This window comes from Halomonas sp. BDJS001 (assembly GCF_026104355.1).
Lineage (GTDB): Bacteria > Pseudomonadota > Gammaproteobacteria > Pseudomonadales > Halomonadaceae > Vreelandella.
Genome location: NZ_CP110535.1, coordinates 1845286 through 1902956, shown reverse-complemented (window position 1 = coordinate 1902956; position 57671 = coordinate 1845286). Strand labels below are relative to the sequence as shown.

Annotated in this window: 53 protein-coding genes, 1 other RNA gene and 2 pseudogenes (1 of these 56 running past the window's edge); 10 read left to right on the top strand and 46 right to left on the bottom strand. The window is 56.5% G+C overall.

Annotated elements, in window-relative coordinates:
• From fabF to OM794_RS08595, 7 genes are all read right to left on the bottom strand, one after another.
• Positions 1-48, bottom strand: the start of a protein-coding gene (fabF, locus tag OM794_RS08625) for a beta-ketoacyl-ACP synthase II (protein ID WP_226249816.1). It extends 1191 nt beyond the left edge of the window; only the first 48 of its 1239 coding nucleotides appear in the window; the start codon lies at positions 46-48; its stop codon lies off the left edge, out of view.
• Positions 49-240: 192 nt separating this feature from the next.
• A complete protein-coding gene (acpP, locus tag OM794_RS08620) occupies positions 241-474 on the bottom strand; it encodes an acyl carrier protein (protein ID WP_008956801.1) in 234 nt (77 codons plus the stop codon).
• Between the two features lie 124 nt (positions 475-598).
• Entirely contained in the window at positions 599-1342 is a 744-nt protein-coding gene (fabG, locus tag OM794_RS08615) for a 3-oxoacyl-ACP reductase FabG (RefSeq protein ID WP_226249815.1), read from the bottom strand.
• A gap of 58 nt (positions 1343-1400) precedes the next feature.
• Positions 1401-2360: an ACP S-malonyltransferase gene (gene fabD / locus OM794_RS08610; protein ID WP_226249814.1), complete on the bottom strand. Its 960-nt coding sequence runs from the start codon at positions 2358-2360 to the stop codon at positions 1401-1403.
• Between the two features lie 114 nt (positions 2361-2474).
• Complete coding sequence (plsX, locus tag OM794_RS08605; protein ID WP_226249813.1) at positions 2475-3536, bottom strand: phosphate acyltransferase PlsX; 1062 nt, start codon at positions 3534-3536, stop codon at positions 2475-2477.
• Between the two features lie 44 nt (positions 3537-3580).
• Positions 3581-3751 carry a 50S ribosomal protein L32 gene (gene rpmF, locus OM794_RS08600; protein WP_007114757.1) on the bottom strand — a complete coding sequence of 57 codons (171 nt, stop codon included), beginning with the start codon at positions 3749-3751 and terminating at the stop codon, positions 3581-3583.
• Between the two features lie 35 nt (positions 3752-3786).
• The gene (locus tag OM794_RS08595) at positions 3787-4317 is read right to left on the bottom strand and encodes a YceD family protein (RefSeq protein WP_226249812.1); all 531 of its coding nucleotides are present in this window, start codon (positions 4315-4317) and stop codon (positions 3787-3789) included.
• Positions 4318-4579: 262 nt separating this feature from the next.
• Between OM794_RS08595 and OM794_RS08590 the strand changes: the two genes are divergently transcribed.
• Positions 4580-5194: a Maf family protein gene (locus tag OM794_RS08590; RefSeq protein WP_226249837.1), complete on the top strand. Its 615-nt coding sequence runs from the start codon at positions 4580-4582 to the stop codon at positions 5192-5194.
• A 43-nt stretch (positions 5195-5237) separates the two neighbouring features.
• On the opposite strand, the gene sppA is transcribed toward OM794_RS08590, so the two are convergent.
• From sppA to OM794_RS08575, 3 genes are read right to left on the bottom strand one after another with little or no spacing between them, the layout of a single operon-like run.
• Positions 5238-6386: a signal peptide peptidase SppA gene (sppA, locus tag OM794_RS08585; protein WP_226249811.1), complete on the bottom strand. Its 1149-nt coding sequence runs from the start codon at positions 6384-6386 to the stop codon at positions 5238-5240.
• A 9-nt stretch (positions 6387-6395) separates the two neighbouring features.
• On the bottom strand, positions 6396-7040 hold the full coding sequence (locus tag OM794_RS08580) for an HAD family hydrolase (protein WP_226249810.1): 645 nt from the start codon (positions 7038-7040) through the stop codon (positions 6396-6398).
• Between the two features lie 54 nt (positions 7041-7094).
• On the bottom strand, positions 7095-8036 hold the full coding sequence (locus tag OM794_RS08575) for an RluA family pseudouridine synthase (protein ID WP_226249809.1): 942 nt from the start codon (positions 8034-8036) through the stop codon (positions 7095-7097).
• A gap of 725 nt (positions 8037-8761) precedes the next feature.
• On the opposite strand from OM794_RS08575, the gene rne reads away from it, so the two are divergent.
• Positions 8762-12112 carry a ribonuclease E gene (gene rne / locus OM794_RS08570; protein WP_226249808.1) on the top strand — a complete coding sequence of 1117 codons (3351 nt, stop codon included), beginning with the start codon at positions 8762-8764 and terminating at the stop codon, positions 12110-12112.
• A gap of 80 nt (positions 12113-12192) precedes the next feature.
• Here rne and murB read toward each other — a convergent pair whose 3' ends face one another.
• From murB to OM794_RS08530, 8 genes are all read right to left on the bottom strand, one after another.
• Positions 12193-13203 carry a UDP-N-acetylmuramate dehydrogenase gene (murB, locus tag OM794_RS08565; RefSeq protein ID WP_226249807.1) on the bottom strand — a complete coding sequence of 337 codons (1011 nt, stop codon included), beginning with the start codon at positions 13201-13203 and terminating at the stop codon, positions 12193-12195.
• Between the two features lie 25 nt (positions 13204-13228).
• Entirely contained in the window at positions 13229-13693 is a 465-nt protein-coding gene (locus OM794_RS08560) for a low molecular weight protein-tyrosine-phosphatase (RefSeq protein WP_211593540.1), read from the bottom strand.
• A 73-nt stretch (positions 13694-13766) separates the two neighbouring features.
• The gene (kdsB, locus tag OM794_RS08555; protein WP_226249806.1) at positions 13767-14528 is read right to left on the bottom strand and encodes a 3-deoxy-manno-octulosonate cytidylyltransferase; all 762 of its coding nucleotides are present in this window, start codon (positions 14526-14528) and stop codon (positions 13767-13769) included.
• A complete protein-coding gene (locus tag OM794_RS08550; protein ID WP_088698620.1) occupies positions 14528-14761 on the bottom strand; it encodes a Trm112 family protein in 234 nt (77 codons plus the stop codon). The genes kdsB and OM794_RS08550 overlap by 1 nt, the downstream gene beginning before the upstream one ends.
• A 13-nt stretch (positions 14762-14774) precedes the next feature.
• A complete protein-coding gene (gene lpxK / locus OM794_RS08545) occupies positions 14775-15791 on the bottom strand; it encodes a tetraacyldisaccharide 4'-kinase (protein ID WP_211593542.1) in 1017 nt (338 codons plus the stop codon).
• Positions 15788-17524, bottom strand: coding sequence for a lipid A export permease/ATP-binding protein MsbA (gene msbA, locus OM794_RS08540; RefSeq protein WP_211593543.1), 1737 nt, complete (start codon positions 17522-17524; stop codon positions 15788-15790). The genes lpxK and msbA overlap by 4 nt, the downstream gene beginning before the upstream one ends.
• A gap of 73 nt (positions 17525-17597) precedes the next feature.
• Positions 17598-17990 carry a ComEC/Rec2 family competence protein gene (locus OM794_RS08535; RefSeq protein ID WP_265154496.1) on the bottom strand — a complete coding sequence of 131 codons (393 nt, stop codon included), beginning with the start codon at positions 17988-17990 and terminating at the stop codon, positions 17598-17600.
• The gene (locus OM794_RS08530) at positions 17954-19876 is read right to left on the bottom strand and encodes a DNA internalization-related competence protein ComEC/Rec2 (RefSeq protein WP_265154495.1); all 1923 of its coding nucleotides are present in this window, start codon (positions 19874-19876) and stop codon (positions 17954-17956) included. Before OM794_RS08530 ends, OM794_RS08535 begins: the two co-directional genes overlap by 37 nt.
• A gap of 97 nt (positions 19877-19973) precedes the next feature.
• Here OM794_RS08530 and OM794_RS08525 point away from each other — a divergent pair, with 97 nt between their 5' ends.
• Entirely contained in the window at positions 19974-20525 is a 552-nt protein-coding gene (locus tag OM794_RS08525) for a DUF2062 domain-containing protein (RefSeq protein ID WP_088698616.1), read from the top strand.
• Between the two features lie 16 nt (positions 20526-20541).
• Here OM794_RS08525 and OM794_RS08520 read toward each other — a convergent pair whose 3' ends face one another.
• On the bottom strand, positions 20542-21285 hold the full coding sequence (locus tag OM794_RS08520; RefSeq protein WP_211593545.1) for an ABC transporter ATP-binding protein: 744 nt from the start codon (positions 21283-21285) through the stop codon (positions 20542-20544).
• A 40-nt stretch (positions 21286-21325) separates the two neighbouring features.
• Positions 21326-22567, bottom strand: a complete 1242-nt coding sequence (locus OM794_RS08515) for a lipoprotein-releasing ABC transporter permease subunit (protein WP_211593546.1) — start codon at positions 22565-22567, stop codon at positions 21326-21328.
• A gap of 178 nt (positions 22568-22745) precedes the next feature.
• Between OM794_RS08515 and OM794_RS08510 the strand changes: the two genes are divergently transcribed.
• Both OM794_RS08510 and OM794_RS08505 read left to right on the top strand, forming a co-directional pair.
• Positions 22746-23813, top strand: a complete 1068-nt coding sequence (locus OM794_RS08510) for an agmatine/peptidylarginine deiminase (RefSeq protein ID WP_211593547.1) — start codon at positions 22746-22748, stop codon at positions 23811-23813.
• Positions 23814-23823: 10 nt separating this feature from the next.
• Complete coding sequence (locus tag OM794_RS08505; protein ID WP_211593548.1) at positions 23824-24726, top strand: carbon-nitrogen hydrolase; 903 nt, start codon at positions 23824-23826, stop codon at positions 24724-24726.
• A gap of 132 nt (positions 24727-24858) precedes the next feature.
• On the opposite strand, the gene OM794_RS08500 is transcribed toward OM794_RS08505, so the two are convergent.
• The 4 genes and pseudogenes from OM794_RS08500 to OM794_RS08485 all read right to left on the bottom strand — a co-directional run bounded on the left by OM794_RS08500 (position 24859) and on the right by OM794_RS08485 (position 30414).
• Positions 24859-25815 carry a Nudix family hydrolase gene (locus OM794_RS08500; protein WP_226249804.1) on the bottom strand — a complete coding sequence of 319 codons (957 nt, stop codon included), beginning with the start codon at positions 25813-25815 and terminating at the stop codon, positions 24859-24861.
• 119 nt (positions 25816-25934) lie between these two features.
• A pseudogene (gene argJ, locus OM794_RS08495) lies at positions 25935-27163 on the bottom strand (bifunctional glutamate N-acetyltransferase/amino-acid acetyltransferase ArgJ).
• A 66-nt stretch (positions 27164-27229) separates the two neighbouring features.
• Entirely contained in the window at positions 27230-29962 is a 2733-nt protein-coding gene (secA, locus tag OM794_RS08490) for a preprotein translocase subunit SecA (protein WP_265154494.1), read from the bottom strand.
• A gap of 89 nt (positions 29963-30051) precedes the next feature.
• Positions 30052-30414, bottom strand: a complete 363-nt coding sequence (locus tag OM794_RS08485) for a hypothetical protein (RefSeq protein ID WP_226249802.1) — start codon at positions 30412-30414, stop codon at positions 30052-30054.
• A 110-nt stretch (positions 30415-30524) separates the two neighbouring features.
• On the opposite strand from OM794_RS08485, the gene OM794_RS08480 reads away from it, so the two are divergent.
• Positions 30525-30986 carry a DUF721 domain-containing protein gene (locus OM794_RS08480; RefSeq protein WP_226249801.1) on the top strand — a complete coding sequence of 154 codons (462 nt, stop codon included), beginning with the start codon at positions 30525-30527 and terminating at the stop codon, positions 30984-30986.
• A gap of 170 nt (positions 30987-31156) precedes the next feature.
• On the opposite strand, the gene lpxC is transcribed toward OM794_RS08480, so the two are convergent.
• The 17 genes and pseudogenes from lpxC to rsmI form a co-directional block, all read right to left on the bottom strand.
• Positions 31157-32068 carry a UDP-3-O-acyl-N-acetylglucosamine deacetylase gene (lpxC, locus tag OM794_RS08475; RefSeq protein WP_226249800.1) on the bottom strand — a complete coding sequence of 304 codons (912 nt, stop codon included), beginning with the start codon at positions 32066-32068 and terminating at the stop codon, positions 31157-31159.
• Between the two features lie 133 nt (positions 32069-32201).
• Entirely contained in the window at positions 32202-33377 is a 1176-nt protein-coding gene (gene ftsZ, locus OM794_RS08470; protein ID WP_226249799.1) for a cell division protein FtsZ, read from the bottom strand.
• A 34-nt stretch (positions 33378-33411) separates the two neighbouring features.
• Entirely contained in the window at positions 33412-34701 is a 1290-nt protein-coding gene (ftsA, locus tag OM794_RS08465; protein ID WP_088698604.1) for a cell division protein FtsA, read from the bottom strand.
• A gap of 330 nt (positions 34702-35031) precedes the next feature.
• Positions 35032-35745: a cell division protein FtsQ/DivIB gene (locus OM794_RS08460; RefSeq protein ID WP_088698603.1), complete on the bottom strand. Its 714-nt coding sequence runs from the start codon at positions 35743-35745 to the stop codon at positions 35032-35034.
• Positions 35746-35785: 40 nt separating this feature from the next.
• On the bottom strand, positions 35786-36727 hold the full coding sequence (locus OM794_RS08455) for a D-alanine--D-alanine ligase (RefSeq protein ID WP_226249798.1): 942 nt from the start codon (positions 36725-36727) through the stop codon (positions 35786-35788).
• The gene (murC, locus tag OM794_RS08450) at positions 36724-38169 is read right to left on the bottom strand and encodes a UDP-N-acetylmuramate--L-alanine ligase (protein ID WP_226249836.1); all 1446 of its coding nucleotides are present in this window, start codon (positions 38167-38169) and stop codon (positions 36724-36726) included. The genes OM794_RS08455 and murC overlap by 4 nt, the downstream gene beginning before the upstream one ends.
• A 17-nt stretch (positions 38170-38186) precedes the next feature.
• Complete coding sequence (gene murG / locus OM794_RS08445; RefSeq protein WP_226249797.1) at positions 38187-39284, bottom strand: undecaprenyldiphospho-muramoylpentapeptide beta-N-acetylglucosaminyltransferase; 1098 nt, start codon at positions 39282-39284, stop codon at positions 38187-38189.
• Between the two features lie 30 nt (positions 39285-39314).
• The gene (ftsW, locus tag OM794_RS08440) at positions 39315-40496 is read right to left on the bottom strand and encodes a putative lipid II flippase FtsW (protein WP_226249796.1); all 1182 of its coding nucleotides are present in this window, start codon (positions 40494-40496) and stop codon (positions 39315-39317) included.
• Positions 40493-41881, bottom strand: coding sequence for a UDP-N-acetylmuramoyl-L-alanine--D-glutamate ligase (murD, locus tag OM794_RS08435; protein ID WP_226249795.1), 1389 nt, complete (start codon positions 41879-41881; stop codon positions 40493-40495). Before murD ends, ftsW begins: the two co-directional genes overlap by 4 nt.
• 33 nt (positions 41882-41914) lie before the next feature.
• Positions 41915-42997, bottom strand: a complete 1083-nt coding sequence (gene mraY, locus OM794_RS08430; RefSeq protein WP_088698598.1) for a phospho-N-acetylmuramoyl-pentapeptide-transferase — start codon at positions 42995-42997, stop codon at positions 41915-41917.
• Positions 42998-43011: 14 nt separating this feature from the next.
• A pseudogene (locus OM794_RS08425) lies at positions 43012-44363 on the bottom strand (UDP-N-acetylmuramoyl-tripeptide--D-alanyl-D-alanine ligase).
• Positions 44363-45856 (bottom strand): UDP-N-acetylmuramoyl-L-alanyl-D-glutamate--2,6-diaminopimelate ligase, encoded by a 1494-nt coding sequence (locus tag OM794_RS08420; protein WP_226249793.1) that lies wholly within the window; start codon positions 45854-45856, stop codon positions 44363-44365. Before OM794_RS08420 ends, OM794_RS08425 begins: the two are co-directional and overlap by 1 nt.
• Before the next feature lie 17 nt (positions 45857-45873).
• Positions 45874-47580 carry a peptidoglycan D,D-transpeptidase FtsI family protein gene (locus OM794_RS08415; RefSeq protein ID WP_226249792.1) on the bottom strand — a complete coding sequence of 569 codons (1707 nt, stop codon included), beginning with the start codon at positions 47578-47580 and terminating at the stop codon, positions 45874-45876.
• Positions 47577-47912, bottom strand: coding sequence for a cell division protein FtsL (gene ftsL, locus OM794_RS08410; RefSeq protein WP_226249791.1), 336 nt, complete (start codon positions 47910-47912; stop codon positions 47577-47579). The genes OM794_RS08415 and ftsL overlap by 4 nt, the downstream gene beginning before the upstream one ends.
• Before the next feature lie 8 nt (positions 47913-47920).
• A complete protein-coding gene (gene rsmH, locus OM794_RS08405; protein ID WP_226249790.1) occupies positions 47921-48877 on the bottom strand; it encodes a 16S rRNA (cytosine(1402)-N(4))-methyltransferase RsmH in 957 nt (318 codons plus the stop codon).
• A 67-nt stretch (positions 48878-48944) separates the two neighbouring features.
• Positions 48945-49315, bottom strand: an RNA gene (rnpB, locus tag OM794_RS08400) — RNase P RNA component class A.
• Positions 49316-49347: 32 nt separating this feature from the next.
• Positions 49348-50205, bottom strand: a complete 858-nt coding sequence (rsmI, locus tag OM794_RS08395; RefSeq protein ID WP_226249789.1) for a 16S rRNA (cytidine(1402)-2'-O)-methyltransferase — start codon at positions 50203-50205, stop codon at positions 49348-49350.
• A 114-nt stretch (positions 50206-50319) separates the two neighbouring features.
• Here rsmI and OM794_RS08390 point away from each other — a divergent pair, with 114 nt between their 5' ends.
• From OM794_RS08390 to OM794_RS08375, 4 genes are all read left to right on the top strand, one after another.
• A complete protein-coding gene (locus OM794_RS08390) occupies positions 50320-51828 on the top strand; it encodes a penicillin-binding protein activator (protein WP_226249788.1) in 1509 nt (502 codons plus the stop codon).
• Positions 51818-52189 (top strand): YraN family protein, encoded by a 372-nt coding sequence (locus OM794_RS08385; protein ID WP_226249787.1) that lies wholly within the window; start codon positions 51818-51820, stop codon positions 52187-52189. Before OM794_RS08390 ends, OM794_RS08385 begins: the two co-directional genes overlap by 11 nt.
• Before the next feature lie 59 nt (positions 52190-52248).
• Positions 52249-52839, top strand: coding sequence for a phosphoheptose isomerase (locus OM794_RS08380; protein ID WP_226249786.1), 591 nt, complete (start codon positions 52249-52251; stop codon positions 52837-52839).
• A gap of 64 nt (positions 52840-52903) precedes the next feature.
• On the top strand, positions 52904-53476 hold the full coding sequence (locus tag OM794_RS08375) for a BON domain-containing protein (protein WP_226249785.1): 573 nt from the start codon (positions 52904-52906) through the stop codon (positions 53474-53476).
• Between the two features lie 81 nt (positions 53477-53557).
• On the opposite strand, the gene OM794_RS08370 is transcribed toward OM794_RS08375, so the two are convergent.
• From OM794_RS08370 to petA, 5 genes are all read right to left on the bottom strand, one after another.
• On the bottom strand, positions 53558-54061 hold the full coding sequence (locus OM794_RS08370; RefSeq protein WP_226249784.1) for a ClpXP protease specificity-enhancing factor: 504 nt from the start codon (positions 54059-54061) through the stop codon (positions 53558-53560).
• Between the two features lie 66 nt (positions 54062-54127).
• Positions 54128-54754 carry a stringent starvation protein SspA gene (gene sspA / locus OM794_RS08365; RefSeq protein ID WP_226249783.1) on the bottom strand — a complete coding sequence of 209 codons (627 nt, stop codon included), beginning with the start codon at positions 54752-54754 and terminating at the stop codon, positions 54128-54130.
• 149 nt (positions 54755-54903) lie between these two features.
• A complete protein-coding gene (locus tag OM794_RS08360; RefSeq protein WP_226249782.1) occupies positions 54904-55671 on the bottom strand; it encodes a cytochrome c1 in 768 nt (255 codons plus the stop codon).
• Positions 55671-56930 (bottom strand): cytochrome b, encoded by a 1260-nt coding sequence (locus OM794_RS08355; protein ID WP_226249781.1) that lies wholly within the window; start codon positions 56928-56930, stop codon positions 55671-55673. Before OM794_RS08355 ends, OM794_RS08360 begins: the two co-directional genes overlap by 1 nt.
• On the bottom strand, positions 56930-57529 hold the full coding sequence (petA, locus tag OM794_RS08350) for a ubiquinol-cytochrome c reductase iron-sulfur subunit (RefSeq protein ID WP_226249780.1): 600 nt from the start codon (positions 57527-57529) through the stop codon (positions 56930-56932). Before petA ends, OM794_RS08355 begins: the two co-directional genes overlap by 1 nt.
• Positions 57530-57671: the final 142 nt, after the last annotated feature.

Here is a 57671-nt window from a genome sequence, read left to right as displayed (position 1 = left end):
TGGGGTCACCAGGCCTAACCCAGTTACCACTACCCTTTTCCGTGCCATCAGCTTTCCTCCAGGCATCCATGGTGACGCGACCCACTTGGGTCATTTGCTGCTTAAATTTGGTCAACAGTATAACGGAGATTGAACGTTATTAGCATTGTGGCTGCAAAGCAAAAAAGCCGCCCTGGGAAAGGACGGCTTTTAAGGTGGGTGGCTAGCACCCCACCCTGGTTCGATGCATCGACGCAGCCCTTACTGGTGGGCGTTCACGTAATCGATAGCTTCTTGAACCGTGGTGATCTTCTCAGCTTCTTCATCAGGAATTTCAGTATCGAATTCCTCTTCCAAAGCCATAACCAGCTCAACGGTGTCGAGCGAATCAGCACCCAAGTCTTCTGTAAAAGAAGAGCTGTTTTGGATGTCTTCTTCTTTAACGTTCAGGCGCTCTGCTACAACTTTCTTCACGCGCTCTTCAATAGTACTCATTAACCTACTCCAGTCGTTCACATTAGCCGTTTTTGATAACCAGCTATTTGGAAACCGCAAGCCAAAAGCTGCGGGGTAGTTTATAGACGCCCTTGGGTCGACGCAACCGCCAGGCCCAAGGCCATCAACGCATATTCATGCCGCCATTCACGTGAAGCGTCTCGCCAGTAATATAACCGGCTGCATCACTGGTCAAAAAGCCCACCGCTGCGGCGATCTCTTCCGGTGCCCCTAAACGGGCCAACGGAATTTGTTTAAGCAACATCTCATGCTGTGCTTCGGGTAGTGCTTCGGTCATATCAGTCGCAATAAAGCCTGGCGCCACTGCGTTAACCGTGATCGCACGGGAGGAGACCTCACGTGCCAGTGCTCGGCTGAAACCTTCCATACCGGCCTTGGCTGCAGCATAGTTAGTTTGACCCAAGTTGCCCATGGTTGCCACCACAGAACTGATTGACACAATACGCCCAAAACGCGCCTTGGTCATGCCCCGTAAACACGCCTTGCTAACACGATAGACAGATTTCAAGTTGGTATCCATAACGGAGTCCCACTCATCCTCTTTCATTCGCATTAGCAAATTGTCACGGGTGATACCGGCATTGTTAACCAGAATAGTCGGCGCTCCAAAGCGCTCGGTAATGGTTTTCAACACGCTATCGATGCTGATCTGGTCGGTCACATTAAGACACAGACCGGCCCCTTCAATGCCGTGCTCTTTCAAATCGGCATCAATTTTCTCAGCACCTGACTCGCTGGTCGCAGTACCGATGACAATGCGGCCCTGGCGACCTAGCTCGTGCGCAATGGCCTGCCCAATACCGCGACTCGCTCCTGTTACCAGAGCAACTCTACTCTCTTGTGTCATAACGTTCTGCCTCTAACCGTATAATCAAGCAAGGATAGCGAAAGTCACCTCTCCTTGGTCACGCCTTATCAGCCAACGTTTCACGCGCCAGCTCAAGCGCAGCCTCCAGGCTGTCGGGATCATTCACCGCTAATCCTTTACTACCCTTCACGATACGCTTATTGAGGCCAGTCAACACCTTTCCTGGCCCGCACTCAATAAATACCTCCACGCCTTGCTCTGCCATTGCTTCAACACAGGCGCTCCAGCGCACCGGCAGATAGAGCTGTTCGACGAGGCGTCGACTCAATGTCGCGGTGTCGGTATGGGCCTGAGCATCGACATTTTGGATCACCGTGTAGCGCGGCGCCCGCAGTTCAATGGTTTGTATCGCCTCAGCCAGCCGCTCAGCCGCTGGACGCATTAGCGCGCAGTGCGAAGGCACGGAAACAGGCAATGCCATGGCGCGCCTGGCCCCGGCCTCTTGGCAAGCCACAATAGCCCGCTCAACGGCCACTTTCGAGCCCGCTATCACCACTTGTCCTGGGGAGTTGTAGTTGACCGCTGACACAACGTCACCCTGGGCAGCCTTTTCGCAGGCGGCTTCAACCGCATCGTCTGCTAACCCCAGGATTGCTGCCATGCCGCCTTCGCCAGCGGGCACCGCGGTCTGCATGGCTTCTCCACGCAAACGCACTAAATTGACACCTTCGGCAAAGCTAATAACACCAGCACACACCATAGCACTGTATTCGCCTAGACTATGGCCCGCCATAACCGTCGGACGAGGGCCTTCCAGCTCTTGCCACACGCGCCAAATAGCAACACTTGCAGAGAGCAGCGCAGGCTGGGTGCAAGCGGTTGCATTAAGCGATTCCTCGGGGCCTTCCTGGACGACTTTCCACAAATCGTAGCCCAAAGCATCCGACGCTTCCTCAAATGTCGTTCCCACCACACTGTAGCGCTCGGCAAGCTCTCGCAGCATTCCAAGCTGCTGAGAGCCCTGCCCGGGAAAAATGAGGGCAAGGGGTTGAGACATGTCGTTCACCTTTGCTCTTGTAGGCATTTGCTCATATGAGCGATAGGCGAGATTATTGGCACATCCTGATGCCACCTAATAAACCCGCAAAAAAAGTCAATATTTATTATCTGATCATGGCTGGCCTGCGCCATCATTTGCACTCGACAGTGCTTGGGATGACGGCTGCCAGCGACCTGCGATCCGCGCAGGTAAATTATGCTCTACTTCCTGCAGAGCGCGCCGGATAGCGTAGTAGAAACCATCGGCATGAGCACTGCCGTGACTTTTCACCACGATACCGCGCAACCCTAACAAGCTGGCCCCGTTGTAACGTACGGGATCGAGCTCTTGCTTCAAACGCTTTAACACAGGTTTGGCCAGTAGGCTTGCCAAACGCCCGCTAAGACGCGACTCAAAAGCCATCTGCACGCGCTCAACCAGCATACTCGTCAAACCTTCGCTGGCCTTCAGGACAGCATTGCCCACAAAGCCATCACACACCACCACATCAAGCTGACCTTTAAACAGGTCGCCACCTTCAGCATAGCCCTGATAGTCGAAAGCACTATCATTGGCATACTCACGCAGCAGACGATCAGCTTCACGCACGCTAACGCTTCCCTTGGTGGCTTCTGCACCAACATTGAGTAACGCCACACGCGGCACCGCCGTGCCATCAACGCATTGCGCCATCGCCGCCCCCATCTGCGCGAAATCGACCAAACGGTGGGCAGGAGAATCCACATTGGCGCCCAGATCCAGTAGATAACAGCGACGCCCTTGGCGTGCAGGAATCGCGGTACTGATCGCCGGTCGAGAAATCCCCTCGACCATACCCAGCTCGCGCCTTGCCAAGGCAACAAGCGCCGCCGTATTGCCCGCGCTCACACCCGCCACGGCTTCGCCCTGGGCGACACAGCGCAGCATGCGCGCCATACTGGTCGCTTGGCCTCTGCGCAACGCCCAGGCAGCCGTTGCCCCAGGCAACACACTATCGGGCGAATCACGCACCACCAAACGTGACGCTGCCGCAGCCAGAGGCTGCGGCAAGCGCGAAAGCTCAGCAGTAATCTGCTGACGCGGGCCAAACAGAATCAGTTCTAGGCTGGGGTGTTCTACCACTGCCCTAGCTGAGCCGGCGATAATCGCATGAGGGCCTTGGTCACTCCCCATTACATCAATCGCTAAGCGCATACCGCACTGAGCCCGTTTAGCCGCTTAATAATGCAATTGAAGCTTTATACCTCAACCACTTTGCGACCGCGGTAGAAACCGTCTGGTGAAACGTGGTGACGCAGGTGAGTGGTACCGGTTTCTTTGTCCTGGGACAGCGTCGGAGCGGTCAGCGCATCGTGGCTACGACGCATGCCGCGCTTGGAACGAGTTTTACGGTTCTGTTGAACTGCCATGGGTGTTTACTCCAAGGTATTAAGGTAAAGGGTGCTTATTTTTTGCCTTTCAAGACATTTAGCACCGCGAAAGGGTTCGTCGCTGGCGCTGTTTCCGACGCCGCGCCTTCTGTTTTGCTGACCAGCTGCTCCGCCGAGACATGACATTCGGCTTCATCGTGATAAACCACCTGAGGCAGACTGAGAATCAACTCATCCTCAATCACCGTCAGAAGATCCAACTGTTCCTTTTCCACCAGCACCGGTTCATGACTGGCAGGCAACTCGGCCGCTAAGGCTTCGTCAGTGACCATTCCAAGCAGAAAGTCACTGCTTACCTCTTGAGACAGCGGCACCAGGCAGCGTCGGCAGGCAAGCGCCAACGTCGCTTGCAAGTGGCCACGAATTTCACGACGACCTTGAGCATCGACGCCAAACTCGAGCACGACATGACAGTCGCCGGTTTGGACACCCGCTTCTTCGGCAAGGCGCGGCAGCTTATCAAGCGCTACCAAGCCTTCGATTCGTTCGTGGCGGGCTGCGAGCTTATAAGGCTCCACCCGACTGGGGAGTTGTGAGGTCAACATAGGCGCGCAATGATAGGCACTCCCCCTGCCGGTGTCAAAGCTGTCAGTATATTTTTCATGGCTTCCTCAACAAATAACCCGCATAGATCTCAAAAAAAGCCAACATAGGCAGCTTTAGCCGCTTTCGCTACACTCTGTTATTGCTTTCAATGTCCACTGCTGCCAATGCAATGCTTTGATGTTGCCCTAGCGCAACCACATAGCCAGGAGCCAAACCTTGCCCTCATCATCCATGACCGAACCATCGAACACTCAGAGCGCAATGGCTCAGCCATCAGCCCAGTCATCAACGACGGAGCTGGTGCTAGCCTCAAGCTCACGCTGGCGGCGTGAGCTTTTGGATCGCCTGCAACTCCCCTACCAGTGCCACTCACCCGACATTGATGAAACACCTCATCCCGGCGAAACACCTCGCGCACTGGTACACCGCCTCGCGCTCAGCAAAGCCTACGCTGTGGCAGCCCACTTCCCTCACCACTACGTTATAGGTTCTGATCAGGTGGCGGTATTTGAAGGCGACATTCTTGGCAAACCCCACACAGCCGAGAAAGCTTGCGCTAACCTTGCTCGCTTCTCTGGCCAGCGTGTCACCTTTTTAACCGGATTAGCGCTACTGGATACTCGCCACCAGCGCCATCAGGTTCATATTGAGCCTTTCGAGGTCGTGTTTCGGACTCTTAGCACCCAAGAGATCGAAACTTATGTCGCCAAAGAGCAGCCACTGGATAGCGCTGGCAGTTTTCGCATGGAAGGCCTCGGCATTGCCCTGTTTGAAAAACTGGAAGGCCGCGACCCCAATGCACTGATTGGGCTACCGCTGATCGCGCTCTGCGACATGCTGCGCCAAGCGGGGCTGGATCCGCTTGGCCAGCCCTAGCCAGCGGTACGCTAATCAGCACCTCCACGGCTAAGATTGGCGCTTAGAAACGCAGCGGGGTGTTAGGCGCTTTAATGCCTAGCACCTCAGCAGCAACCTGGGTAAAACGCCGCGTAAAGCGCTCGAAAGGGTCGAGGCTGGGGGTGTAGTCTACCCAATCGGTGTTCCCCACCTGCTCGCGCGACAGCTGTTCGAGGTTACCCAACTGATCGACCAGCCCTAGCTCGATGCTCTGCTCACCCCCCCAGATCAAACCGGAAAAAATGTCCGAGCTATCACTGAGCCTGTCACCGCGCCCCGCGCGGACGTCATCGATGAACTGGCGATGGGTTTGGCTCAGCACTTCCTGCCAAAACGTTTCTGCCTCATCATCCATGGGCTGGAAGGGGTCTAAAAAGGCTTTGTTCTCCCCTGCCGTGAGCACGCGACGCTCAACACCAATACGCGCTATCGCCTCTTCAAAGCCAAAGCCTGCATAGATCACCCCAATAGAGCCCACCAGACTCACCGGTGATGCCACAATTTCATCTGCCGCGGCGGCAATGTAATAAGCGCCGCTGGCACCTATATCCTCAATCACCGCGATTATCGGTTTGTCACCCTGCTCACGCAGGCGCATGATTTCCGCATAGATACGCTGAGACTGCACTGGGCTACCGCCTGGGCTATTAATGTGCAGCACCACGGCAGCCGCGCTTTCCGCCTCCCAAGCACGATTTAACCCCTGGATGATGCGCTCTGCATTGGCGGGCGAATCGCTCGCAATCACCCCATTCACCTCAACAATGCCCAAGTGGCGTTGCGTGGGCGCGGTGACACTGGGCGAATCCCAGTAAAGGCTATAAAGGATGGCAGACAGTCCAGCTAGCACAACAGCGAGAAACATCAGGCGGAAAAACAGCTTCCAGCGGCGGGTACGCCGCTGCTCGGCCAAGACACCGCCTATCCAGTGATCCATCATTTCCAACTGTGCGAGTCGCTGGCGTTCGCGCAAAGTGTCAGCATCGTCGCCCGGCGCGCCTGACGCCTGCTTCGACCCTGCACCGGGCGGAACCTCCGGCCCCTCAGTCCAAGGATCCTCTTTAAACTCGCTGGACGGGCCACTATTAACAGAGCCGGTGCGGCGATCGCCATTGGCCGGGTTGTCATGTCCGTCGCCTAGACCATCGTGGCGGGTTGGGTCGTCACTCATAAAATGTCCTTATAACCGATCAAAAAGCTCATCGACGCTGTGGGCGATCCACTTGGGGCGGCTTAATGCCAGGCGCTCCGGCGTATGCACGCCGTAGCTTACACCCACCCGATCCATTCCCATCGCCCTAGCCATTTCCAAGTCATACTCAGTATCTCCGACCATTACCGCCCGTTCGACCGGCACAGAGAGCTCTGTCAGCAGCTCTGAAAGCATCTGCGGGTGCGGCTTGGAACGGGTCTCATCTGCCGTGCGGCTGGCATGAAACCAAGCGCCGCTGCCGGTCGCTGCAAAAACACGGTCAAGCCCGCGACGGCTTTTACCCGTCGCCACCGCTAAACGCTGCTGATTACGTCCGCGCAAATGGGCGATATGCGCCTCTACGCCGCTAAAAAAAGCCATCGGAGTAGCATCTGCCTGCACAAAGTGATGCGCGTAACGTTCGCGAAGTCGCTCAGCCTGGGCAGGCAAAATGCCTGGGCAAAGCTGTGCAATCGCCTCGGGCAGCCCCAGGCCGATAATATCCTCCACCTCGGGCGCTGAAAGTGCGCCCCACTCGGCCTCCAGAGCAGCCGCCTGCATGCAGGACACAATGCGCGGCACCGAGTCCATCAAGGTGCCATCCCAATCAAATATAATTAACTCATACTGCATGACAGCTCCTTGGTGAAAGGCACGTTAGTGAAAAGCAAATTAGCGCAAGGCGGATTATTGGCGGGCGCGTTTAAGCGCTTCTTCCAGGGCTTCTGGCAACGGTGCTTTAACGGTTACCGGGCGACCATTAGTGGGCTCAGGAAAGGTCAATGCCCGCGCGTGCAGAAACAGGCGCCCCAACCCCAACTGCTTGGTGAGCAGGCCGCTCTCCCGGGTAGCATACTTGTCGTCGCCTAGCAGCGCGTGGCCCGCATGGGCGGCGTGTACGCGTATCTGGTGGGTACGCCCGGTCACCGGCTCAGCCTCTATCAGGGTTACTTTTTCGAAGGTTTCGACCACCGAAAAATGGGTGCGCGACACCTTACCGTTGGGATCCACCCTTACCCGCCGCTCACCATTGCCCGCATCAAAGCGGTCTAGCCGAGCACTCTCATAGGTTTTCCGCGCAGGCCAACGTCCGCTCACCAAGGCCAAGTAGCGCTTATCCATACCGTGCTTTTTAAGCGACTCGTTAAGCGTCACCAGCGCATCGCGGGACTTGGCCAGCAGCAAACAACCGGACGTATCGCGATCCAAGCGGTGAACCAGCTCCAGAAAGCTTAAATCATCGCGTACCTGGCGCAGCGCTTCTATTAAACCAATTTTAACCCCGCTACCGCCATGCACCGCCAAACCAGAGGGTTTGTTAAGCACCATCCAATCGGGGCCTTCCATAATAACGCTGCCCACCAGCAGGTCGCGCAAATTATCACTGACTTCTTTCACCGCTTCCTGTGGTGCCAACCGCAGCGGCGGAACGCGTACCAAGTCCCCCGCCTGCAAACGGTAATCGACCTTCACACGTTTTTTGTTAACACGCACTTCGCCCTTACGCACGATGCGGTAGATAAGTGCGCGTGGAGCTCCTTTAAGCCGCGTCATAAGAAAATTATCAATTCGCTGCCCTGCTTGCTCCGGGGCGATATCCACCCACTGCACTTCACGCCCTTCGGACATTACCGCTTACTCCTTGTGATCCTGTGACATCGGCTTAAAAACGGCATTCTAACGTAGACCCAAGGGCATTGCGTCAATTGCTGGTCGTAGCCTTTACTGTTATATTCGAAATCGTTCACCAGCTAAGCGCAGAAAGCTGTCTTGTCTAGCGCTAGTGACTAGCTGTTCGATAGCTAATTGAATAATTTTGTTAGCAGAGAGCATCACCGCTGAGCTTGGTTAAGCGCCTGCCCGACTAACACGCAGGCCTGAACGCAAAAACGGCACCAGTGTACGCATTGCCCGTTTTTCCAGTATTAAAACTGATCTTAAAAATGCAGTAACGCTGCCGCCCGTTTTTTATGCCGGCAGATGAAAATAAGCCTAGCCCTCAACGGCAGGCAGTAACGAAACAACGCCACGTCCTGAGCAGCCTCGCTTTATTCGTCACAAAGCGCTGACTGACTCCGGGCGAAAAGTTCAACGCTGTGCCGGTGGCCGGCGTTGGTGAATCGATGAATGCCAGGTGTTGGCGGTGTCAGCAGGGCCGGATGGACGTGACAGCCACCGGAACACGTCCTGCCTCCGCCACGTACTCAACGCCCTATAGGCCGGGTTGGCGATGACGCCTTCCCGGCTTGACGCGTCAGCATTGCAATGCGCCGAGCACAAGCACGCAGCACCCAGCGATTCGCCTACGTCACCCAATAGGCAGTTCGCCGGTACGCAACGCTATGCGAGACACTATGAAACGGATGCTTATTAATGCGACCCAGCCCGAAGAGCTGCGCGTCGCTTTAGTTGATGGACAACGCCTCTACGATCTGGATATCGAATCCGGCGCGCGAGAACAGAAAAAAGCCAACATCTATCGCGGTAAAATCACCCGCGTAGAGCCCTCGCTTGAAGCTGCCTTCGTCGATTACGGCGCTGACCGCCACGGTTTTTTGCCGCTCAAAGAGATCTCTAAAGAGTACTTTGTGAAAGATGTCTCTGGACGTCCAAGCATTAAAGAAGTGCTCAAAGAGGGCCAAGAGGTCATCGTTCAGGTCGATAAGGAAGAGCGTGGCAATAAAGGCGCCGCGTTGACAACCTTTGTTAGTCTGGCGGGTCGCTTTTTGGTGCTAATGCCCAACAATCCTCGGGCTGGCGGTATTTCTCGCCGTATCGAAGGCGACGAGCGCAGCCAGCTCAAAGATGCCATGGGTCAGCTGACCGTACCGGATAAAATGGGCCTGATCGTGCGCACTGCGGGCATCGGCCGCAACCCGGAAGAGCTCCAGTGGGACTTGGATTACCTGGTTCAGGTGTGGGAATCGATCACCACCGAAGCCGCCAAGCGCCCTGCCCCGTTTTTGATCTACCGGGAATCCAACGTCATCATTCGCGCCATGCGCGACTACCTGCGCCAGGACATCGGCGAAGTCTTGATCGACAGCCCCGAGATTCACGCCGAGGCACTGGGCTTTATTCGCCAGGTGATGCCGTCGTATCAGCAGAAGATCAAGCTCTACGCGGATGAAGTACCGCTATTTTCACGCTTCCAGATCGAATCGCAAATCGAAACCGCCTACCAGCGTGAAGTGAAGCTTCCCTCCGGTGGCTCGATCGTGATCGATCACACCGAAGCACTGGTCTCCATCGATATCAACTCCGCCCGTGCCACCCGCGGCAGCGATATTGAAGAGACAGCACTACAGACTAACTCTGAAGCCGCCGATGAGATCGCCCGCCAGCTACGCCTGCGGGATATCGGCGGCTTAGTTGTTATCGACTTTATCGATATGGGCCCTGCGCGCAACCAGCGGGAAGTTGAAAACCGCATGCGTGATGCCCTCAAGCTGGATCGCGCCCGGGTTCAGATCGGCCGTATTTCGCGCTTTGGTCTGATGGAAATGTCCCGCCAGCGCCTGCGCCCTTCACTGGGTGAAACCAGCGGCGTGGTCTGCCCGCGCTGTAATGGCCAGGGCACCATTCGCGATGTGCGTTCGCTCTCCCTGTCTATCATGCGCCTGATTGAAGAAGAGGCCATGAAAGAGAATAGCGCGCAAATTCGCGCCATCCTGCCGGTACCCGTGGCGACTTACCTGCTCAATGAAAAACGCAGCGTGCTGGCTGATCTTGAGTCTCGCCAGAATGTGCGTGTCGTCCTGCTGCCCAACCCGGATATGGATACGCCTCACTACGACGTACAACGCCTGCGTGATGATCACCTGGACGAGGACGACACTCAGAGCCTATCGAGCTTTGAGCTCTCCACCGATACCGAAGTAGGCAAAGAGCCGGCACCCAGCTTCATGCCACCCGCTCAACGGGCCGAAGCTGCCGTCAAGAGCGTCACCCATAACGCCCCTGCACCTGCATCACTGCAAACGGAAGAGAAGGCGCCTGTTGCTGCCCCGGTGGCCAAGGCAGCACCGGTAGCTAGCGAGCAGCCTAGCGTTATCGGTCGCTTTATCCGTGGTTTCGCAAAACTGCTGGGTAGCGACGAAAGCAGTGCTGAGACCAACCCTGAGCCCAAAGTTGAGACCCCTACGCCACGCAAGCAGAGCGAGCGTAGACCCTCTCAGCGCAGCAACGAGTCGCGGCAGAGGCCTTCACGCGGCGATAGCAACGCCCGCCCTGAGCCAAAAGCAGAACAAAGCGCTGAGCAAAAAACCGAGCAGCGCAGTAGCGCGCCGCGCCCTGCCAGTGACGATAATGGCGATAAGCGCAGCGGCCCTAGCCGCACCCGCAACCGTCGTCGTCACCCCCAGCAGGAGGATGCGAACGGTCAAGAGACCGCTAACAAAGCGCCGCGTAAAGAGACTAAAGCCGACAGCTCGTCTAAAGAGAGCGGCAGTGGCAAAAGCGCAGCCCAGAAAGAGTCACGTCGGGATAACAGTGGTGACAAAAATCGCGATACTCAGCGCGATGACGCGGCCAAAAGCTCAGAGGCTAAAACCCCAGAAGCGAAGCAGGACGACGGCAAGCCAAAGCGTACCCGCAACAACCCGCGTAACCGCACGCGCACCAAGGCGATCAACCCCCAGGCTGAAGCGGAGCAGTTAAAGCTGCAGGCCGAGGCAGAAAATGAAGCGCCAGCTGCAACGCCAGAGCCAGAGCCGGCCAACGCCCCCGCGGCAGAAGAGCAGGTGGGTAAAGCAGCAACAGATGACGCACCGATTGCATTAGGATCGGACGCGGGGAATACCGCTGAGACAGAAGCGGCAGCAGCCGATGCGCCTGAGCCCAACGCCGAGCAAGCGGAAGATGCAACGACCGCCGACCAGCCTGCGGCAGTGAACGCCAAAGCGCGTAAATCGACGCACCAGCGCCGTCAGCCAAAAGCGGCTTCTCCGGCTGAGCAAACGTCAACTGCCAGCACCGTTGAGCAGGATGACTCCATTGCCAAGCCAAGCGAACCGGAGGCCACCGCCAGCGAAGAGCAATCAGCACCCTCGGAGGTGTCCGTAGCAACAGCCAAGGCGAACGCAGAGCCAGTTGAAAGTGACGAAACCGACGATAGTCAGCAGCTCAGTGCGGGGGAGCAGGCAGCGCCTGAAGCCGTCGAGCCGCCTGCGGCCAACGCCGTTGATCCAGCGGCAACTATCGAAGAGGCCGCCTCCCCTGCGCCTTTCAATAGCACGGATGCAGAGCAAAGCAGCGACGAGCATCAGCCCGAAGCATTAGCGAAGGCTCAGGAAACCAGCCAGGAAGCAGCAACGCCCAGCGCTGTTGAACCTGCTGCCCCTGCGGTTGAAGAGCCCTCTAGCAGCGAATCGACACAAGACGCAGCAGAGAAAGGTGACGAGCCAAAGAGCGCTGAAGCAAAGAGTGTTGAAGAGAGCGGCGTTGAACCGGATAGCGCTGAAACTAGCACTGAAAAAAGTAGCGACGAGCCAGCAGACACTGACCACACTGTGGCAGAATCCCCTGCGACTGAAGCCCCTGTAACTCAAGCAGACGCTCAGCCCGTTCCGCCGGTCGCCAGTGAAGCGCCAAGTGAAGATGCCGCAGGCGAAGAAACGCCTAAACCGCGTCGTCGTCGCTCCCGGGCTCACAACGATCCGCGCGAGAAGCGTAAACAGGCACAACAAGACACCCGCTCGGAATAGATCGGCCGCGTGTTGTAGTAACAAAAATCCCCGCTCCGGCGGGGATTTTTACGTTATAGTCATCGTCGACTGAAGGTTAACTAATGAGGGTTAATCAGCCGTGGCTCGGGCTCTAGCCGCATTCCAAAACGGGTCTCAACCTGATCAGCGATATAGTCGGCTGTTTTCATTAAGCCCTGACGGTTGCCACCACCAAAGTGCACCAAAACCAACGCTTGATGCTGGTGCACGCCAAAGGCGCCATCGCGCATCCCTTTCAAACCACACTGATCAATTAACCAGCCCGCCGCCAGTTTTGTTTGCCCTCCCTCCTGAGGGAAATGGGGCATAGCAGGATACTGCTGCAACAACTGCGCTGCCTGCGCATAAGGCACCAAGGGGTTTTTGAAGAAGCTCCCCGCATTGGCCAGTTCATGGGGGTCAGGCAACTTCTCGCGCCTAATGGCACATACCGCTTCGGCTACCGCCAGCGGTGTGGGAGGGCTTGCTAAACGTGCGGCGAGATCGCCATACTCTAGCCGGGGTGCTGGCATGCGTGACAAACGCAAGACTAGCTGAGTAATCACAATGCTACCTGCCAACTCGCCTTTAAAAATACTTTCACGGTAACCAAAAGCGCACTCTTGCGCGCTTAGCCAATTCACCCGCCCGGTGGCTAGCTCCATGACCTGCACCGCCTGGAGTGTATCGGCCAGTTCAACGCCGTAGGCACCAATGTTCTGCACCGGTGCAGCACCGCAACTGCCGGGGATGAGCGCTAGATTTTCAATGCCCCACAGGCCGCGTGCGGCAGTCTCCATCACCAGCGTATGCCAATTAACCCCCGCCCCGACATAAGCAAGCACATGCCCTTGACGCTGATTGAGCCAGTACTGTTGCAAATCAGGCCGCACCACCACACCTGGTAGTGCTTCAGGAAGCAGAACATTGCTGCCGCCCCCTAGCAGCGTGACGGGCCACTCCTCTCGGCGTGCCTCGGCTAGCGTTTGGCGTAGTGCTGTTAATGTCGTTGGCGCCGCGAAGCGCTCTGCCTGGCAGGGGAGCCTAAGCGTATTAGCGGCGGACAAATCCACATTGCTGAGAATCTTCATCTGTGCAGCCACACCCTTAGCCCCATTACAGCTCTCGCTTAAGGTGTCGAATCAGCCCTTCTGAGGCAGCTTCAATCATATCGAGAGCCTGCTCAAATCCCTCATCACCGCCAAAATAGGGGTCTGGGACTTCAGCACCGGGGGTACCAGCAAAATCTAAAAACAGCCCAACTTGCGCCCGGCTATTGGCAGGCTTCAGCTCGCGCATGGCGCGTAAATTGTCCTGATCCATGCCGAGCACATAGTCGAATTGGGTAAAATCGTGCTCGCTTAGTTGGCGGGCACGCAGGTCGCTTATATCGATACCGCGCAGTAGTGCTGCCTGCTGCGCGCGGGCGTCTGGCGCTTTGCCGATATGCCAACTGCCAACGCCGCAGGAGTCTATTTCGACCACATCGGCCAACCCTGCTCGCTCAAGAGCACGACGAAAAACACCTTCGGCGGTGGGTGAGCGGCAAATATTGCCTAAACATACAAATAGTACTTTCACGATAGCTCCTTAAAAGCTGAGCTGCTCCAGCAGCGCCCGAACCTGCTCTGTGTCAACAGCGCCTGAATCCGCGCTATGTTAACAACGCCCGTACCCGCGCTAGATCCTCAGCGGTATCGACACCGGCAGGGTTTACTTCGCAGGCCAATGCCACTTGAATCAAGTGGCCATTCTGCAGCGCACGTAGCTGTTCAAGCTGTTCAAGCTGCTCAAGGCTTGAGGCGGGCCAATCGCGGTAGGCGGCTAGAAAACCGGCGCGGTAGGCATACAGACCGATATGGCGCAGCCAGGCATCGGTTGCCAACAGGGTGGGCGGTGTTGTGAACTGCTCACGATCCCAGGGGATCGGCGCCCGTGAGAAATAGAGCGCGCGGCCTTGCAGCGTACGCACTACCTTGACCACGTTGGGATTAAACAGCGTGTCGACGTCGTTGATAGGCTCCGCGAGCGTGGCGATGGAAGCTTCGGGGTCGTCGGCCAAGCGCAGCGCCACCTGGTCGATCAGCGCCGGGGGAATCAGCGGCTCGTCGCCCTGCACATTCACCAGCAGCGCCTCCTCCACCAACGCCAACTTATAAGCCACCTCGGCTAAACGGTCGGTGCCCGAGGGGTGATCGTCGCGGGTCATAATCACCTCGGCGCCGTAGGGCAGCATGGCATCACGAATGCGGCTGTCGTCCGTCGCTACGACGACTCGACTGGCGTGGCTTTGGCAAGCCCGCCGCCATACGTGAGCAACCATTGGCTCCCCGGCAATCTCAAGCAGCGGCTTGCCGGGTAACCGGGTGGAGCCGTAGCGTGCGGGCACCACTACCGTAAAGTCGGGAAAAGCCATTAAGCGCCTCCTGAATGCCCTGGAGAGCTTCCCGGCGTGCGGCCAGGAGAATTCGGCAGCTTTTCATCGGCATCCATGGCACGGGCCTCTTCAGGCAGCATCACCGGAATACCCTCCTGGATTGGGTAGGCCAAACCATCGTAGTGGCAGCGCAGTTCTTGCGCTTCGCGATCATACTTCAGCTTACCGTTACATAACGGGCAGACCAGCATCGCCAGCAGTTCCTTATCCATGCGCGTATCTCCTTCAGGATAGTGCCGACAGCCGCGCTGCCAGCCAGTGCTCAAATTCGGGTGGAAGAGCGGCTTCCACATCTAGTACCCAGCTGTTGGGCGGCGCCAGGGTGTAACACTTAACAGCATCTTTGGCGGTCATAATCACTGGGCGCGACTCTGCAAAGCTTAGCGCGTCTGCACTAAACTGCTGGTGATCGGCTAACGGATGCCACTCACCCTCGACCCCCAAGGCGGAAAGTGTCTGAAAAAAGCGTTGGGGATGCCCGATACCTGCCACTGCGTATACCGGCAGCGTAAACGGCAGTGGCGAGAGAGGAAAGCGCTCACCGTCTGCCAGGCGGCGCCAGCCCAGCGGTGCTAACTGCATAGTGATCGCTGACGATATAAGCGTCGAGTCAACCGGCAGCGGCGGCTGAAAGTCACCATTCGTGATCACCGCATCAACCCGCTGCAGCCGAGTGGCTGACTCGCGCAGCGGCCCGGCGGGCAGGCAGCGCCCGTTACCTAACCCACGGGCACCATCGACAACCACCAGCTCAATATCCCGTGCCAGGGCCAGATGCTGCAAACCATCGTCGCTAAGGATAATATCGCAGCCCTTCTCTACCAGTGCCTGAGCTCCACGCACGCGCTGGGGATCCGCTACCACCGGCAGCCCCGTCTGCTGTGCCAGCATCAACGGCTCATCACCGCTTTCAGCCACATTAGTGGCGGCGGTAACCAGCAGCGGGTAACGCGACGCCTTCCCCCCATAGCCGCGGCTTACAATGCCTGGTGACCAGCCTTTAGCCACCAGCCAGCTAGCCAGCCACGCCACCAGCGGCGATTTACCCGTTCCCCCTAAGGTGATATTGCCCACGACAATCACCGGCACCGGCGCCTTCCAGGTGACTTTGCTGCCCCTCCGGTAGCCTTGCTCTCGCCGTGCCATGGCACACTGATACAGCGCTCCTAACGGCCTCAGCGGCGCTAGCCAGCGACTGCCCTGGTACGCGCCTTGTAGCCAGCGCTCTGTCAGCGTTCTCATAGCACTTCTTGAAACTGTAGCTGATGCAGCGCCGCGTAGGCACCATCAGCCTCTAGCAGCGCCTGATGCGTCCCCTCTTCAACAATGCGCCCTTGATCCATCACCACGATTCGGTCGGCCCGCTCAATGGTAGAGAGACGGTGAGCGATGACTAGGGTGGTACGCCCTTCACAGACCCGCTCCAGGGCTTTTTGAATATAGCGCTCGGATTCCGTATCCAACGCTGAAGTCGCCTCATCCAGCACCAGCAGCGGCGCATCCTTGAAAATCGCCCGGGCAATCGCCAGCCGCTGACGCTGCCCCCCGGAGAGCATCACGCCATTTTCACCCACAGTAGTGGCATAACCATTGGGAAGCTTATCGATGAACTCATGGGCATAGGCGGCTTCAGCGGCCGCTTGAATAGCCTGGAGATCAGGGTTGGCCACGCCGTAGGCAATATTATCGGCAATGGAAGCGTTGAATAGCGTCACCTGCTGGGATACCAGCGCAATCTGTTGACGCAGCGGGCCCAGAGCGTACTCATCGAGATTAATGCCATCAATACGGATACTGCCTTGGCTGGGCCGATAGAAACGCGGCAGCAGGCTAACCAGGGTGGACTTGCCACTTCCCGAGCGCCCGACTATCGCTACCAGCTCGCCCGGTGCGACGCGCAGATTGATATCGTGCAGGACTTCGGGCTGGTCATCAGCGTAACGGAAGCTGACATGATCAATCACCACATCGCCCCTTAAACGGCTGGCAATTTGCTTACCACTATCCTGTTCGGGAGTCATATCCAGCAAGCCGAAAAGTTCTGATGCCGCCGCCAAGCCTTTCTGAATTTCACCGTTAATCTCGGTTAATTGCCGCACTGGCTTAATCATTAGCGCCGCGGCGGTAATGAAGGCAACGAACTCTCCCGGGGTCATGTTGGCCATCAACGAGGGCGCCATGGCCAGCCACACCAGTATGGCCATGGAGATAGCCACCAGCATCAAAATAACCGGAGAGCTGACTGCACGGGTCATGGCCTCTTTCATGCTTTGGCGACGATTCTCTTCACTGACCCGCTCAAAGCGCTGCTTCTCATACGCCTCCGCGCCGTGGGTGCGTACTACCCGGTAGCCTGACAGCGCTTCCGAGGCAATATGGGTAACATCGCCCATGGAGTGCTGAATGCGTTTCGAGATGCGCCTAAAGCGCTTACTGACGTAGCTAACCACCACGGCAATGATCGGCGTCACGCCCAAAAACAGCAGCGTTAGCATCCAGTTAGTCCATAGCAGATAGAGCACCAGACCAACCACGAACAGGCCTTCACGGAGAATAATCGTCACCGCCTTGGTGGCCGCCCCTGCCACTTGCTCAACGTGGTAGGTGACCCGCGATACCAGTTGACCGCTGGAGTGGTGGTCAAAAAACCAGCCGGGCAGATGGAGTAGATGAGCAAACACATCACAGCGCAGTGTATGGATCACATAACGGCCAACATAGGCCATGAAGTAGGTACTTAAAAAAGTACCTACCCCCCGGGCGGAAAACATAATAATCACAAACAGCGGTAGAAAGAACCGAAAAGCGGCATCCGGGTTCTGAATGCCATCAATGAGGCGCTTCATCATTTCTGCCAGCGCGGTACTCGACGCGGCGTAAACCACAAACCCCACCACTGCCAGCGCAAAAGCACGCCAATGCGGCTTTACATAGCCCAACAACCGTTTATAGATAACCCAACCTGAATCAGTCACACGCGCTCCTGGCCGAAGACCCAAGGGCCTATAAGTATGCAATGCGGGGAATTCTACCTGATGGCGACGCGCTTCAACACTGGTTGCGTCGTCCTGGCACTGGTCGCATCGTTTCAATATGAATAGGTTGGGCCGCGTTTAGCCGAAAACGCAGCGCTCCGTCATGGGCCGTGCTCCATAGACAGCTTCCCTGCTGACGAAAGCGGCGCACCACCGAGTGGACCGGATGGTGAAAAGGGTTGCCGCGTCCCGCGCTGAACACCACATGCTCAGGTGAGGTATGGCGCACAAACTGGACGCCCGAGCTGGTACCACTGCCATGGTGCCCTGCCACCAAGACACTGACGGGCAGGTCTACCTCGCGCAGGAATCGCCGTTCCACCTCGGTGCCCACATCCCCCGTAATCAGCAGCCGCTGCTCACCAACGCTCACCTCAAGAACGCAGGAGCGATCGTTAGCAGACAAGTCGTTATTCCCCGCGGGGGCCAGAGAATACGGTAGCTGACTCCGTCACGCTCCCAATGTTGGCCACGTTGGCAGTCACTGCTTGGAACAGGCAGAGCTTCCCCCGCAGGCGCCAGCCACTGTTTGACCTGATGATCGGCTAGCAATGCGCCGATACCGCCGGCGTGATCGTTATCAGCGTGGCTAACAATGACTTGGTCAAACTGCTGCCCTGGCGACCAAAGCATCTCCAGGGGCATAAAGCCACTGCGGAAGCGCGGCCCGGTGTCATAAAGAAGGCGATAGTGTTCGCTACGCAGCTCGATCAATTGGCCCTGCCCCACGTCATACACAGTGATACTGAGCGCATTGGGAAACACCGATGACGAAAGCGGCCACCACGGCAGCGTCAACACCAGCGCAGTAGCCGCCAGCCGTAAACCGGGCAGCACGGCAGGTAGCCCCCAGCATAATGACAGTAGCAGCAACGCCAAGGCGAGGGGGTAGGCTAATGGCCGCTCAGGCTCCCATAAGGGCCAGTGCTGCACAGCCAGCGTCAGCAACAGGTTGAACACGCTCAGCGCCTGCTCAAACAGCCACCATACCAACTCCCCCGCCAAGGGGATGGGTGACAGCAGCCACCCCAGTAGCGCTGTGGGTACCATCACCGAACTCACCCAAGGCACGGCGACTAGATTGACCAATGGTGCGGCGGGCGCCACCCGCCCAAAGGCTACCAGTACCGCAGCGGCCATTAACGGGGCTAGCAGCAGTTGCGATCTCACCAGCGCCCAGCACCAGCCCTTGATACCCTGGGGGCGGCTCCGCCCTTGCCAAATAATAATCAACCACGCTACGGCGATAAACGATAGCCACATTCCAGGACGCCACAGCGCCAACGGATCGAATAGCAGTACCAGCGCAAGTGCCAGCCACCAGCCTTGCCAAGGCCCCGGCGCATGCCGACCACTCAGCACCCACAGCCCGACCAGAGTCATCACCATTGCCCGCATGGCCGGCGGCGCCATCCCTGCAAGGGAGGCGTAACCCACACAGGCTAACGCTGCCAACCACCACGGCCAGGTACGCATACGCCAGTGGGTGGGCGTGGTAAAACGCGCGCCTAACTTGGCCAGCATTAGCACAAATGACGCCACCAGCCCGACATGTAAGCCTGAAATCACTACCAGATGCGTGGTGCCGGTGGCATTCAGCAGCGACCAGTCATCTTGGGTTAGCTGCTCACTATCGCCTAGTGTCAGCGCTGCCAACCAGCGCTTGGTTTGCTCGCCAAGGGGTTGGCGGGCTAAAAAATCCAGCGCCAGCTGGCGCAGCGTGGGGTCTGCGGGAGAGAGCCTAACGGGCGCTGGTTCCTGGCGCAGGTAGCCGGTAGCGTGGATTCCTTCGCGCCACAGCCACTGCTCATAATTGAAGGTATCAGGATTGGCAAAGCCGCTGGAGGGTCGCAAACGAAGCGTCATTTGCCACTGTTCACCGGGCTCAAATAGCGCATCGCTATAAGCGGTTATGCGCACCTTGCCGAGCGCCGAACAGCTGGGCCGTTGCCCCGCGGTCGTTAAAGCGCTTTGACACTTATCGACGCTTAACAACAGGCGCGTTGCACTGCCCACTGGCTGAGCAGTCAACACGGTAACCTCTACGGCAATATCTTCTCCGCTTAGCCCCGCAGGCAAACGACTCCCCCACTCTTTTTGTACCCCTATGAAGAGCCAGGCGCCGACTAGCAGCCAGATACCTATGCGCGGGCGCCACCCCACGCCTAGCAAAGCAGCGACCAACACCCACCCAAAGGCGTTGGGAGTCACCCCAGCGGTGTGGCTGTACCAGGCAACAGTGCCCCCGGCGAGTGCCGAAAGCGCCGCTGGCATGGCAACCCCTAACCGCATAGAACTCTCCCTGGCGACACTTCATTGATGGCCTAGCATAGCCGAAAGGCAGCTCGATATGGATAATGGGCCACATCGATAGGTAAGAGTATCCGTCATGCCGCGCAGGTTCCTGCAGCGCTACATGCCCAAACCCGACACCATCAGGAAGCAGCGCTCGCTTCGCTTTATGGCACCGCTGATTGCAGATCCGGGTTTGTGGCTTTTAACTCGCCGAAGCGTTGCCAATGCCTTTAGCGTGGGCGTGTTTTGCGCGATGCTACCCATCCCTTTTCAGATGGTGGTCGCAGCCCTGGGCGCTCGTATTACACGTTGCAACTTAGCTCTCTCGGTGGGCCTGGTATGGATTACTAATCCATTAACGATGCCGCTATTTTTTTACGGTAACTACCGGATAGGTACTTTTATTCTGGGCGCGCCCGTGCGGGAAGCACCGTCACGCATTTCGACGCGCTGGATCGCCGAGCAGATGCACGACATTATGCCGGCACTGGTCGTCGGCTCGTTGGTAACCGCGGTAGTCTTAGCCATCGTGGTCAATATTGGCATTCGCTTGATCTGGCGCTGGCACGTCTCCCATAACTGGAAACGCCGCCGCCATAAACGTCGGCAGCGGCGCGCACAAATTGAAGCGGAATTTGATGAGTAATGAGTGAGCTCGACGCTTAGAGCGCTGGTGCCTGCTCTACCAACCTGCCTGCATCCAGCTTAAGCACCCGGTCTTGATGGGCCGCCAGACTAACGTCATGGGTCACAATCACAAAGGCGCAGGCGCTCTCTTTGGCCAGTTCGTCCATGAGCGCCAAAATGGTCGATGCGGTAGTTTGATCCAGATTGCCCGTGGGCTCATCCATTAGCACCAGGCTAGGATCGGTGACCAGCGCCCGAGCAATCGCTACCCGCTGGCGCTCCCCGCCGGACAGTTCACCGGGCTTATGATCCGCCCGTGGTTGCATACCTACCCGCTCAAGTATCTGCATGGCCCGCTTTTCGGCGGCCTTTTTTGACTGACCGCGAATTATCAGCGGCAGCGCAGCGTTCTCAAGCGCAGTGAACTCCGCCAACAAGTGATGGAACTGGTACACAAACCCGATATAGCGGTTGCGAAAGCTGCCAAGTGCCGCCTCATTCAATCCTGATAGCGGTTCACCAGCGATAATGACACTGCCTTCACTGGGGCGATCAAGCCCCCCAAGCAAATTGAGCAACGTTGTTTTACCCGAGCCCGAGCTACCTACGATAGCCACACGCTCCCCGGCGCGCACTTGCAAATTGAGCTTGTCCAGTACCGTCAGATCCTGGGGGCCTTCGCTATAGGTTCGTGTCAACGACTGACAATCGAGCATTACCGCCGCCTCTTGCTCATTATTGATGGGCGTAGAATTTATAGCCGTCGAATTCATAGACATCGTGTCATCCTGGTTCCTGAAATCATTGCTCCTGAAGCCATTATTCATAGCGCAACACATCCGCTGGCTGAACTTTTGCCGCCCGCCAAGCGGGATAGAGTGTCGACAGGAACGTCAGACCAAAGGCTGCCAAAACAATGCGACTGACATCATTCCACTGCAGGCGAGAAGGCAGATCGCTAATAAAGTAGACACCCGCATCCAAGAACTGGATCCCCAGCGTGCCTTCCACCCAGCCAATCAGATCAGCAATGGTCAGCGCCAGCAGCACACCCACGGCTACCCCAATGGCGATACCAATAAAGCCGATGGCCATGCCCTGAACAATAAAAATCCCCATAATCGAGCTCGGCTTAGCACCGATCGTCCGCAGAATGGCGATATCCGCACGCTTATCGGTCACCACCATCACCAGCGTCGAAACGATATTAAATGCTGCCACGGCAATGATGACGGTTAACAACAGTGCGATCATGCGCTTTTCCATCTGAATCGCCTGGAAAAGATTGCCTTGAGAGAACGTCCAGTCGCTGCCCCGATACTCCGGCCCAAGCTCATTGAGAATCGCCTGGGTTTCGCTGCTGGCTGCAAACAGGTCATCCAACTCTAGACGAAGCCCACCGACCGCATCACCTAGCCGGGCAAGCGTTTGCATATCTTCGATATTGGCGTAGGCCAAATTGGCGTCCAATTCAGCCCCGACGCTAAAAATACCGCTAACGGTAAAGCGCTTTAAGCGCGGAAATACCCCGGCGGGGGTAATCGATGCTTCAGGCACCAGCAGCGTCACGCGGTCGCCCACGCCAACACCCAAGTTACGCGCTAACATGGAGCCCAGCACTACGTGCCACTCGCCGGGAACCAGATCACTCAGTTCGCCCTGGCGCATGTGCTCGCCGATAATCGAGACACGGTCTTCCCAATCAGGATCAATGCCGTTAACCATGGCCCCCTGATTGCGCCCCCCCACGGAGAACATACCCTGCTGTTCAACATAGGGCGCAGCGCCGATGACACGTTCGCGCTGCATCAACTCCTCGGCTAACGTTTGCCACTCGACCATACCCACTCGGGACTCTATTTTAGCATGGGGCACCATGCCTAAAATACGCGTGCGCAGCTCATGGTCGAAGCCGTTCATCACCGACAACACCAAGATAAGTACCGCGACCCCCAGCATTAACCCCAACATTGAGGTAAGTGAAATAAACGAAATAAAGTGGTTCCGGCGTTTAGCGCGCACGTAGCGCAGCCCCACCAGGAAAGGCAAACGATCAAGCATGGCGTCATTCCTTATCAATAAGCGCTCATGGTACGGTTTTTTTAGTCACTGTGCATGTTCAAACGGCCATTAGAGCGGTCTGCGCCGTTAGCGTTCAGATTAAAACGTGACGCTTGCAACTTGCCCCGCCACGCCCTACATTGCGCCGATTTACTGCTGACCTTGGGGCTGCACTTTTATGACGTATCGTTTGCTACCCGAATGGTATCCCCAGGATGGGATACAACTGACCTGGCCTCGCCCAGATGGCGATTGGGCGCCTCTGCTTGCGCGCATCGAAGCCACCCTCGAACGTATTGTCATTGCCACGGCGCGCTATCAGCGGGTGCTTATTTGCGTGCCCGACGAGCCCACTAAACAGCGCTTGGCCAACGTTTTTAGTGCCTGCGGGGTGCCCGCTGAACGCCTGCTGCTTATTGTCGCACCCAGCGACGACACCTGGGCAAGGGATCACGGCCCGATCAGCGTGGTCGATGAAGATGGCCAGTGTTTGATGCTCGATTACATCTTCACCGGCTGGGGCGGTAAGTTTCCTGCCGAGCACGATAACCGTCTCACCCAGTGGCTTGCCGATGCGGGTGCCTGGGCCTGCCCGGTGGCCTCGCGCGATCTAGTGCTGGAAGGTGGCGGTATAGAAACCGATGGCGAAGGCACCCTGCTTACCACCGAAGCCTGCCTGCTTAACCCTAATCGCAACCCCACGCTATCCCGAGCAGAGATAGAAGCGCAGCTTGGCGAAGACTTCGGCGTCGACCGGGTACTGTGGCTGGCCAACGGCCACTTGGAGGGCGACGATACCGACAGCCACATTGATACGCTGGCACGCTTTTGCAACCCAACCACCATCGCCTACGTGCGTTGCGATGACCCCAACGACCCGCACTACCCGGCCCTGGCAGCCATGGAGCAGGAGCTGCTGGCTTTCAGGCAACGCAATGGCGAGCCCTACCGGCTTATCCCTCTACCCTGGCCACAGGCTTGCTTTGACCCGGAGGATGGCCACCGCCTGCCCGCCACCTACGCCAACTTCCTGATCATCAATCAGGCCGTACTAGTGCCTACCTACGGCGACCCGGCGGATGCCAACGCCCTGCAAGCGCTGGCGGTTGCTTTTCCCGAGCATACGCTCATCCCTATTGAGTGCGTCAGCGTTATTCGCCAACATGGCAGCTTGCACTGCTTAACCATGCAGCTTCCGAAAGGCACGCTTGCCCGGGGCACGCCTACCACGACCGCTATTTGCTAAAGGAGTCACCATGTCGACAACGCTAACCGTCGCTGTTGTGCAGCAACCCGCGTGGCCGGAAAAAGCCCAAAGCCTGTCTGCCAGTGAAGCTGGCATTCGCAGTGCCGTTGAGCAAGGCGCACAGTTGGTGCTGCTTCAAGAACTGCATGCCACCCACTATTTTTGCCAGTTTGAAGACCCTTCGCTGTTTGACCTGGCAGAGCCCCTTGACGGCCCGACCGGCCAGCGCTTGGCGGCGCTCGCTAAGGAGCTGGATATTGTCCTGGTCGGTTCGCTATTTGAGCGCCGCGCACCGGGTCTCTACCACAATACCGCCGTGGTCTATGACCGCGCCAAAGGCCGCGTTGGCCAGTATCGCAAGATGCATATTCCCGATGACCCAGGGTTTTATGAGAAGTTTTACTTCACCCCGGGGGATCATGACAGCGCCCGTGGAGAAGGCTTTACCCCTATTGAAACATCGCTAGGCCGTCTCGGCGTATTGGTCTGCTGGGATCAGTGGTACCCTGAAGCCGCCCGACTGATGGCGCTGGCCGGCGCCGACCTGCTGCTCTACCCCACGGCGATCGGCTGGGATCTCAATGACGACGGGGAAGAGAAGCGCCGCCAAAAAGATGCCTGGACAGTGATTCAGCGCGCCCATGGCGTGGCCAATGGCTTGCCCGTACTGGTGGCCAACCGGGTTGGCTTTGAGGCGGATCACTCCGGGGTTGGCGATGGCATTCAGTTCTGGGGCGGCAGTTTTGTCTGCGGGCCGCAGGGAGAACTACTTGCCCATGCGGGGGAAGAGACAGAGCAGTTGGTCGTTACCCTTGATATGGCGCGCAGTGAAAATACCCGCCGCATCTGGCCTTATCTGCGTGACCGCCGTGTGGACGCTTATGAAGACCTAACCCGCCGCTACCGGGACTAGGCGTAGACTAAACGTCGCTCCTCGCTAACGTGTAAGCCGAGCTGGGCATCAATAAAAAACGCCTGCTCTGGATAACTCCCAGGCAGGCGTTTTTCACTACTATAGCGCTTTTATGCGTTCTGGCCGGGCGCGTTACTTCCAGAAGTCACGGATTGAGGCGATCCCTTGAGCGCCCACGGCACGGGCGTGGTTGGCATCGAAGCGCGTCATTCCGCCCAGTGCAAACACCGGCATACCTGCGCGTTCGACCAGTTGCTGGAAATCATGCCAACCGAGGGGCGCAACTTCGGGATGCGATGGCGTGGTGCGTAGCGGCGAGAGACTAACGAAGTCGCATCCCAACACGGCTGCCTGGGTAAGCTGCGTTTGGTTATGCGTTGATGCCGACAGCCACTTGCTTTCAGCAATCGGACGGCGCTCCAACTGCATTAAGCGTTCACTGGTCAAATGAATACCGTCGGCGTCAATCTGATCGAGCAGCGCCGGTTCACCGTTAAGCAGCAGACGAGCACCGTGCTCACGACACAGACTCAATGCACGCTGGGCGCGGGCCAGATAAGCCGCCTCATCCAACTGCTTGGCGCGCAGTTGTACCAGGCGAATGTTGTCTTCACGCAGTGCGCGTTCCAAAAACGCATCAAAACGCGCTTCATCCACCTCTTCCCCGGTAATTAAATACTCGGTAGGCAGCCTTACCGCGCGCAGAATCGGCAAATTAGCCGCTGGGAAGGGGTAGTTGGAGAGCTCGCTCATGGGCACCCAGCGCACCGCCTGTCCCTCACGGCCAAAGGGTTCACCCGCAAACTCATGCACCTGCCATACATCGAGCAGGATATGCTTGTCGGGGTACTCATGGTGGACGCGAATCAAGGGCTGGGCACAGACAATCTCAACGCCGAGCTCCTCGTGCAGCTCGCGCTTTAACCCTTCAAGGCCGGTTTCATAAGGGGCCAGCTTACCGCCTGGAAACTCCCACAATCCGCCATGGTCAACGTTCGACGGCCGACGGGCGATCAGTACTTGCTGCTGATCGGCGCTGATAATGGCAGCTGCCGCGACGTGAACCCGTCGTTTTACCTTTATGCTCATAGACTCATATACTCGTTACGTCTGTATCCACTGCGCGCACCAATGCCGATGGCACCGGTGCTATCTCGCTGCGCATGACCTTTATCGCTGCCAGTTAATCCGCTGCGAGGAACGAATGACTAGCTGCGGTAATCCGCGTTGATAGACACATAGTCATGGGAGAGGTCAGAAGTCCACACCGTGGCACTCTCTTCCCCGCGCCCCAAGTTAATGCGAATGGTAATTTCTGACTGCGCCATTACGGCACTTCCCGCTGCTTCGGTGTAGCCTGCTGCACGTCCGCCCTTTTCCACCAGGCGTACATCACCTAAATCAATCACCACACGATTGACGTCAAAGTCACTCACAGGCGCGCGCCCAACGGCTGCTAAAATACGCCCCCAGTTAGCATCTGAGGCATAAAGCGCGGTTTTCACCAGCGGCGAGTGAGCCACGGTAAAAGCCACATCAAGCGCCTCTTGACGATTTTAGCCTCACCCACCTGAAGGGTAACGAATTTCGTTGCCCCTTCTGCATCGCGAATAATCGCCTGCGCCAGCTCAGTCATCACTCGCTGCAAGGCGTTGCTGAAAACGGCAAGCTGCTCTTCATCGGCGATGCGAGGCCCCGTGCCGGTCGCCGCTAACATACAGGCGTCGTTGGTGGAGGTATCGCTGTCCACGGTAATACAGTTAAATGAGCGATCGACGGTTTCGCGTAGCAGACGATCCAGTAACGGTGCTTCGATAGCAGCATCGGTTACCACAAACCCCAACATGGTCGCCATATTGGGTTTGATCATGCCCGACCCTTTAGCGATGCCGTTAATGGTCACCTGCTGGTCGCCTATTTCCAGCGTGACGGTGGCGCCTTTGGCACGGGTGTCGGTGGTCAATATACCTTGCCCCGCCTGCTCCCAGGCAGCACTGTCGCTGGACAGGCTTTCAAGCGCTGGCGCAAAGCCCGCTAATAGGCGATCCATCGGCAGCGGTTCACCAATCACGCCGGTTGAGAATGGCAGTACATCCTGCTCAGTCACGCCTACCTGCCTGGCCAGTTCAGCGCAGCTAGCTTGTGCATCGCGCAAGCCTGCTTCGCCGGTTCCCGCGTTGGCATTGCCGGTATTGATCAGCCAAAAGCGTGGCGAACGATTTTCAGTGCGACACTGCTCCAGATGCTTTTTCGCCACGACCACGGGGGCGGCGCAGAACGCATTAAGCGTAAAGACCCCTGACACCGTCGTAGTCTCTGGGAGCTCAATCACTACCACATCACGACGATTCGGCTTTTTGATACCCGCCATTGCAACCCCCAGGCGCACCCCTTGTAGGGGTGGCAACTCTGGAAAGGGAGTGTTTCCAACCGCCATGATTCTCTCCTTTAGACAAAGACCGTTTTACAGACCTTTCAAAAACGGTCTCAAAAACGGACACCGTTAGCTTAGTTTTCCGCAGCACTGCTTATACTTTTTACCCGAGCCACAAAAACAGGGATCGTTACGACCCACTTTTGGGCCCTCGCGACGCACAGGGCGGCCATCTATACCCGGTGCTTCTTGCTCGTTTTCGGGTTGCTCCGCGGCGGGAGCGTCATGGCGGCTAGCCGCTGTGGCGGTTTCCCGCGCCAGCGCTTCGCGGCGCTGTTGCTCAAGGGCGTCCACTTCCTCGGGCTGACGAACCTGCACGTGGCTCAGAATACGCGTGACATCGGCTTTAATGTGCTCTAGCAGATGCTGGAAGAGCTCAAAGGATTCACGCTTGTACTCTTGCTTGGGGTTTTTCTGCGCATAGCCACGCAGGTGAATCCCGCGACGCAGATGATCCATTGACTGAAGGTGCTCTTTCCAACGCGTGTCCAACACTTGCAGCATGACCTGCTTCTCAAAGCGACGAATCAGTTTCTCGCCCGCCGCCTCGATTTTGGCGGCGTAGGCTTCACGGTGCATGGTCTGCAGCCGCTCACGCAACTGCTCTTCGCTGAAGCGATCATTCTCGGCAGCCCATTGAACCACTGGCGCGTCAAGGTTGAACTCGGTTTTCAGGTGCGCTTCCAGGCCGGGCAGATCCCACTGTTCAGGCAGACTCTGGGGCGGCACGTAGTCACTGATAGCCGACTCCATCACCTCTTCACGAATACCGATAACGGCATCAGCAACGTTATCCGCAGCAAGAATCTCATTGCGCTGGTCGTAGATCACCCGGCGCTGGTCGTTGGCAACGTCATCATACTCAAGCAGCTGCTTACGAATATCGAAGTTACGCCCTTCGACTTTCTTCTGGGCACGCTCAACAGCGTTAGAGACCATCTTATGCTCAATGGCTTCGCCATGCTCCAGCCCCAATGCCTGCATTAAGCGTTTGACGCGGTCAGAGCCAAACAGACGCATCAGGCTATCTTCCAGTGACAGGAAGAAGCGCGTCGAGCCAGGATCGCCCTGACGCCCGGCACGACCGCGCAGTTGGTTATCGATACGCCGGGACTCGTGGCGCTCAGAGCCCACTACGTGCAGGCCGCCAGCGGCCAGCACGCCATCATGACGCGCTTGCCACTCGGCTTTAAGCGTATCAATCTGCTCTTGGCTCGGGTTTTGCAGCTTGGCGACTTCGGCCTCCCAGTTACCGCCGAGAACGATATCGGTACCGCGACCGGCCATGTTGGTAGCGATGGTAATCGCTCCTGGGCGGCCTGCCTGGGCAATAATCTCGGCTTCACTCTGGTGCTGCTTGGCATTCAGTACGCTGAAGGTCAGGCCTGCGTCACGCATCAACTTTGCGAGATACTCCGAGGTTTCAATAGACGCCGTGCCCACCAGTACCGGGCGCCCGGCCTCTGTCTCGGTTTTAACATCCTTGATAATCGCTTCGTATTTCTCTTCAGCGCTCAAATAGACCAGGTCGTTGAGGTCTTTACGGGCCAGTGGCCGGTTGGTAGGAATCACCACTACGTCGAGACCATAAATCTGACGAAATTCAAAGGCTTCGGTATCTGCCGTGCCGGTCATACCGGCGAGCTTTTCATACAGACGGAAGTAGTTCTGAAAGGTTGTCGAGGCTAGCGTTTGGCTTTCCCGCTGAACCGTGACGCCCTCTTTGGCTTCGACGGCCTGGTGCAAACCCTCCGACCAGCGACGCCCCGGCATGGAGCGGCCAGTATGCTCATCTACGATCACCACCTGACCTTCAGAGACGATGTAGTCGACATCGCGGTGATAGAGATAGCGGGCACGCAGGGCCGAGTGCATATGCTGGAGCAAGTTAAGGTTCTGCGCGGCATACAGCGACTCGCCATCGCCCAACAGCCCTTCAGCGCGCATCAGCTCTTCAACTTTATTATGCCCCTGCTCGGTTAGTTCTACCTGCTTCTGCTTCTCATCGATTAAAAAGTCACCAACAACCGTTGCCTCTTCGTCTTCAATCTCTTCGCCCTTTTCAAGCTGCTGGGCGAGTTGATTAACGACTTTATAGAGATCTGTATTTTCATCCACCGCTCCAGAAATAATCAGCGGCGTACGTGCTTCATCGATCAGAATGGAGTCGACTTCATCGACAATCGCATAATGCAGACCCCGCTGAACTTTATCCTCTAACGAAAACGCCATGTTATCGCGCAGATAATCGAAGCCGAACTCGTTGTTGGTACCGTAGGTAATATCGCACTGATAGGCATGACGCTTCTCTTCACTCGTCTGACCGGAGAAGATAACGCCCACGCTAAGGCCCAAAAACTCATACAGCGGGCGCATCCACTCCGCATCACGACGGGCCAGATAGTCGTTCACCGTCACCACGTGAACGCCTTTACCGGGTAGCGCATTGAGATACACCGCCAGGGTCGCTACCAGGGTTTTACCCTCACCGGTTTTCATTTCAGCAATACGACCACGGTGCAGGGTCATGCCGCCCACCATCTGCACATCGAAATGACGCATGCCCATAACGCGTTTACTGGCTTCTCGTACGATGGCAAACGCGGGGGCCAGCAATGCATCAAGGGACTCACCGGCTTCTAAACGCTGGCGCAGTTCAGCCGTTTTCCCATGTAGTTCAGCATCACTAATGGCCTCGAGCTCCGCTTCCAAAGCATTGATATGCGGCACATTCTTGTGCATGCGTTTAACATCGCGGTCATTTTTAGAACCCACGACTTTACGTAATAAATTATTAAGCATGAAATATCCAAATATTCACGAGCGTCCCAGCGGACGTTGCCCTTTCAATGCATGCTGCTTATCTGCGCAGCATGCACAAAGTAGATGTATTAACGATAGGCTTGGCGGGAAGGCGGGCCGCGCTGGGTCAAGACATCCCGTGCCGCAACCAGCAGAGTCATCGGGGCTAGCCAGTGGCATAGACGCCGTACAGGCGCAAAATATTGGGGGCTTTTAGCCCAGCGCTGCTGGGCGCGTCGGCGCTTGGCTACCCAGTGGGACTGGGCGCGCAGAATGGCGGGCACCCAAAAACAGATAGTAGCGCTACGTTCGCTACCACGAAATGCATCCGCAGGGCTTAAACTGGCGGGTAAAAGGCAGCTTACTAACAGGCCAGCCAGCCACCAACGCGCTAAACCGTAACGACGATGACGCCGCGGCAAAGCAGATTGAACATCAAGCGTAGGTGACATGCTGTGGACCGACTCCTGAGCGTGATAAAGTGAGCTAATCAGTCATCGGCGAAGGTGGCCGACGTCATTAGTCATGGTGCCTAAAATAGCAGCACCTAGGAATTAAGCGTATGAGTATAAAGGTTAAGCGTTCGCGCGCCCAGCCCATCGCCCGCTTGCTCTCAAAGTCGGGCGATATTAATCAATTAATGCGCCTCTCTCGGCTAATTGATCAGGCTCAACGCCACCTGCGCGCCCACCTCCCCGAAGAGATGCGGGAGCATATTTTTGTGGGTGGCTTCAGCGAAGGTCGCTTAACGCTGATTAGTGGCCAGGCGGGCTGGTTGACGTGGTTGCGCTTTGAACAACCACGCTTACTAGAACTACTTCATCAATTGCCCGGCTTTGAAGGGGTCAACGGCTTTACTTTTAAAGTACGCCCAGTACGCCCTATTGTGGCGCCACCACGAAACACACGCAGCCTGTCAGCCGATGCAGGGAAAACACTCGCTGAGTGCGCGGAGGACACCGCCCATCCTGCGCTTAAACGCGCCTTGGAGAGGCTGGCATCTCACGCCAGACCACCCAAGTGACAGCCCCGCTGCTTTCTGATTCCAGCAAGCTGCAGCCAGGAGGCTCACCGCTCCGGTCACTGCCCAAAAAGCATAAAGCACCGCCTAAGCGATGCTTTAATAATCAAACAACGTACTAATAGAAACCTACTGATAGAAGGCACTCGCACAACCCCTAAGGCGATGCCGCATCAGGCCATTGCGGGAGCGACATAGGAGATCGGCGCCACGGCCTTTTCTTCTTCAAAAGTGACAATTTCATAGGCATCGGGTTGCGCCAGCAACTCGCGGCATAACTGATTGTTCAACGCATGACCAGACTTGACTCCCCGAAACTCGCCAATCAGGCTGTAACCTAACTGGTACAAGTCACCGATCGCATCTAATACCTTATGCTTAACAAACTCATCTTCGTAGCGTAGACCGCCTTCATTCACAATACGGTAATCATCAACCACAATGGCGTTATCTAAACTGCCGCCTAACGCCAGATTATTAGAGCGTAAAAACTCTAAATCACGCATAAACCCAAACGTACGTGCGCGAGAGACCTCTTTAACAAACGAGGTGGTCGAGAAATCGATCAGCGCGGTCTGTTTCTGCTGCTCAAAAACAGGATGATCAAAGTCGATAGCAAAGGAGACCTTGAACCCTTGATGGGGTAAGAAAACCGCCTCCTTATCGCCGTCAGTCACCCCTACCCGGTGTTTGATGCGAATAAACTTCTTCGCCGCCTCCTGCTCCAAAATACCCGCTGACTGAATCAAAAACACAAACGGGCTAGCGCTACCGTCCATAATAGGCACTTCAGGCTCGCTAACATCTACGTAAGCATTGTCGATGCCCAGCCCAGCAAAGGCTGACATCAAGTGCTCAACGGTCGCCACCTTGACCCCATTCGAAACCAGAGCCGTACAGAGTTTGGTATCTTCGACTAACTCTGCCCGGGCGGGAACGTATACAACGGGATCCAGATCGGTTCTAACAAACACAATCCCAGTATTGGCTGGCGCCGGACGCAAAGCCAGATGGACTTTTTTGCCAGAATGCAGGCCCACTCCGGTGGCGCGAATGACGTTTTGTAGGGTGCGTTGTCTGATCATGGATAGTAGCCGAGCTCTTATGACGGTAATAACCGCAGGGGAAAAGTTATCAAACAGTGTTCACTTTAACAGCAAACGAGCGTTTTAGCCAATAAAACGCTCGCTCGCGGTTACAGTGAGCCTGATATCGAGATCAATCCGCCTGTCGGCGTAGAAACGCGGGAATGTCCAGATAGTCATCGGCTTCGGAAGCGCGACGCTTTTCAGGACGAGGCTTTGCTGCCGCTTCGGGTGCTTCAGCGCGGGCTGTTGCCTGCTGGCGCATGACCGTTGGCTGCTGCAACTTGCGGTAATCAGACGATTCCGCCGCTGAACGACGGGCGGGTTCCCGCGCCGCTGCTTTGGGCTTTTGCCCATCTAAACCCGCAGCCACAACGGTAACGCGCAGCTCATCGGACATTTCCATATCAATGGAGGTGCCGACGACAATGGTGGCGTCTGAAGAGGCAAACTCTTGAACCGTAGCACCTACATCATTGAACTCGCCGATGGACAAGTCGGGCCCTGCCGTGATGTTGACCAGAATACCGCGGGCGCCGTGCAGATCGATATCTTCCAGCAGCGGACTACGGATAGCTTTCTCAGCCGCTTCGCGAGCACGGTTTTCACCCGTGGCACCACCGGTTCCCATCATCGCCATGCCCATTTCAGACATAACGGTGCGCACATCAGCAAAGTCGACGTTGATGATACCCGGACTGGTAATCAGCTCTGCAATACCTTGCACAGCGCCCAGCAGTACATCGTTCGCCGCACTGAAAGCCGTCAGCAACGTGGCGTTCTTGCCCAGCACAGAGAGTAGTTTTTCGTTGGGAATAGTGATCAACGAATCTACGTGTTCAGAGAGCTCTTTCATGCCCTCTTCAGCAGCGCGCATACGTTTTGGCCCTTCAAAGGGGAAGGGACGCGTTACGACGGCAACGGTGAGAATCCCAAGCTCCTTGGCGACCTGAGCCACCACCGGCGCGCCTCCGGTTCCTGTACCACCGCCCATACCAGCAGTGATGAAGACCATATCAGCGCCCACCAACAATTCTGCGATGCGCTCACGATCTTCCATTGCTGCCTGGCGTCCCACCTCAGGGTTGGCGCCTGCGCCTAGCCCTTTAGTGATTTCACTGCCCAGTTGCAGCACTGTTTTTGCCGATACGCGTTTAAGCGCCTGGGCATCCGTGTTGGCGCAGATAAACTCAACGCCTTCAATATTGCTTTCGACCATGTGGTTAACAGCATTGCCGCCACCGCCGCCAACGCCAACCACTTTGATGACCGCACTGCTCGAGGGTGCGTTATCTACCAATTCGAACATAAGCCCCGTCTCCTGAACCGCGCTTGCGGCCCTGTCAGAAATTTCCTTTGAACCAGCCTTTAATTCTTGCCAGCGCCGAATGGTCTTCCTTGATATCACGCCGGGAAAGCTCGTTACGGCCCTTATGGGCCGCAACGACTCCCCCGTGGCTTCTTAGACCTTGCCCATGACGCGTTTCCTGCAAGGCATAATGCAGCAGACCAACGCCCGTCGCATAGATCGGATTACACACTACATCCGCCAAACCTCTTACGTTTTGCGGACATGCGATACGAACGGGCATATGGAAAATCTCTTCTGCCAATTCGCTAACCCCTTCCATGCGCGAGGTACCACCGGTAAGTACTATGCCTGCGGCCACCATGTCTTCATAGCCACTTCGACGCAATTCGTCTCTTACTAGCGTAAACAGCTCTTCGTAACGCGGTTCTACCACCTCGGCGAGCGCTTGACGCGATAGATCACGCGCAGGACGATCACCTACGCTAGGTACCTTGATCATTTCATCACTTGCGGCTAAATGCGTTAGCGCGCAAGCGTATTTAACTTTGATCTCTTCAGCGTGCTGCGTGGGTGTTCGCAGCGCCATGGCAATATCGTTAGTGACCTGGTCACCGGCGATAGGAATGACTGCCGTGTGGCGAATGGCGCCTTCGCTGAAAATCGCCATATCGGTCGTTCCGCCGCCAATGTCGACCATACAGACACCAAGCTCACGCTCATCCTCGGTGAGCACGGCCATACTAGAGGCTAGCTGCTCTAGGATAATAGCATCAACCTCTAAACCGCAGCGGCGGACACACTTTTCAATATTCTGCACCGCGTTTAAAGCGGCGGTTACCAGGTGCACCTGCGCTTCCAAGCGCACACCGGACATACCCAATGGCTCACGTATGCCGCCCTGGGCATCAATCGAAAACTCCTGAGGCAGCACGTGGAGCACTCGCTGACCTTCAGAAATGGCGCGAGCCCTTGCGGAGTCAATTACGCGCTCAATATCAGAGGGTGTCACTTCGCGCTCTTTTATTGCCACAACGCCATCTGAGTTCATGGAACTAATATGGCTGCCTGCTACGCCAACGTATACCGAGTGAATATCACAACCGGCCATTAACTCTGCTTCTTCAACGGCGCGCTGGATAGACTGTACCGTTGATTCGATATTGATCACCACCCCGCGCTTCATGCCACGCGAAGGGTGCGAACCAATACCTGCAATTTCAATTCCGCCATCATCGGTAGGTTGACCGACTATCGCGACGACCTTGGACGTTCCAATGTCCAGCCCGACCACCATATTGGATGCGTTGGGTGAGCCTGCCATGAGTCGGGAAATCTCCTTGCGTCATTGTTAAAAATAAATATAAATAGGGTGGCGCTTAATCCAACGCTTAACATTGAAAGCGTGCTACCCGAAATAATCAGTGATGTGTCTCAGACACTCGCTAAGTACCAATAGCCGATAAGTACCAATAGCCGAAATTAAAAACTATTTAACCCGCGTCTGGCCCATAGTATAGAAACAATAGTCGCAATACGACTAGTGCAAACCCACAATAATAGCCTTGTGAAGCAATTTAAAGCCGATTAGTGGCTTTTTCAACGATGGCAACCACTCACTTTTACACCTTATTTGCATCAAGTAATAGAAGAGTTACTCATCTTGCACAGCAAATTCACTTTCTCCATGCCATGCAACAGCAACGCCGTTGGGGTAGCGCAGATCAATATAGCGGATCTGCTCGGCCAGAGACGACAACTCACGCTGCCATGAAGCCGACAATCTTGCTAAGCGCACTTCATGCTGACGTCGACCCAACATCACCCAAGCGCCATCGTTTAATTGCAGCCGCCAGGCACCGCGCGGCTCTAAACGAAGTTGAGTAAGGTTCAGCGATAACTGCTCAAAGTGAAGTTTTAATCGGTGGTAATAGTCCAACACTTCTTCACTGCTGCCCGCGGGACCGGCCAGATCCGGCAAACCCGCTGGTGGCGATAAGGGCGCAAAAGCGAAAGGCTCACCTTCAGGGTTGAGTAAAAAATCATCGTTCCAGCGCGCGACGGGCTGCTGCTCAACCAGCTCGAACACCAGTGCGTTCGGCCACTCACGGGATATCCGCACTTCGTTTAACCAGCCCACCTGCAGTGCGCGGTCACGCAATTCGCCCAAATCAGCCGACAGCCAAGTGGCATCGACCACCAGAGGCGCCAGCTGAGTGCGCAGGTAGTCGGCGCTGACATATTCCCATTCACCGCGAATAGACACCCGCTCAATTGGACGATCCAGCCATAACCATAGCGCCCGTCCACCGGCTCCCATCAGCAGCGCAAGCAAGATAATTCCCAACCAAGCATTACGCCTTTTCATAAGGCACTTTTTAATAAGGCGCTTTTAAACAAGTCATTACTCATGCGGTGAACGACTCATCTGCGGTGTTGAGTATTTGTAGCACTAGGTCATCAAAGCTAATGCCTGCATGAGCTGCCGCTTGAGGCACCAAGCTATGATCGGTCATGCCGGGTACCGTATTGACCTCCAGTAGCCAAAAACGACCTTCACTATCACGCATGACATCAACCCGCCCCCAACCTGCCCCGCCTATGGCCATAAACGCTTGCTGGCACAGCATAGCGAGTGCAGCCTCATCCTCAGCAGTTAAGCCGCAAGGCAAATGGTATTGGGTGGTATTAGCAATATATTTGGCTTCATAGTCGTAGAAGCCGCCAGGAACTTCTACGCGAATAGCAGGCAGCACCTGATCACCCAGCAGCGCCACGGTATACTCATCGCCTACGACAAAGCGCTCCGCCATCACCCGGGCGTCGAACTGGGCCGCTTCGTGATAGGCCGCCTCTAGCGCTGCCTGGCTTTTTACAATGCTAATGCCCAGCGTAGAGCCTTCGTGCACCGGCTTAACAATCAGCGGTAAACCTAACTGCTCAACCACCGCTGACCAGTCAGAACTGGCAGCCAGCATAATGCTTTCAGGGGTGGGCAGCCCAACCGCACTCCACACCTGCTTAGTGCGCTGCTTATCCATTCCCAGCGCCGAGGCAAGCACCCCACTGCCGGTATAAGGAATATCCAACAGCTCCAGTGCCCCCTGCAGCGTGCCATCCTCACCGCCGCGGCCGTGCAGGGCAACAAAGACCACCGATGGCGCCAGTTGCTCCAAGCCAGCCAGGCCACCGCCTTGGGGATCATAGCCACAGGCATCAATACCTTTACGCTGCAGCGCTTCAAGCACCGCCGCACCGCTTTTAAGCGATACTTCCCGTTCAGCCGAGGTGCCGCCATAAACGACCACGACTTTGCCAAGAGAGTTGGGGGAGGCTACGTTAACGCTCACAAATCCACCTCGTTCATCACTAGCTGTGCCTTTGCCAGGCGCAGGGAAATTCCGCCCACATCACCAGCGCCCTGGGTAATTAAAATATCGCCGGGGCGTAATACGTTGGTTAACAGTGCAGGTAACTCATGCTTGTGCTCGACAAACAGCGGGTCGACTTCGCCGCGTTGGCGGATAGACCCCGCCAGGGTACGCCCCTCAGCGCCAGGAATAACCGTTTCACCGGCACTGTAAACATCCAGCAGCACCAGTGTGTCGACCTGGGAAAGCACCCTGACAAAGTCTTCATATAAATCGCGGGTACGGCTATAGCGATGAGGCTGATATAGCATGACCAGCCGACGATCTGGCCAGCCGGCGCGAATCGCCTGGATCACCATATCAACTTCACGGGGATGGTGACCATAATCATCCACCAACATGATATCACCGCCACCTTTAGGCGCTGGGAAGTGACCATGTACCTGGAAACGGCGCCCTACACCGGCAAAACTTGCCAGGCCGCTCAGAATAGCACTATCACTCACGCCAGCGTCGGTAGCGACCACAATCGCGGCCATGGCGTTTAAGGCATTGTGGCGACCCGGCATAGCCAAACGCACGTCTAACGGCGCGGCGCCCCCTGGGCGTAGCGCGGTGAAGGAGACTTCACCGCCACATTGGGCAAAATCAACGATGCGATAATCGGCATCGCTATCAAACCCATAGGTCACGAACTGCCGCTTCACCTGCTCACACAGCACACGTACATGAGGGTCATCGATACACAGCACTGCTAAACCATAAAACGGCAAGTTGTGCAGGAACTCGATAAAGGTACTTTTAAGGCGCTCAAAGTCGCCGCCATAAGTCGCCATATGGTCAGCATCAATATTGGTAACAATCGACACCATTGGCTGTAAGTGCAAAAACGATGCATCGGACTCGTCGGCTTCGGCAACCAAATAGTCGCCTTCACCTAGGCGGGCATTGGCACCGGCACTGGTCAGCTTGCCGCCAATCACAAAGGTGGGATCCAAGCCACCTTCGGCCAACAGCGTCGCCGTTAAGCTGGTCGTGGTGGTTTTACCATGGGTGCCCGCCACGGCGATACCGTGACGAAACCGCATTAGCTCAGCGAGCATTTCAGCCCGACGCACCACCGGCACACGGTGCTCATGGGCCCAGCGAATTTCTGGATTGGTTTCATCAATGGCACTCGATACCACCACCACATCCGAGCCTTGCACATTGGCCTCAGCATGGCCAATCGCTACACTGACACCACATTGACGCAACCGCTCCACGACTGAAGAGGTTTTCACATCACTGCCGCTAACGGTGTAGCCCTGATTGGCTAGCACCTCGGCAATACCACACATTCCTGCGCCACCAATACCGACAAAATGGAGCCGCCGAATCCGGCGCATACCGGGGCCTGCGGTGGTACGTGCGGGTGTCATGTTGTTGTCCGAATCGATCACGCAGAGTCTCCTAACGGCACCATCGCCAAACACCCTTCAGCCAAGCGCTTTGTGGCATCTAAATGGGCAGCCTGGCGTGCATTCGCCGCCATTGCCGCCAGGGTATTTGGGACGAGCAATTGGTTTAAAAATTCGCTTAACCGCTCAACGGTCAGCTCAGACTGAACCACGCACTTGGCGGCCCCCGCCTTGACGAGCACCTGGGCGTTGATGCGCTGATGGTCATCGACAGCAAACGGGAACGGCACCAGCAGTGCCGGTTTAGCCGCCGCCGCCAACTCTGCGACGGTCAGTGCCCCCGAGCGGCACACCACTAAATCAGCCCACTCGTAGGCAGCGGCCATATCATCAATAAAAGGACTCACCTCTGCGCTCACGCCGTGCTGCTGATAATTGTCTGCCGTCGCCTGCTCACGCCCCTTTCCCGCCTGATGGCGAACCTGGGGACGCTGCTCAATGGGCAGTGTCGCCAGCGCAGGAGCCAAACATTCGTTAAGGGCTACAGCGCCGAGGGATCCACCCACCACCAACAGACGCAGAGGCCGGGAAGCGAGCGTTGCCTCGTCTCGCGGTGAACTCCCCAGGGCGGCAATGTCGTCACGCACTGGGTTGCCAATGACATCGGCACGCGCCCCAAAGGCTTCAGGGAAAGCGGCGTAGGTTCGTTTAGCCAGTCGTGACAAGACGCGATTGGTCAGGCCTGCTACGGCGTTCTGCTCATGGATAACCAGCGGGACGCGCGTCAACCATGCAGCCAAGCCGCCGGGGCCACTGGCAAAGCCGCCCAATCCGACCACCACTTGAGGTTTAAAGTCTCGAATAACCGCACGCGCTTGCAGTACCGCACGACTAAGGTTCAGTGGTGCTTTTAGCCAGCCCGTCAAGCCATTGCCGCGCAGCCCGCTAACCGCAATTGTATGTAATTTAATACCCGCTTCAGGCACCAAGCGGTTTTCAATGCCCCTAGGGCTACCCAACCACTCAACGTCGACCTGCTGCGCCTGCAAAGCGCTGGCGAGTGACAAGGCTGGAAACACATGCCCGCCAGTGCCACCCGCCATAATCAGTACTCGTCGGCTAACGTTCGTTGTCACATCAAACTCCTGATAACACGCGGCATAGCGTTACGATAAACGCGGCTCATGGCGGGATTTATACGGGGTGGACGCACGTCTGGGCCGATGCCGTGTCTCGGCATCTGTGCGCAGCAGCAAGCCAACCATAATGCCCGTGACTAGCAAACTGGAACCGCCATAGCTCATCAGCGGCAGCGTCAGTCCCTTGGTCGGCAATAGCCCAGAACTCACCGCCATATTAATAAATGCCTGCGCGGCGACCACAAAGCCGATCCCATAGCTAACATAAGCGCCAAACAGGTGCCCGGCCAGCTCTGCTTTACGGCCGATCCACATAGCGCGGGCAATAAATAGTGTGAACAACAGCACGACGATAATCGCACCGATCATGCCCAGCTCTTCAGCGATGACTGCAAAGATAAAGTCGGTATGCGCTTCGGGCAGGTAGTGTAGTTTTTGCACGCTATTGCCCAGCCCGGTACCGGTGACGTGCCCCCGCCCGAAGGCTATTAACGCTTGGGTTAACTGGTAGCCGGTCGCAAACTGGTCGGCCCAGGGATCCAGAAAGCTGGTCCAGCGTGCCAGTCGGTAGGGCTCAATCACCACCATCATGACCGCACCGGAGCCAAGCAGCAGCCCACTACCACCCAACAGCACCAGCGATGCACCGCTCATCATCAGCATGCCAATCACGCAAACAGTAAAGACCACCATACCGCCGAAATCAGGTGCTAAAAAAAGCAATCCGGCGGGAACCGCCAGGACGGCCAGCGGGCGCCACATGCTGAACGCTCGACGACGCAAGTCATACGTGAAACGCGACATAAACGCCGCCATGTAAAAAATCAGCCCGACCTTGGCGAATTCCGACACCTGCAAACTGGGCAGGGGCCCTGGCAGTGCAATCCAGCGCTTACTGCCATTGATCTCCTGCCCCACTATCAACACCACAATCAACAAAAAGATACTGGCAAGCAGAATCAGCGCTGCATTCTGGCGCCACACTTCAAGCGGAACACAGAGCATAAATACGCAGGCGATGATGGCAAGCACCAGGAAAACGCCATGCTGACGTGAGTAGTGATAGGTATCTTCCAACAAACCAATCGATGCCGAACTGACCATGACCCACCCCAAACCCGCCAGGGCTACCGCCGCCACGATTAACCAAACATCGCAGGGCAATTCACGGGTGGAAAGCGTCGTGCGCAGCCGCTGAAGTCGACTCATGGCGCCCCCTTGCCTGTTGAGGATGCCTTTTGCTGCACCCAATGGCGAAACACATCCCCGCGCTGCTGGTAGTTGGCAAACTGATCTAGGCTCGCACAGGCGGGTGATAGCAGCACGCAGTCCCCCGGCTGGGCGAGTTCGAACGCTGCTTCCATCGCTTGGGTTAAGTCCTCTACCTGCCGAATGCTAACGTGTTCAAGCAAGGCGTCGGCTAATCGTGGAGCATCTAATCCGAATAGCAACACGTGGCGCGCGCACTTCGAAAGAGGCTCAGCCAAGGGAGAAAAATCAGCGCCCTTGCCGACCCCGCCCGCCAATAAAATCAACCGCCCTTCCAACGTCGCGCCAATGCCATTAATGGCCGCCAAGGTAGCGCCAACATTGGTACCCTTGGTGTCGTTGACCCAGGTGACGCCGTTAATTTGCGCAATGAGTTCACTGCGGTGTTCCAAGCCTTTAAATTCCCCCAGCGCGCTGCACATTGGCCCCGCGGCAAAGCCCAACGCCTGCCCCATGGCCAGCGCAGCCAATGCATTGAGGTAGTTGTGCTGACCAGCGATCTTTAACTCATCTATCGCCATCCAAGGGTCGGAGCCCTGCATTAACGTTAGCTTATTGTGGTAAAGCGCCAGCCCCCACGCATTATCCTCCGGAGTACGCTGAGAAAAGTAAGCCACCTGGTCAACAGGATACGTCGGCCAGGTGAGGGGCTCATCAGCATTCACCACGGCGCTCTCTGCACCGATAAAAATACGCTGCTTTGCGGCACGATAACCGTGCATATCCCCATGACGGTCAAGGTGATCTTCGGATAAATTCAGGAAGGCAGCACAGCTAGCCCCCAGAGAGGGAGTCGTCTCAAGCTGAAAACTTGAAAGCTCAAGGATATACAGTTCGGCATCGGGATAGCTCTCCAACAAATCCAGCGCAGGAACCCCAAGATTCCCGCCCACCGCCGCCTTAACACCGGCGGCAGCGGCCATTTCACCTAGCAGCGTCGTAACCGTTGATTTGGCATTGGATCCGGTGATGGCTGCAATGGGGGCCTTAGCAGCACGCACAAAGAGGGCAATTTCGCCCACTACCCTCGGTTCGCCTGTACGTGGATTGAGTTGATCCGCTAGCTCCTTTAAGCCCGGCATGCGCGGATCAAGCCCTGGGCTAACCACCACTTCTGCCACCTCGCGCAGATCCAGCAACGTTAGTGGGCCGCAGTGAACCTCAATGCCAGGATGAGCGGCTTGAAACTCTTTCAACCCCGGTGGTTCAGCACGGGTGTCCGCGACCATGTAGGGCACATTCAAGCGGCTTAAATGGCGGCATATCGCACGTCCCGATACGCCTAGCCCCACCACCAGCGTTAAACCTTTAGCAACTCGAACCATCACAGGCTCCCTCTCGCCTCATGCCCACATGCATTAACGAATTTTGAGCGTTGCAAGGCCAAGCAGTACCAGCACCACAGTAATAATCCAGAAGCGCACGATTACCCGCGGTTCAGGCCAGCCTTTTAATTCATAGTGATGGTGCAAAGGTGCCATACGGAAGATGCGTCGCCCAGTAAGTTTATAGGAACCCACTTGAAGAATGACCGACACCGTCTCCATGACAAAAATACCGCCCATGATAAACAGCACAATTTCCTGACGCACGATAACCGCCACTACGCCCAGCGCAGCCCCCAGCGCCAAGGCGCCTACGTCGCCCATAAAGACCTGGGCGGGATAAGTGTTGAACCATAAGAAACCAAGCCCTGCGCCGGCAATGGTGGCACAAAACACCGCCAGTTCACCGGTGCCGGCAATAAATGGAATATGCAAATACTCGGCAAACACGGTATTGCCGCTGGCATAAGCGAACACCGACAACCCCATAGCCACCAGCACTGTGGGCATGATTGCCAAGCCATCAAGCCCATCGGTCAAATTAACCGCATTGGAACTGCCCACAATCACAAAGTAGGTAAGCACGATATAGAAAACGCCCAGCGGCAGCGCCACCTCTTTGAACAGCGGTACTAATAGACTGGTCTCGACCGGCGTTGAAGCAGTCAAATAGAGCAGGACTGCCGCTCCCAGCCCCACTACCGATTGCCAGAAGTACTTCCAGCGAGCGGGTAAGCCGCGGGGATTTTTCTCCACCACTTTGCGGTAATCATCGACCCAGCCGATGGCGCCAAAGCCTAGCGTGACGCCTAATACCACCCAAATATAAAGGTTGGTGAGATCCCCCCATAGCAAGGTACTCATAGCGATGGCCAGCAGGATCATCGCCCCCCCCATGGTTGGGGTACCCGCCTTGGAAAGGTGAGACTGAGGGCCATCGTCACGCACGGATTGCCCGATTTGCCCTTCGACCAGACGCCGAATCATCCATGGCCCCAGCCACAAGCAGAGCATTAATGATGTCAGGGCGCCTAAAATCACGCGCAGAGTTAAATAGTTGACTACTTGAAAATCAGATTGGTACTGGGACAGAAAATTCGCCAAGTGAAGTAACATGAACGGCGTTTACCTTATTTATCCGAACGCAGTGCATTGATGACATGTTCCATGCCCGCACTGCGCGACCCTTTCACCAGCAGCGTGGTGTCCGGCGGCAAAGTATTAATGACATGGCGCGTTAGCGCCTCGTGATCGTTAAAGTGCAGCCCACGACCAAAGGCTTCGCTGGCAGCGCGCGCGTCGTCGCCCAGCGTCAACAGTCCATCAATGCCGAGCTCGCAGCGTAGTGACCAATATCCGCGTGCAGCGCTGCCGAATCGCTTCCCAGCTCACCCATCGCTCCCAGTGCACACCAGCGCGGAGCTGGGAAACTCGCCAGCGTATCCAGGGCCGCTTTCACCGCCCCAGGGTTGGCATTGTAAGTGTCATCCAGCAGCTTGGCACCCCGCAAACCGGGTAGCACGGTTAGCCTGCCCGCTAACGCTGGCAGCGTTCCCAAGCGCGCTATGATCTGCTCGGGCAGAACGCCAAGCGCTAATGCCGCAGCGGCAGCGGCCAGGGCATTACTGACGTTATGCTTGCCAAGTAGCGGCAAACGTACTTGACCAAGCGCTTGGCCATGCTGCAGTAGCGTGAAAGCATACCGCCCTTGAGGATCACAGGAAAGCGCTGCGGCGCTTACATCGGCCTGGGGATGAAAGCCAAAGCTGACAACTCGCTTTGGTGCCGCGCGCGATGCCCAAAAGGGGTAGTAGTGATCATCGCGGTTCAATATCGCCGTACCCTGCTCGTTCAGCCCGGCGAGCAGTTCACTTTTTGCCTGGGCGATCTGCCCCATGCCACCAAACTCACCTACATGGGCACCGGTCACATTGGTAATAATCGCAATATCGGGCTGGGCCAACGGCGCTGTCCAGGCGATCTCCCCCAAATGATTAGCACCTAGCTCTATCACAGCGGCTTTATGATACTGACGCAATCGCAACAGAGTCAGCGGCACGCCGAAATCGTTGTTCAGATTGCCCTCGGTCGCCAGCACCTCACCTAGAGGCGCCAGGAGCGCAGCGCACATCTCCTTCACGGTAGTTTTACCACTATTACCGGTGACAGCCACTAAAGGGCCATGCCATGCACGCCGATGCGCACCGGCCAGTAGCCCCAGAACTAAGCGCGTATCAGGGCACACCAGCTGGGGTAAGTCGCAGTCAACGGGAGCGTCGACCAACGCCGCCACCGCGCCAAGTTCCATGGCACGCCCAACAAAGTCATGGCCGTCAAAATGAGGGCCTTTTAGCGCCACAAACAGGCAACCAGGCTCAACTTTACGGCTATCGGTAATAACTGAGCGAATGATTAACTGGGCACTGTCCGATGGGGCTTCTATATACAGCGCTGCAGCCACTTGACTAAGAGCCCAGTGCATTACTTCGCTCTCCGCTGGGCAAAGGCACGCTGAATCTCTTCGCTATCGGTGTAAGTATGGCGCACCCCTTGTATCTCCTGATACGCCTCATGCCCTTTTCCGGCGATCAGTACTACATCCTGAGCACCCGCTTGTTGAATAGCCGCTGCCACGGCCTCACTCCGCTCACCGATTTCAATCGGCTGAGCAGCAGCAGAGAAGCCCGACAAGATCTGCTCACGGATTTGCGCAGCGGACTCATGGCGAGGGTTATCGTCGGTGACCACAATGTGATCCGCCAACTGCTCGACGGCCCGGGCCATCTCGGCGCGCTTACCCGTATCACGCTCCCCACCGCACCCAAAGACGCACCATAACTTACCTGCCTCGCCCAAGTGAGCGCGCAGCGCCTGCAGGGCACTTTTCAAGGCGTCCGGGGTGTGGGCGTAATCCACCACCACGCTGGGGGCGTCAACAGCACCATACAGCTCCATACGCCCGGGTACAGGCGTAAGCGACGTCGCTGCATCAAACAGCGTATCAAGCGGTTCGCCCAGGCCGTACAACACGGCCATGGCCAACAGCACGTTATCTAAATTAAAGCGCCCCATTAACTTCAAACGCAGCATTTTCTCGCCGTCGGGAGTCGCAATCATCGCCTGCTGCCCCCAATCAAACGCCTGCCAATCCAGGACTCGCAGCGTAACGGCTTCATCTTGCCCGGTGGCCAGGACACGGACGCGGCTACTGCAACCAGCCAGCATTAAGCGGGCCAGGGGGTCATCACCATTGACCACCGCCAAACTGAGCTCAGAACGTCGGAACAGCTTGGATTTCGAGGCGGCGTAGGCGGCCATGCTGCCGTGATAATCCAAATGGTCGCGAGTCAGGTTGGTAAATACCCCCACACCGACGTTGACCGCGTCCAAACGGTACTGATCCAGGGCGTGGGAAGAAGCTTCCAGGGCGACGCGCGTGACGCCCTGCTGTGCCAGCGTTCCCAACGTCGCCTGCAGCGCCAGGGGGCCAGGCGTGGTTAAGCCACTATCGCTCAACGCGCCAGGGCGCCCCACGCCTAATGTGCCGACAAGACCCGCAGGTGTTCCCAACGCTTCGCTGAGGGCCGCGATATAGTGAGTGACGGAGCTTTTACCGTTAGTACCGGTCACCGCAATCACTTCCATATCGCCGGGCACCTTATACAACGCCCGCCCCAACTCGCCTAAACGTGACGATAAATGAGGCAGTTTCAGCACCCGCCCCTCAAGCTCTACATCGCCGTGGGATCCTTGGGCTAAAACCAGCGCCGCGCCGGCTTCAAGCGCTTGTTCGATAAAATCGCGGCCGTCACGCTGGCTGCCAGGCACGGCCACAAAAATATCCCCCTCCGCCAGCTTGCGAGAGTTCATCTCAATATGCACCTGATCCGGCAGCTTCGGCAGACCAGCGGGCAGTGGCGACTTGGGCCATACTTGCTTGAGTGCCGCTAAAACATCGTCTGGGCTCAGCGTCATGCCATCTCCTTAAAAAGCTACTCCGCCTCGTGATCCGGCGGAACATCCAACAAGCGTAAAGCATTCCCTGTCACACTGGAAAAAACCGGGGCCGCGACAGCGCCTCCGTAGAACTCGCCTGCCTTAGGGTGATCGATCATTACCACAGTGACGATACGCGGATCAGAGATGGGCGCGATTCCCGCAAAAACGCTGCGGTAAGCATCAGTGGTATAGCCTTGCTGGCCTATTTTGCGCACCGTGCCCGTTTTGCCTCCCACTCGATAACCTTCTACACGCGCCCGCCTGCCACCGGTATAGGCAGCCACCGAGGTTTCAAGAATATTCAGCAGGTCATTCGCAACCGTCGGTTCTATCACCGGTGTACCTAGGGGCGGCTCAGAAAGGCGCAGCAGCGAGGGCGGCAGACGTACACCGTCATTGGCTAATGCGGTGTAAGCACTCGCCAGCTGCACCGCTGACACAGACAGGCCGTAACCGTAAGAGAGTGTCGCCCGTTCGCTGCGTGACCAGCGAACCGGCGACGGTAGGCTGCCAGTGGATTCACCAGGAAAACCGGTTCCAGGTGCCTGCCCCAGCCCTAACTGATTATACTTTTCCCAAATCGCCGTATCGCTTAATTGCAGTGCCAAGCGAGACATGCCCACATTCGATGACTTCTCCAGAATGCCGGGCAGATCCAGCTCGCCATAATTACGGAAATCGCGAATGGTGAACTGATCCAATCGCATCCAACCGGGCGAGGTATCCACCACAGCGTTGCGATCCACCACGCCACTCTCTAACACGGCGGCCATGGCCAGCGGCTTCATCACCGAGCCAGGCTCAAATACATCGACCAACGCCTGGTTACGCAACCCACGCGGATCCATCCCCGCTCGGTTATTAGGGTTGTAAGAGGGCAAGTTAGCCATCGCCAACACTTCTCCCGTGCGGGCATCCATCATCACCAGCACGCCGCCATCAGCCTCATTTTCGGCCACCGCTGCGCGCAGCTCCCGGTAAGCCATATATTGAATGCGCTGATCAATCGCCAAGGTCAGCTCCCCCCCGGGCTGAGCTTCGTTGATAACGCCCAGCTCGCGAACCAGGCGCCCACGGCGATCTTTAATCACTCGCCGCTGGCCAGGCCGGCCCGCCAGATAAGGCTGATAAGAAAGCTCTAAGCCCTCCTGACCGACATCATCAACGTTCGTCACCCCTAGCAACTGGGCAGCGACCTCACCAGCGGGATAGTAGCGTTTATATTCACGCTGCGGGTAAACGCCGGGCGTGCGCAGATTAAGAATCTGCTGGGCTGCTGCGGGGGTCATCTGGCGGCGCAAATACATGAACTCATGTTCGCTAAAGCGCGCCACCCGCGCCTCGAAGTCACTCAGCGACATACCCAGCGCCTGGGCCAGCATTACACGCTGAATAGCATCTTCGGGAAGTTCTTGCGGGTTGGCCCAGAGGGTCACCACCGGCGTGGAAATTGCCAACGGCTCGCCATTGCGGTCTGTAATCATGCCGCGGTGGGCAGGGATGGTTTCATGACGGAGAGTGCGCGCGTCGCCCTGGCTTTGCAGAAAGGGACGGTCGATGACCTGCAACAGCGTAATGCGACCAATCAGGATGGCCGAAGCCAAGCCTATCGCGAGCAGAATAAACAAGAAGCGCCCGCCGCCAAGCGGGGGCGCGATAGGAGCCTGACGCGAGGTACCGCCTCGGCGTTCGCTTCTCATGGCCGAATCACCTCAACATCATGGACATCGGGAATCCGCATCCCCAGGCGCTCGGTGGCAATTTGTTCAATACGGGCAGGTGTCGACCACGCGCCCTCCTCAAGCAGCAGTTGCCCCCACTCCGTTTGCAGCTGGTTCTCCTCCTGCTCCAACTGTTGTAGCTGCGCAAATTGAACCCGCGTCATATGGGTAGTGACCACCACACCTAACCCGGAGGCCATACAGAGTAGAAACAGTAGCGAAATAGCCACCGGCCAGGCGCGCAGACGCGGCCTGAAAGGCCATTCGGTGCGTAGCGTGGCTGCCCACTGCTTAATCCGATCCATGCTCATGATGACATTCACATCCGTTTGCGTGCAGCCCGCATGACGGCACTACGAGAGCGAGGATTGGCATTCACTTCCTTCTCGCTTGGCCGCACACCTTTACCCAGCGCCTCTAGACGCCGGTTCAATTGATCGTCGCGAATCGGCACCCCACGCGGCAGGTCGGTATCGCCCCGAACATGGTGACGAATAAAGCGTTTCACACGACGATCCTCCAGCGAGTGAAAGCTGATAACCACCAAGTGACCACCGGGGGCCAGCACCTCCAGTGCCGCATCTAAAGCGCTGTCTAACTGCTCCAGCTCGCCGTTGATGAAAATACGCAGCCCCTGAAATGCCTTGGTGGCGGGGTGACGCCCCTTCTCCCAGGCGGGGTGGGCCACTTTTAACACCTCTGCCAAATCCACCGTATGGGTAAACGGCTTTTCAACCCGGCGCGTCACTACGGCACGGGCCAATCGCTTGGCGTAGCGCTCTTCGCCATAGGTTTTAAATACGTAAGCAATGTCTGTTTCACTGGCTCTGGCCAGGAACTCAGCAGCGCTCTGGCCTTGGCTAGGATCCATGCGCATATCCAGCGGGCCATCGCGCATAAAGCTAAAGCCGCGCTCGGGGTCATCCAACTGAGGCGATGAAACACCAACATCAAGCAGTACCCCTGACAGTTTGCCGTATAGACCCTGCTCACGAGCAAACTCACCAAGCTGAGCAAATTCACGCTGGGTAATCTGGAAGCGCTGATCGTCTACTTCTGCGGCCGCAGCAATTGCCTGGGGGTCACGATCCATAGCGAGCAACCGGCCCTGGGTATCCAGACGATCGAGAATCAACCGTGAGTGACCGCCTCTCCCGAAAGTCCCATCTAAATAGACACCCTGCGTATCATGAACAAGAGCATCGACAGCCCCCTCCAGTAGTACGCTGGTATGGCGAAAGCGGGAAGCAACCTGTTCAGCGTCAGGAGAAGGCATTTTTTTCTCACACAAGATGTTAGAGACAACGTAATAAAGAGCGTGAGTGCACGCCCTAAAGTGGAAATGGGGGAGTCGGCCGATAAGCCGGGTTCTGTCGTGGACAGCCATTCCTCTAGGCGCTGCGTTACCACAGCGCTCAAGCAACCTACCCGGATCCAGCGCGGGCCACGCCATTGGATCCCTATTTGGTCTTGCTCCGAGTGGGGTTTACCATGCCACGCACTGTTGCCAGGCGCGCGGTGCGCTCTTACCGCACCCTTTCACCCTTACCGGCCCCAGAGGTTTATTTCAGGGGCTTAGGCGGTCTACTCTCTGCTGCACTTTCCGTCGGCTCACGCCGCCCAGGCGTTACCTGGCACTCTGCCCTATGGAGCCCGGACTTTCCTCCCCCAACACCTTTTGAGGGGTATTAGCGGCGACTGTCTGGCCAACTCCGGCGGCAAGCATACCAGCGCCCTCGGCTAGCCTCAATGCTCACCTTTAATTGCTTGTAAACGCGCGTACCAGACTTGCTTACGGCCACCGAGCATTCGTGCGGCAATCGCAGCGCTCTGCTTCACACCAACCCCCTCTGCCAACAGCGCCTCCAGCAAGGTATCTGCCGCTATATCCTGATGCTCACTCTGCTCAACCGGCGGCGCACCGGCGACAATCACCACGAATTCACCGCGGGCTTGATTAGGATCGGCGGCTAAACGCTCCAACAAGGATTCAGGCGTACCGTGCAGAAAGGTTTCGAAGGTTTTGGTTAGCTCACGTGCCAGCACCATATCGCGCCCCGCCATTTGCTCCTGCAACGCTTCAAGGGTGTGCACGATACGGTGGGGGGACTCATAAAACACCAGCGTCTCTTCGCGGCTTTTCCACCCCTCCAGCGCTTGGCGGCGCGCGCCAGGCTTGGCAGGCAGAAAACCGGCAAACACAAAACGATCCGTCGGCATACCCGCCCCTGATAGCGCCGTAATCAGTGCGCAGGGGCCGGGAATAGGTACAATATGGCGATTGCGGGCGCGTAACTCTCGCACCAGAACAAAGCCAGGATCACTAATGAGGGGTGTTCCCGCGTCGCTGATCAAGGCAATATCTTCGCCTGCGGCGAGATAGCTGTCTAACGTATCCACACGGCGCGCTTCATTGTGTTCGTGCAAAGAGAGCATAGGTTTATTCAACCCCAAGTGCGCCAACAGGCGCCCACTATGGCGGGTATCTTCAGCCGCAACGCGCGAAACTTGTCCTAGCACCCGAGCGGCACGCGCGGTTAAGTCATCCAAATTCCCAATTGGCGTGGCAACCACGTACAATGTGCCCGGATTATCGTCTGTCATTGTTGACTCTCAATTCGTTGATGGCTTGCCCTGCTGGTGCGCTATGCTTGTGCAGTGGCTTGGTCAATCGCTGACAAGCAGCGACAGCGCAAATGGAAACCTAAGGAAGGATACATGAAACAGTCATTACGTGGCTTACTCGCCGCTACCCTCATGGCATTTCTGGTTGCTGGCTGTGCGATGCAGTCGCCTAGCGTGGTAGATCGCGTGCCCGATGAAGATCCCGGCCAGCTACTCAGCCAGGCGGAGCAGCAAGCGCCAGAACAGGCCGCCAAAACACGTTTGGAAGCGTCCAATATTCTGGCCCGGCAAGGTGAGCGGGAAAGAGCCTTTGAAACCGCCGACGGGATCGATGAAAGCCTGCTATCAGAGCCCGACCGGGTACGCTGGGCATTGCTGTTTTCCGAGCTCGCCCGTGCTTTGAACGAGCCACGCGCTGTACTTCGCGCCACCCAAGTGCTTGACGACGAACTACCGATGCAGGCCAGTCAGCAAGAGAGGCTTGAAGAGCGTCAGCGCTGGGCTCGCGAGGCACTCGATCAACCCAGCGATGGCGTTAGTGTTGCCTTACCTGAGCTTGAAGGGCAGACAATACGCCGTATCGTCGTTGCATTGCCTGAATCAGGCCCACTCAGCAGTGTCGCCAACACCATCGCCACTGCCATGCGCCAACACCATGACGTCAAAGGGGGCAACGTCGAGCTGAGCTTCCTGGACGCCTCGCGCTACTCAATGGACGAGCTTTATGACCGCGCACAGCAGATGAATGCGCAGTTAATCATTGGCCCGTTAGATAAAGATCAGGTCACCCAGCTAGAGCAGCGCGACAGTGTGCCGCTGCCGACACTGGCACTCAACTATGGCAGCGACGACAGCAACCAGGCCCAGCGCCTCTTCCAGTACGGCCTTTCGGCTGAAGATGAAGCACGCCAGGTCGCCCGTCGCGCCTGGCAGGATGGTCACCGCCAAGTGTCCATGATGGTGCCGGATAACGGCTGGGGCCGACGGGTAGGCGAGGCCTTCTGGAATGAGTGGCATAGCCAGGGCGGCGAAATCACCAATGCCGTGCGCTACAACCCCGAGAGCTCGGTCTCCAACGCCGTGCAAACCGCCCTCAATGTCAGCGGTGATCGTGCTCGCCTCAGTAATATTGACGCACTCTTTCTACTCGCCCTGCCTGAGTATGCACGTCAGGTGCCACCCACCATGGATTACTACTACGCCCCTGATCTGCCGATCTACGCCACCTCACATTTGCACGAAGGACGCCTGCAGACGCGCCTGGATCAAGATCTAAACGATGTCATGTTCGTGGATATTCCCTGGCAGATCCCTGATGCGGCCGTCGGCGGTGAAGAAGCTCTCCCCTTCGCAGCGACCTATCAGAGCTTGCGCGACGAATCGGATGCTTCCATGTTTCGCCTAATGGCCATGGGCGTGGATGCTTACGAACTGGCCATTCGTTTTACCAATCTTGACGAGCTCAACGGTCTCAATGGAAGCACCGGCACGCTCTATCTGCGTGACGATGGACGCATTTACCGTGAACTGCCGTGGGCCAAATTCCAGAATGGCGTTCCATCGCCTATTTTAATTCCTAATCTGGACGAAAGTGACGACTAACGCCCACACTGCCCGTGCCCGCGGCGCAGCCATTGAGCAAATGGCCGCTCAATGGCTGCGCCAACAGGGGCTCACCCTCGTCACGCAGAACCACTACGTGAAAGGGGGCGAGCTTGACTTGGTAATGCGAGACGGCGATATTCTCGTGTTTATTGAGGTTAAACATCGCACTACAACGCGCTACGGGCACCCGCTGGAAACCGTCACTTACCAAAAGCAGCAACGCCTCGTTCGTGCGGCACGGCTCTATATCGCCCGCGGCGGGCTTTCATCGCCCTGTCGCTTTGATATCCTGGCGATAACGGGCAAGCCACCCAATCTCGAATTTGATTGGGTAAAAGCCGCCTTCGATGCCTTTTAACTGTTTTTGAAGCTGTTTTTAAACGGTTTTTAACACGCTAATTTAACCAGGAAGCCCTGATGGACTTTCAATCTCGGATACTCGGCCACTTCAACGCCAGCATCGACACCAAAACATACGCCAGCGAAGTACTTCCGCCATTTATTGAAGTAGCCAGCCAAATGATGGTGCAGTGCCTTGTGAGCGAAGGGAAAATCCTCAGCTGCGGTAACGGTGGCAGCGCCGGCGATAGCCAGCACTTCTCTTCGGAATTACTCAATCGTTTTGAACGTGAACGCCCTAGCCTACCCGCACTGGCGCTCACTACCGACACTTCTACGCTGACCTCAATTGCTAACGACTATAGCTATAATGAGGTGTTTTCAAAGCAAATTCGCGCCTTAGGGCAGCCAGGTGATGTACTGTTAGCCATCTCCACCAGCGGTAATTCGGGCAATATCATCCAAGCCATTCAAGCTGCCCATGATCGCGACATGACAGTGGTCGCCCTCACCGGCCGCGACGGTGGCGATATGGCGTCACTTTTAGGCCAGGATGACTGCGAGATTCGCGTCCCGGCAACATCGACGGCGCGTATTCAGGAGGTTCATCTGCTGGTGATTCACTGTTTGTGCGACCTTATCGATGAACAGCTATTTGGCAGCGCTTAGTCGTCTTTTACTGCGTCACAACAACCACGATGTCCTTAACTGCTTGCATCAAGGAGTCATACCGATGACCCAACGTCCTTCCTCCCGCGGCCTAATGGTAGCTGTACTATGTACAGCGCTCTTCATGACTGGCTGCGCCAATAACTCAGCCTCCAATCAGTCTAACTATGCTCAGCGTAGTGACGATGTGGAAGCCGTCGACACAACCATCGAGCGTGAAGTAGGACGTGCCCTGGAGCGCGCGGATGCACGCCTGGCAGACGCACGTATACGCGCCCATAGCTATAACGGCGTTGTACTACTGGTGGGTCAAGTGCCTAGCGAAGAACTGCGCGATATGGCGGAAGACGTGACTAGCAACCTACGCGGCGTTGAGCGGGTGCATAACGAGTTAACCATTGCTGCCAACCTACCCGCAAGCCAACGTCTGGCCGACACGTGGCTAACCACCAACGTTGTCAGTCACCTGGCCACCAATGACCGCATCGACTCTTCAAAAATAAAGGTCACCACTGAAAATGCCAGCGTTTATCTGATGGGCCGTGTTAGCCGTGAAGAGGCTGACCGCATTGTCAACGCAGCCTCCTCAGTTGGCGGCGTTCAGCGGATCGTAAAGGTATTTGATTACCTTGACTAACTAACCACGCCAGCGACGTCTGGTAGCCACAAAAAAGCCTCGCTTAATAAGCGAGCTTTTTGTGGGCGCACCCACCCTGGGCTATTTAACAACCCGCAGGGTCGGCTTTTTCTTCGCCTTGCTGTTTGCTTGCGCCTCTTTATCAGCGTCTTCGCTTGAAGCGTTAGAATCGCTACTAGGCTTTTCAGCAACCGGCTCAGTTACCGACAGCTCCGGCTTGGTAGAGGGCTTCTCCTCCTCAATATCGCCAAAGGATTCGGCACCTTCACCCAGCTCAGGCTCATGGCCAAAGACCATTCCAGCGCCATTCTCCCGAGCATAGATAGCGATTAACGCCTCGGTCGGTATCATCACCTGCATAGGCTGCCCGCCAAAGCGCGCATTAAAGCCTATCGCCTGATTCTCCATAAAAAGATCACGCACGGCGGTCGGTGCCACGTTCAAAACGATCTGACCGTTTTGAACAAACTGGCGGGGCACTTCCACGCCAGGCAAGGTAGCGTCAACCACCAGATAAGGCGTTAGCTCATTATCCAACAACCACTCATAGAGCGCTCGGGCGAGATAGGGGCGACTCGATTTCATCTAGACTCCCTCCTCCTTACAAGAAAGGCTCCCTGCCCTTACCAAGCACACAGGGGCCAAATGGATTCAAGCGCGCATCTCTTTTTCACGCTCACTCAAAGATGCCTTAAACGCTTCACGCTCGAATACTCGCGACATGTAGGACAGCAGCGGCTTAACCTGCTTTTCAGGCAACTCAATGTTGAGATCCGGCAAACGCCACAAGATAGGTGCCAAGCAGCAATCCACCAGCGTAAACTCTTCGCTCATGAAATAAGGCATATCTTCAAAAATCGGCGATATGCCAATCAGGCTTTCACGCAGCTCTTTACGCGCTCTATCCGCCTCTTTCTTTCCACCGCTGCGGATTAAATCGACCATTGGGCACCACTCACGCTCAATGCGGTGCATCCATAGACGGCTTTGCGCACGCGCCACTGGATAAACAGGCAACAGCGGAGGGTGCGGGAAACGCTCATCCAAGTACTCCATCATAACCTTTGATTCATACAGCACCAGGTCACGATCTAACAGCGTCGGCACGCTGTTGTACGGGTTGAGGTCTGCTAGCTCTTCCGGTGGTTTTTCATCGAGCACATCGACAATATCGACGGCAACCCCCTTTTCCGCCAACACAATGCGCACACGATGACTGAAATGATCATCACTACCAGAGTAAAAGATCATCGACGACCGCTTGGCCACAACACCCATGAAAGCATCCTCACATCAAAACAATCTTGGATAATAACACGCCAGCGCTACCTTAGGGGAAGCTAGCCTGCTTTGCTTTATTGCCATGCTGACAAGCAAAAGGCGCACGGCTTACGCCGTGCGCCCCACTGACCATCAGCTACTACTAATTAGTGGATGTCCCGCCAGTACTCACGCTTGAGCAGGTAAGCTATCACACCAAAAATAAAGATAAAGATCAGCACTTTAGGCGCCAGCGCCTGAGCCTGAAGCTTGGAGGGCTCACCTACATAAGCCAGGAAGTTAGTAAGGTCATACATCGCTTCCTCAAACTCAGCAGGCTCAAGTTCACCCGGCTCGGTCACTTGCAGCACTTCACAGGACTGGTACTTGCCCGATAACGCATCCGGCTCTTGGCCTTCAACCGGATGATCCGTTTCAGCACATACCAGCTCCTGCACGCCCTGCAGCGGCTCCAACACGTTAGGCATCGCTACCAAGTCAAACACGGTGTTATTGACGCCCGTGGGACGACTAGGATCTTTGTAGAAACCGAGCAGGTAAGAGTAGATCCAGTCGGTTCCACGCACACGTGTTTTAAGCGACAGGTCGGGCGGCGGTGCACCAAACCAACTCTCCGCGTCGCCACTGTTCATGGCGTTATGCATCTGATCGTTATAGGCCAGATCAGGCGAGAAGATCAGATTCTCTTCAACCAGATCCTGAGGCATTCCCAAGTCGTCAGCTGCACGAGCAAAACGCTGGTATTGAAGCGAGTGGCAACCCATGCAGTAGTTAACATAGAGCTTCATGCCATTTTGCAGCGAGGCTTGATCATTAAGATCAGGATCCATCGAGTGAGGCACACTGGCGCCCCCTGCAGCCATCGCGGTTACTGGCACTAAGGCGAAAAGAAGTCCAAACAGATACTTTTTCATTAGCCAGTCACCCTTTCCGGAACGGGTTTAGTCTTCTCCAGCTTGGTGTAGAACGGCATCAAGACAAAGAAGGCGAAGTAAATCACGGTGCACGCCTGAGCTAGCAGCGTCCGGCCTGCTGTCGATGGCAACACACCCAAAACCCCCAGGATGACAAAGCTGATAGCAAACAGCGTCAGCATGGTTTTCGACATCCAGCCTTTGTAACGCATAGAGCGCACGGGGCTACGATCCAGCCAGGGCAGAACAAACAGGATCGCGATCGCCGCACCCATAAATATAACACCCAGGAATTTAGCGTCTAAGCCAAACACCGAGAAGGTGATAGCGCGGAGAATGGCGTAGAAAGGCGTCATATACCAAACGGGCGCAATGTGATCAGGCGTCTGCAGCGGGTTTGCAGGATCAAAGTTAGGCCGCTCAATAAAGTAACCGCCGCCTTCCGGGAAGTAGAACACCACTACACAGAACACAAACAGGAAGACTGCCACACCCACCAGGTCTTTCACCGTGTAATAGGGGTGGAAGGGAATCCCATCCAGCGGCACACCGGCCTCATCCTTCTTCTGTTTGATATCAATGCCGTCAGGGTTGTTGGAACCCACTTCATGCAAAGCGATGATGTGCAGCACAACCAGCGCCAGAATAACGATCGGCAATGCGACCACATGCAGGGCGAAGAAGCGGTTGAGGGTAATACCTGAAATCAGGTAGTCACCCCGCACCCACTGCGCCAGATCAGGGCCGATACCAGGAATAGCCGAAAACAGCGAGATGATCACCTGGGCGCCCCAGTAGGACATTTGCCCCCACGGCAACAGATAGCCCATAAAGGCTTCCGCCATGAGCACCAGGTAAATAGTCATGCCGAAAACCCACACTAGCTCGCGCGGGGCTTTATAGGAACCGTACAAGAGGCCACGGAACATATGCAGATAGACGACAAGGAAGAAAGCGGAGGCGCCGGTGGTGTGCATATAGCGAATCAACCACCCCCACTCCACATCGCGCATTATGTATTCGACGGAATCGAACGCACCTTCAGCGGAGGGATTAAAGCTCATGGTCAGCCAAACCCCGGTAAGGATTTGATTGACCAGCGCCAGCAGTGCTAGCGAGCCAAAGAAGTACCAGAAGTTGAAGTTTTTCGGCGCGTAATACTTGGAGAGATGCTCTTGCCACATCTGAGTAGCAGGAAAACGATCATCCACCCACCGCATGATGCCCTTTTCCGCCTTGGCTTTATTCGGATTACCCATTAGGCAGTCTCCTCATCTTCGCCGATGACAATGATATCGTCATTTTCAAAGCGGTAGGGTGGCACCTCAAGGTTGGTTGGGGCGGGAACGTTGCTGAACACGCGACCAGCCAAGTCAAAGCGAGAACCATGGCAAGGACAGAAGAAGCCACCCGGCCAGTTATCAACGCCGACGCCCTCAGCATCGGGCTCAGGACGAAAGAGCGGCGAACAGCCCAAATGCGTACAGATGCCGATCAACACCCCAATTTCAGGCCTGATAGAGCGCATATGTCCTTCGATATAAGCAGGCTGCTGAGGCTCTGTTGATTCTGGATCAGCGAGCACCCCCTCACCGAGCGACTCAGTGCGCTCAATCATTTCAGGTGTGCGATTGATGATCCAAATCGGACGCCCCCGCCATTCGACGGTCATCCGCTCCCCAGGTTCAAGCTTGGATATATCTGCTTGAACAGGGGCACCCGCCGCTCTTGCCCTGGCACTAGGCTGCCAAGAAGCCACAAAGGGTACCGCAACCCCGACAGCACCTACCGCACCCACTACGGAGGTGGCACCTACGAGGAAACGGCGTCGGCCTTTGTTTACGCCGTTATCTGCCATTTCAGGTTTCTCCCATCAGCTTACCCGTTCCGCCGCAAAGGCGTCTTGCGACGACGAATATTAATTACGCTCTATGGTAAAAAAACAAAGCGCTGTGCACAAGAACAACCGCTCGTGACCATAGTGGTACAAGCAATATAAT

Coding starts and splice junctions, on each gene's coding strand:
- OM794_RS08390 (WP_226249788.1), top strand. CDS start 50,320: ATGAAACAGTCATTACGTGGCTTACTCGCCGCTACCCTCATGGCATTT.
- murD (WP_226249795.1), bottom strand. CDS start 41,881: ATGGTTCGAGTTGCTAAAGGTTTAACGCTGGTGGTGGGGCTAGGCGTA.
- fabG (WP_226249815.1), bottom strand. CDS start 1,342: ATGACACAAGAGAGTAGAGTTGCTCTGGTAACAGGAGCGAGTCGCGGT.
- OM794_RS08530 (WP_265154495.1), bottom strand. CDS start 19,876: ATGCGGTTAGGGGTTGCCATGCCAGCGGCGCTTTCGGCACTCGCCGGG.
- sppA (WP_226249811.1), bottom strand. CDS start 6,386: ATGAGTGACGACCCAACCCGCCACGATGGTCTAGGCGACGGACATGAC.
- OM794_RS08485 (WP_226249802.1), bottom strand. CDS start 30,414: ATGTCACCTACGCTTGATGTTCAATCTGCTTTGCCGCGGCGTCATCGT.
- rpmF (WP_007114757.1), bottom strand. CDS start 3,751: ATGGCAGTTCAACAGAACCGTAAAACTCGTTCCAAGCGCGGCATGCGT.
- secA (WP_265154494.1), bottom strand. CDS start 29,962: ATGCTTAATAATTTATTACGTAAAGTCGTGGGTTCTAAAAATGACCGC.
- OM794_RS08575 (WP_226249809.1), bottom strand. CDS start 8,036: ATGTCCGAAGGGCGTGAAGTGCAGTGGGTGGATATCGCCCCGGAGCAA.
- OM794_RS08500 (WP_226249804.1), bottom strand. CDS start 25,815: ATGAGCATAAAGGTAAAACGACGGGTTCACGTCGCGGCAGCTGCCATT.
- plsX (WP_226249813.1), bottom strand. CDS start 3,536: ATGCGCTTAGCGATTGATGTAATGGGGAGTGACCAAGGCCCTCATGCG.
- ftsW (WP_226249796.1), bottom strand. CDS start 40,496: ATGAGTCGACTTCAGCGGCTGCGCACGACGCTTTCCACCCGTGAATTG.
- OM794_RS08525 (WP_088698616.1), top strand. CDS start 19,974: ATGCCGCGCAGGTTCCTGCAGCGCTACATGCCCAAACCCGACACCATC.
- OM794_RS08355 (WP_226249781.1), bottom strand. CDS start 56,930: ATGGGTAATCCGAATAAAGCCAAGGCGGAAAAGGGCATCATGCGGTGG.
- OM794_RS08420 (WP_226249793.1), bottom strand. CDS start 45,856: ATGACGCTGAGCCCAGACGATGTTTTAGCGGCACTCAAGCAAGTATGG.
- fabD (WP_226249814.1), bottom strand. CDS start 2,360: ATGTCTCAACCCCTTGCCCTCATTTTTCCCGGGCAGGGCTCTCAGCAG.
- OM794_RS08460 (WP_088698603.1), bottom strand. CDS start 35,745: ATGAAAAGGCGTAATGCTTGGTTGGGAATTATCTTGCTTGCGCTGCTG.
- murC (WP_226249836.1), bottom strand. CDS start 38,169: ATGACACCCGCACGTACCACCGCAGGCCCCGGTATGCGCCGGATTCGG.
- rsmH (WP_226249790.1), bottom strand. CDS start 48,877: ATGCCTTCTCCTGACGCTGAACAGGTTGCTTCCCGCTTTCGCCATACC.
- OM794_RS08550 (WP_088698620.1), bottom strand. CDS start 14,761: ATGGATAAGGAACTGCTGGCGATGCTGGTCTGCCCGTTATGTAACGGT.
- OM794_RS08590 (WP_226249837.1), top strand. CDS start 4,580: ATGGCTCAGCCATCAGCCCAGTCATCAACGACGGAGCTGGTGCTAGCC.
- ftsA (WP_088698604.1), bottom strand. CDS start 34,701: ATGGCAGGCTCACCCAACGCATCCAATATGGTGGTCGGGCTGGACATT.
- ftsZ (WP_226249799.1), bottom strand. CDS start 33,377: ATGTTCGAATTGGTAGATAACGCACCCTCGAGCAGTGCGGTCATCAAA.
- OM794_RS08595 (WP_226249812.1), bottom strand. CDS start 4,317: ATGTTGACCTCACAACTCCCCAGTCGGGTGGAGCCTTATAAGCTCGCA.
- OM794_RS08415 (WP_226249792.1), bottom strand. CDS start 47,580: ATGAGAAGCGAACGCCGAGGCGGTACCTCGCGTCAGGCTCCTATCGCG.
- OM794_RS08510 (WP_211593547.1), top strand. CDS start 22,746: ATGACGTATCGTTTGCTACCCGAATGGTATCCCCAGGATGGGATACAA.
- rne (WP_226249808.1), top strand. CDS start 8,762: ATGAAACGGATGCTTATTAATGCGACCCAGCCCGAAGAGCTGCGCGTC.
- lpxC (WP_226249800.1), bottom strand. CDS start 32,068: ATGATCAGACAACGCACCCTACAAAACGTCATTCGCGCCACCGGAGTG.
- acpP (WP_008956801.1), bottom strand. CDS start 474: ATGAGTACTATTGAAGAGCGCGTGAAGAAAGTTGTAGCAGAGCGCCTG.
- sspA (WP_226249783.1), bottom strand. CDS start 54,754: ATGGGTGTTGTGGCCAAGCGGTCGTCGATGATCTTTTACTCTGGTAGT.
- kdsB (WP_226249806.1), bottom strand. CDS start 14,528: ATGGCTTTTCCCGACTTTACGGTAGTGGTGCCCGCACGCTACGGCTCC.
- OM794_RS08370 (WP_226249784.1), bottom strand. CDS start 54,061: ATGAAATCGAGTCGCCCCTATCTCGCCCGAGCGCTCTATGAGTGGTTG.
- petA (WP_226249780.1), bottom strand. CDS start 57,529: ATGGCAGATAACGGCGTAAACAAAGGCCGACGCCGTTTCCTCGTAGGT.
- OM794_RS08375 (WP_226249785.1), top strand. CDS start 52,904: ATGACCCAACGTCCTTCCTCCCGCGGCCTAATGGTAGCTGTACTATGT.
- OM794_RS08480 (WP_226249801.1), top strand. CDS start 30,525: ATGAGTATAAAGGTTAAGCGTTCGCGCGCCCAGCCCATCGCCCGCTTG.
- lpxK (WP_211593542.1), bottom strand. CDS start 15,791: ATGAGAACGCTGACAGAGCGCTGGCTACAAGGCGCGTACCAGGGCAGT.
- mraY (WP_088698598.1), bottom strand. CDS start 42,997: ATGTTACTTCACTTGGCGAATTTTCTGTCCCAGTACCAATCTGATTTT.
- murB (WP_226249807.1), bottom strand. CDS start 13,203: ATGAAGATTCTCAGCAATGTGGATTTGTCCGCCGCTAATACGCTTAGG.
- OM794_RS08380 (WP_226249786.1), top strand. CDS start 52,249: ATGGACTTTCAATCTCGGATACTCGGCCACTTCAACGCCAGCATCGAC.
- OM794_RS08360 (WP_226249782.1), bottom strand. CDS start 55,671: ATGAAAAAGTATCTGTTTGGACTTCTTTTCGCCTTAGTGCCAGTAACC.
- OM794_RS08505 (WP_211593548.1), top strand. CDS start 23,824: ATGTCGACAACGCTAACCGTCGCTGTTGTGCAGCAACCCGCGTGGCCG.
- OM794_RS08515 (WP_211593546.1), bottom strand. CDS start 22,567: ATGCTTGATCGTTTGCCTTTCCTGGTGGGGCTGCGCTACGTGCGCGCT.
- OM794_RS08520 (WP_211593545.1), bottom strand. CDS start 21,285: ATGTCTATGAATTCGACGGCTATAAATTCTACGCCCATCAATAATGAG.
- OM794_RS08580 (WP_226249810.1), bottom strand. CDS start 7,040: ATGCAGTATGAGTTAATTATATTTGATTGGGATGGCACCTTGATGGAC.
- ftsL (WP_226249791.1), bottom strand. CDS start 47,912: ATGAGCATGGATCGGATTAAGCAGTGGGCAGCCACGCTACGCACCGAA.
- rsmI (WP_226249789.1), bottom strand. CDS start 50,205: ATGACAGACGATAATCCGGGCACATTGTACGTGGTTGCCACGCCAATT.